The 57671-nt window shown below is 43.3% G+C and carries 54 protein-coding genes (1 of these 54 running past the window's edge); 9 read left to right on the top strand and 45 right to left on the bottom strand.

All coding sequences use genetic code 11. From position 1 onward, the window contains the following. The 3 genes in view from PGR14_RS11905 to PGR14_RS11895 are tightly spaced (at most 6 nt apart) and all read right to left on the bottom strand, a layout consistent with a single transcriptional unit that may run on beyond the window. On the bottom strand, positions 1-615 hold the 5' portion of the coding sequence (locus PGR14_RS11905; RefSeq protein ID WP_055247883.1) for a class II fructose-bisphosphate aldolase. The gene continues 234 nt to the left of window position 1, outside the view; 615 of the gene's 849 nt are visible here — the first part of the coding sequence; its start codon is at positions 613-615; its stop codon lies beyond the left edge, outside the window. Beyond that, positions 609-1730 (bottom strand): carbohydrate kinase family protein, encoded by a 1122-nt coding sequence (locus tag PGR14_RS11900; RefSeq protein WP_055297719.1) that lies wholly within the window; start codon positions 1728-1730, stop codon positions 609-611. The genes PGR14_RS11905 and PGR14_RS11900 overlap by 7 nt, the downstream gene beginning before the upstream one ends. Positions 1731-1736: 6 nt before the next feature. Continuing rightward, complete coding sequence (locus PGR14_RS11895; protein ID WP_055156869.1) at positions 1737-2771, bottom strand: TIM barrel protein; 1035 nt, start codon at positions 2769-2771, stop codon at positions 1737-1739. A gap of 173 nt (positions 2772-2944) precedes the next feature. On the opposite strand from PGR14_RS11895, the gene PGR14_RS11890 reads away from it, so the two are divergent. After that, a complete protein-coding gene (locus PGR14_RS11890; protein ID WP_055297720.1) occupies positions 2945-3868 on the top strand; it encodes a helix-turn-helix transcriptional regulator in 924 nt (307 codons plus the stop codon). 73 nt (positions 3869-3941) lie between these two features. Here PGR14_RS11890 and PGR14_RS11885 read toward each other — a convergent pair whose 3' ends face one another. The 14 genes from PGR14_RS11885 to pdxR form a co-directional block, all read right to left on the bottom strand. Then, positions 3942-4934 carry a sugar phosphate isomerase/epimerase family protein gene (locus PGR14_RS11885; protein WP_270223468.1) on the bottom strand — a complete coding sequence of 331 codons (993 nt, stop codon included), beginning with the start codon at positions 4932-4934 and terminating at the stop codon, positions 3942-3944. Positions 4935-4950: 16 nt separating this feature from the next. Next, positions 4951-6090: a Gfo/Idh/MocA family protein gene (locus tag PGR14_RS11880; RefSeq protein WP_055297721.1), complete on the bottom strand. Its 1140-nt coding sequence runs from the start codon at positions 6088-6090 to the stop codon at positions 4951-4953. Positions 6091-6255: 165 nt separating this feature from the next. Continuing rightward, positions 6256-7725, bottom strand: a complete 1470-nt coding sequence (gene xylB / locus PGR14_RS11875; RefSeq protein ID WP_055297522.1) for a xylulokinase — start codon at positions 7723-7725, stop codon at positions 6256-6258. A gap of 332 nt (positions 7726-8057) precedes the next feature. Next, the gene (locus PGR14_RS11870) at positions 8058-9542 is read right to left on the bottom strand and encodes an L-fucose/L-arabinose isomerase family protein (protein ID WP_055156859.1); all 1485 of its coding nucleotides are present in this window, start codon (positions 9540-9542) and stop codon (positions 8058-8060) included. A gap of 34 nt (positions 9543-9576) precedes the next feature. Next, complete coding sequence (locus PGR14_RS11865) at positions 9577-10197, bottom strand: DUF4867 family protein (protein WP_055156857.1); 621 nt, start codon at positions 10195-10197, stop codon at positions 9577-9579. A 105-nt stretch (positions 10198-10302) separates the two neighbouring features. Further along, the gene (gene mmsB, locus PGR14_RS11860) at positions 10303-11463 is read right to left on the bottom strand and encodes a multiple monosaccharide ABC transporter permease (RefSeq protein WP_055156855.1); all 1161 of its coding nucleotides are present in this window, start codon (positions 11461-11463) and stop codon (positions 10303-10305) included. A 2-nt stretch (positions 11464-11465) separates the two neighbouring features. Next, complete coding sequence (gene mmsA, locus PGR14_RS11855) at positions 11466-13004, bottom strand: multiple monosaccharide ABC transporter ATP-binding protein (protein WP_055156853.1); 1539 nt, start codon at positions 13002-13004, stop codon at positions 11466-11468. Between the two features lie 76 nt (positions 13005-13080). Next, on the bottom strand, positions 13081-14190 hold the full coding sequence (gene chvE / locus PGR14_RS11850) for a multiple monosaccharide ABC transporter substrate-binding protein (RefSeq protein WP_055156851.1): 1110 nt from the start codon (positions 14188-14190) through the stop codon (positions 13081-13083). A gap of 160 nt (positions 14191-14350) precedes the next feature. Then, a complete protein-coding gene (locus PGR14_RS11845) occupies positions 14351-15427 on the bottom strand; it encodes a sugar ABC transporter substrate-binding protein (protein WP_270223465.1) in 1077 nt (358 codons plus the stop codon). Then, positions 15420-17018: a response regulator gene (locus tag PGR14_RS11840; RefSeq protein ID WP_055156847.1), complete on the bottom strand. Its 1599-nt coding sequence runs from the start codon at positions 17016-17018 to the stop codon at positions 15420-15422. The genes PGR14_RS11845 and PGR14_RS11840 overlap by 8 nt, the downstream gene beginning before the upstream one ends. Continuing rightward, on the bottom strand, positions 17015-18484 hold the full coding sequence (locus tag PGR14_RS11835) for a sensor histidine kinase (protein ID WP_055247854.1): 1470 nt from the start codon (positions 18482-18484) through the stop codon (positions 17015-17017). Before PGR14_RS11835 ends, PGR14_RS11840 begins: the two co-directional genes overlap by 4 nt. Positions 18485-18500: 16 nt before the next feature. Then, positions 18501-19523: a substrate-binding domain-containing protein gene (locus PGR14_RS11830; RefSeq protein WP_055156843.1), complete on the bottom strand. Its 1023-nt coding sequence runs from the start codon at positions 19521-19523 to the stop codon at positions 18501-18503. Further along, positions 19510-20355: an AraC family transcriptional regulator gene (locus tag PGR14_RS11825; RefSeq protein WP_270223464.1), complete on the bottom strand. Its 846-nt coding sequence runs from the start codon at positions 20353-20355 to the stop codon at positions 19510-19512. Before PGR14_RS11825 ends, PGR14_RS11830 begins: the two co-directional genes overlap by 14 nt. Further along, a complete protein-coding gene (gene pdxR, locus PGR14_RS11820; RefSeq protein ID WP_055156839.1) occupies positions 20356-21678 on the bottom strand; it encodes a MocR-like pyridoxine biosynthesis transcription factor PdxR in 1323 nt (440 codons plus the stop codon). A gap of 122 nt (positions 21679-21800) precedes the next feature. Here pdxR and PGR14_RS11815 point away from each other — a divergent pair, with 122 nt between their 5' ends. From PGR14_RS11815 to PGR14_RS11805, 3 genes are all read left to right on the top strand, one after another. Continuing rightward, positions 21801-22664 (top strand): pyridoxamine kinase, encoded by an 864-nt coding sequence (locus PGR14_RS11815; RefSeq protein WP_173685084.1) that lies wholly within the window; start codon positions 21801-21803, stop codon positions 22662-22664. 38 nt (positions 22665-22702) lie between these two features. After that, the gene (locus tag PGR14_RS11810) at positions 22703-23266 is read left to right on the top strand and encodes a TIGR04002 family protein (RefSeq protein ID WP_195250257.1); all 564 of its coding nucleotides are present in this window, start codon (positions 22703-22705) and stop codon (positions 23264-23266) included. A 77-nt stretch (positions 23267-23343) separates the two neighbouring features. Continuing rightward, on the top strand, positions 23344-23943 hold the full coding sequence (locus PGR14_RS11805) for a TIGR04100 family radical SAM protein (RefSeq protein ID WP_055247848.1): 600 nt from the start codon (positions 23344-23346) through the stop codon (positions 23941-23943). Positions 23944-24684: 741 nt separating this feature from the next. Here PGR14_RS11805 and PGR14_RS11800 read toward each other — a convergent pair. The 6 genes from PGR14_RS11800 to PGR14_RS11775 all read right to left on the bottom strand — a co-directional run bounded on the left by PGR14_RS11800 (position 24685) and on the right by PGR14_RS11775 (position 30115). After that, positions 24685-25194: a COG2426 family protein gene (locus tag PGR14_RS11800; protein ID WP_022220948.1), complete on the bottom strand. Its 510-nt coding sequence runs from the start codon at positions 25192-25194 to the stop codon at positions 24685-24687. 94 nt (positions 25195-25288) lie between these two features. Then, on the bottom strand, positions 25289-26353 hold the full coding sequence (hisC, locus tag PGR14_RS11795) for a histidinol-phosphate transaminase (RefSeq protein WP_055156834.1): 1065 nt from the start codon (positions 26351-26353) through the stop codon (positions 25289-25291). Between the two features lie 40 nt (positions 26354-26393). Then, the gene (locus PGR14_RS11790) at positions 26394-27587 is read right to left on the bottom strand and encodes a pyridoxal phosphate-dependent aminotransferase (protein ID WP_008369542.1); all 1194 of its coding nucleotides are present in this window, start codon (positions 27585-27587) and stop codon (positions 26394-26396) included. Continuing rightward, complete coding sequence (locus tag PGR14_RS11785) at positions 27577-28515, bottom strand: DUF2156 domain-containing protein (RefSeq protein ID WP_055156889.1); 939 nt, start codon at positions 28513-28515, stop codon at positions 27577-27579. The genes PGR14_RS11790 and PGR14_RS11785 overlap by 11 nt, the downstream gene beginning before the upstream one ends. A gap of 394 nt (positions 28516-28909) precedes the next feature. Beyond that, on the bottom strand, positions 28910-29470 hold the full coding sequence (locus tag PGR14_RS11780) for a class I SAM-dependent methyltransferase (protein WP_173699207.1): 561 nt from the start codon (positions 29468-29470) through the stop codon (positions 28910-28912). A 108-nt stretch (positions 29471-29578) separates the two neighbouring features. Next, the gene (locus tag PGR14_RS11775; protein ID WP_055156830.1) at positions 29579-30115 is read right to left on the bottom strand and encodes a hypothetical protein; all 537 of its coding nucleotides are present in this window, start codon (positions 30113-30115) and stop codon (positions 29579-29581) included. 179 nt (positions 30116-30294) lie between these two features. Here PGR14_RS11775 and PGR14_RS11770 point away from each other — a divergent pair, with 179 nt between their 5' ends. Further along, a complete protein-coding gene (locus PGR14_RS11770) occupies positions 30295-31170 on the top strand; it encodes a YitT family protein (RefSeq protein ID WP_008369547.1) in 876 nt (291 codons plus the stop codon). On the opposite strand, the gene PGR14_RS11765 is transcribed toward PGR14_RS11770, so the two are convergent. From PGR14_RS11765 to rho, 7 genes are all read right to left on the bottom strand, one after another. Next, a complete protein-coding gene (locus PGR14_RS11765) occupies positions 31139-32032 on the bottom strand; it encodes a LysR family transcriptional regulator (protein ID WP_055156828.1) in 894 nt (297 codons plus the stop codon). The genes PGR14_RS11770 and PGR14_RS11765 overlap by 32 nt on opposite strands. A gap of 88 nt (positions 32033-32120) precedes the next feature. Beyond that, the gene (locus PGR14_RS11760; protein WP_156330653.1) at positions 32121-32285 is read right to left on the bottom strand and encodes a hypothetical protein; all 165 of its coding nucleotides are present in this window, start codon (positions 32283-32285) and stop codon (positions 32121-32123) included. 43 nt (positions 32286-32328) lie between these two features. Further along, positions 32329-33405 (bottom strand): peptide chain release factor 1, encoded by a 1077-nt coding sequence (gene prfA, locus PGR14_RS11755; RefSeq protein WP_008369550.1) that lies wholly within the window; start codon positions 33403-33405, stop codon positions 32329-32331. A 14-nt stretch (positions 33406-33419) separates the two neighbouring features. Further along, positions 33420-34277, bottom strand: coding sequence for a peptide chain release factor N(5)-glutamine methyltransferase (gene prmC / locus PGR14_RS11750; protein WP_055247839.1), 858 nt, complete (start codon positions 34275-34277; stop codon positions 33420-33422). Between the two features lie 5 nt (positions 34278-34282). Beyond that, complete coding sequence (locus PGR14_RS11745; RefSeq protein ID WP_270223461.1) at positions 34283-35218, bottom strand: DUF1385 domain-containing protein; 936 nt, start codon at positions 35216-35218, stop codon at positions 34283-34285. Between the two features lie 80 nt (positions 35219-35298). Beyond that, positions 35299-35499, bottom strand: a complete 201-nt coding sequence (gene rpmE, locus PGR14_RS11740; RefSeq protein ID WP_008369554.1) for a 50S ribosomal protein L31 — start codon at positions 35497-35499, stop codon at positions 35299-35301. Between the two features lie 108 nt (positions 35500-35607). After that, positions 35608-36933, bottom strand: coding sequence for a transcription termination factor Rho (gene rho, locus PGR14_RS11735; RefSeq protein WP_008369555.1), 1326 nt, complete (start codon positions 36931-36933; stop codon positions 35608-35610). A gap of 223 nt (positions 36934-37156) precedes the next feature. On the opposite strand from rho, the gene PGR14_RS11730 reads away from it, so the two are divergent. From PGR14_RS11730 to PGR14_RS11720, 3 genes are read left to right on the top strand one after another with little or no spacing between them, the layout of a single operon-like run. Further along, positions 37157-38305, top strand: a complete 1149-nt coding sequence (locus PGR14_RS11730) for an NAD(P)-dependent malic enzyme (RefSeq protein ID WP_022220405.1) — start codon at positions 37157-37159, stop codon at positions 38303-38305. Between the two features lie 4 nt (positions 38306-38309). Continuing rightward, complete coding sequence (locus PGR14_RS11725) at positions 38310-39311, top strand: TIGR01212 family radical SAM protein (RefSeq protein WP_270223460.1); 1002 nt, start codon at positions 38310-38312, stop codon at positions 39309-39311. 12 nt (positions 39312-39323) lie between these two features. Further along, complete coding sequence (locus PGR14_RS11720; RefSeq protein WP_008369564.1) at positions 39324-39836, top strand: DUF4364 family protein; 513 nt, start codon at positions 39324-39326, stop codon at positions 39834-39836. Between the two features lie 365 nt (positions 39837-40201). On the opposite strand, the gene PGR14_RS11715 is transcribed toward PGR14_RS11720, so the two are convergent. The 14 genes from PGR14_RS11715 to PGR14_RS11650 form a co-directional block, all read right to left on the bottom strand. Then, the gene (locus PGR14_RS11715) at positions 40202-41044 is read right to left on the bottom strand and encodes a sensor histidine kinase (protein ID WP_008369567.1); all 843 of its coding nucleotides are present in this window, start codon (positions 41042-41044) and stop codon (positions 40202-40204) included. Further along, complete coding sequence (locus PGR14_RS11710; protein ID WP_055247832.1) at positions 41037-41759, bottom strand: LytR/AlgR family response regulator transcription factor; 723 nt, start codon at positions 41757-41759, stop codon at positions 41037-41039. The genes PGR14_RS11715 and PGR14_RS11710 overlap by 8 nt, the downstream gene beginning before the upstream one ends. Positions 41760-41792: 33 nt before the next feature. Further along, positions 41793-42719: an SPFH domain-containing protein gene (locus PGR14_RS11705; RefSeq protein ID WP_022220408.1), complete on the bottom strand. Its 927-nt coding sequence runs from the start codon at positions 42717-42719 to the stop codon at positions 41793-41795. 3 nt (positions 42720-42722) lie between these two features. Beyond that, complete coding sequence (locus tag PGR14_RS11700; protein ID WP_022220409.1) at positions 42723-43181, bottom strand: NfeD family protein; 459 nt, start codon at positions 43179-43181, stop codon at positions 42723-42725. A gap of 96 nt (positions 43182-43277) precedes the next feature. Continuing rightward, positions 43278-44597, bottom strand: coding sequence for a replication-associated recombination protein A (locus PGR14_RS11695; RefSeq protein ID WP_055247831.1), 1320 nt, complete (start codon positions 44595-44597; stop codon positions 43278-43280). Between the two features lie 13 nt (positions 44598-44610). Then, positions 44611-45228, bottom strand: coding sequence for a polysaccharide deacetylase family protein (locus PGR14_RS11690; protein WP_207719254.1), 618 nt, complete (start codon positions 45226-45228; stop codon positions 44611-44613). A gap of 303 nt (positions 45229-45531) precedes the next feature. Continuing rightward, positions 45532-46680 carry an iron-containing alcohol dehydrogenase gene (locus tag PGR14_RS11685; RefSeq protein ID WP_055156811.1) on the bottom strand — a complete coding sequence of 383 codons (1149 nt, stop codon included), beginning with the start codon at positions 46678-46680 and terminating at the stop codon, positions 45532-45534. A 248-nt stretch (positions 46681-46928) separates the two neighbouring features. Then, a complete protein-coding gene (locus tag PGR14_RS11680; protein WP_022221152.1) occupies positions 46929-47522 on the bottom strand; it encodes a flavin reductase family protein in 594 nt (197 codons plus the stop codon). Positions 47523-47552: 30 nt separating this feature from the next. Continuing rightward, a complete protein-coding gene (locus PGR14_RS11675) occupies positions 47553-49205 on the bottom strand; it encodes a putative manganese-dependent inorganic diphosphatase (RefSeq protein ID WP_055247828.1) in 1653 nt (550 codons plus the stop codon). A 97-nt stretch (positions 49206-49302) separates the two neighbouring features. Then, positions 49303-50598 (bottom strand): GTP cyclohydrolase IIa, encoded by a 1296-nt coding sequence (locus PGR14_RS11670; RefSeq protein WP_270223456.1) that lies wholly within the window; start codon positions 50596-50598, stop codon positions 49303-49305. Positions 50599-50714: 116 nt separating this feature from the next. Next, complete coding sequence (locus tag PGR14_RS11665; RefSeq protein ID WP_055247826.1) at positions 50715-52049, bottom strand: amidohydrolase; 1335 nt, start codon at positions 52047-52049, stop codon at positions 50715-50717. A 16-nt stretch (positions 52050-52065) separates the two neighbouring features. Next, positions 52066-53175 (bottom strand): M20/M25/M40 family metallo-hydrolase, encoded by a 1110-nt coding sequence (locus PGR14_RS11660; RefSeq protein ID WP_008369593.1) that lies wholly within the window; start codon positions 53173-53175, stop codon positions 52066-52068. Between the two features lie 18 nt (positions 53176-53193). Continuing rightward, on the bottom strand, positions 53194-53883 hold the full coding sequence (locus PGR14_RS11655) for a hypothetical protein (RefSeq protein WP_211133869.1): 690 nt from the start codon (positions 53881-53883) through the stop codon (positions 53194-53196). Positions 53884-53904: 21 nt separating this feature from the next. After that, complete coding sequence (locus tag PGR14_RS11650; protein WP_008369597.1) at positions 53905-54639, bottom strand: DUF5058 family protein; 735 nt, start codon at positions 54637-54639, stop codon at positions 53905-53907. A 289-nt stretch (positions 54640-54928) separates the two neighbouring features. Here PGR14_RS11650 and PGR14_RS11645 point away from each other — a divergent pair, with 289 nt between their 5' ends. Next, entirely contained in the window at positions 54929-55615 is a 687-nt protein-coding gene (locus tag PGR14_RS11645; RefSeq protein ID WP_022221145.1) for a S1 RNA-binding domain-containing protein, read from the top strand. 111 nt (positions 55616-55726) lie between these two features. On the opposite strand, the gene PGR14_RS11640 is transcribed toward PGR14_RS11645, so the two are convergent. Then, positions 55727-57643, bottom strand: a complete 1917-nt coding sequence (locus PGR14_RS11640; protein ID WP_270223454.1) for an NAD(+) synthase — start codon at positions 57641-57643, stop codon at positions 55727-55729. Between the last annotated feature and the right edge of the window lie 28 nt (positions 57644-57671).

Genomic DNA, 57671 nt, shown 5'->3' with positions numbered 1-57671 from the left:
CACCAGTGGGATATTGACTTTCTTTGAAATCACATCAATTCTGTCAAAATCAAGTTTCGGCGGGAATGCATAGTCTCCATGTGCATTTCCGACTGCAACTGCAAGAGAATCTGCACCTGTCCTTGTAATATAATCCAGTGCGGTATCCGGATCTGTATAATAATCCTCCGGATTTTCCAACTTTCCGGCTCCGGCATTATCGCCTACATGACCAAGTTCTGCCTCTACCGTTACTCCCATTGCATGACAGATTCTCACCATCTCAGCTACTCTTTCTACATTTTCTTCATAGGATACGGTTGAGCAGTCGTACATAACAGAGGTAAAGCCAAGTTTTAAAGCTTCCATACAGCGCTCAAAGGTAAGGCCGTGATCATAATGTACGCAGACCGGTACGCTTGCTTTCTTTGCCATCGGGATCAGATAATCTGCCACCAGATTCAGTTCGGTTGCCGGGAGAAGCACTTCCGCAGTTCCAACCATAACCGGTGCCTGAAGTTCCTCTGCTGTCTCAATGATCGCACGTGCCATCTCTACATTTACTGCATTAAAAAATCCAACTCCATATTTTCCTTCTTTTGCCGGAAGCAAAATGTCATTCATATTTACTAACATACTTTTTCCCATCCTTCCTCGATTTTTTTCTTTAATTCTTCAAATGATTTCAGACCGGATAAAGCGTCGTAAGCGGCAACACAGCTGGCTCCTGTCGCTGCTGCCAGATGCAGACACATTTCCGGAGTGTTTCCTTCCAGCATTGCAGTAAGAAATGCTGCAATACTGGTATCCCCGGCTCCTGTTCCGGAAAGAATTTTTTCTGGTATATAGCTCTTTTCAAAGACTGCTTTTTCTGCCCAGGCTGCCACGTCAAGCTCTGTACGCACACTTACCTGTCTGAGTTTTTCTTCTCCTGCGGTCTGCAAATACATTCCTTTTGCTCCGCATTTCAGAAGAAGTACTTTGCATCCAAGCGTAATACATTTTTCTGCCAGAGGCTTCACATCCTGTTCAATATCCAGCACATCTGTGATATCTCCACCATCCGCACGTACCTGCAATTCTTCGAATTTATCCCGGTCAAGCATGAAACAGAGTTCTTCAATACTTGGTACAAAGAAATCCACATAAGGAAGAGTTCTTCCAAGAATCTTTGCCCAGTCTACCTGTCCTGCTTTTGAATTTGCATCGACTGCTGCCAGATCGAGGGACGTTGCCGCCCCTGTCTCCTGGACAGATTTCATCAGATGTACAAGCTCTGCTCCATCATTATTATACATCGATTCCATCAGTGTCGGATATCCAAAATGAAAAATTGCTGCTTCTTTCACTTTGTCAAAATCAATATCTGATACCGCAAAAGTATGGTTTGCTCCCGGATGATGAAGGAAAATCCGGTCAATCCCAGGAATTGCAAGCACAACCGAATAACTGGTTGTTGATTCCTTATCACGGATCATTCCTTCTTTTGCATCATATCCGTCCAGTATGTTTAAAATCATGTCGCCAAATGCATCCTCGCCGACTTTTCCCATAAGAGAGACGTCTGCACCTAATAGTTTCATTGCAAGTCCGGTATTTGCAACGGCACCGCCTGTGTGCACGTCAGCATTTCCCATCTGTATTAACTTACCCGGGCTTAAGACCTGCTCTACACTTTTTACTTTTCCATCTGGAAATACAGGCGTGATATCCAGACAGATATGTCCCGCTACAATTACCTTCTTTTTCATTTTCTCTTATTCTACTCCCATCAGAAGATTCATTACATACATTTCAAGTGCTTCAAAATCTCTTTCTTCTACGCACTTTTTCTGGAAATCATAGTCGAATTTGTCTACTTTTGCTTCCAGTGCCTTAAAGATCTTTAAACTGTTTTCAAGATGCTTATAACTGTCTTCATCCTTAGTTGTACGCATTGCTTTTACATCAAGTCCTACATACTCACCATGTTCTCCGTATCCGTTCTCTTTCAGGACTTTTACCTGATTGAATGCCTGACGGAGGTTTTCAACACCAAATGCTTTATCCTGATCATAACGGATGCTGTTCTGGTCATTGAGATGGACAGTCATCAGCTTGTTCATTGCAAGTGCAAATCCGATTTCATGTGCCGGGTCAAGTCCTGCAAGGATTGCATGTGCACTTTCCAGGTTTCCCCCCACACGGGAAGGATCGATAGTAGCTGCTGAAATTGCCATGACATGTCCCATGGTTCCACAGATACTTCTGTCGATTGGTTCATTTGGTTTTGGCTCAATGCACACACGAATCTTTGGATCATATTCAAGCATCTTGTTGATGGCTTCAATCAGCATTTTGGTTGCCCATACTGGTGATTTTGATTCTGCACACAGTGTGCCTTCTCTTGCAAGCCACAGAACGATCATGTCTGTTCCAAGTTCGTTTGCAATATCGATGGAACGGTATGCTCTCCACATTGCGTATTCCCGGTCTTCTTTTGATGTGCTCATGAATCCACCATCCTGTGTATGTGGATCCATCCAAAGTCTTGGTGCTACGAATTCTGCTTTTAAGTTATATTTATCAAGTGTCTTTTTCAGCTCACGTGCTTTTTCTTTGATTTCTTCTTCTGTATAATCATTGATGTTCGGTACAGCGTCATCATCATGGAACTGGATTGCTGAGAATCCGATCTCTGCAAATTTTTTAAATTTCTCCTCGATCGGTATGTCTTTTCTTGTTGCCGGTCCATACGCGTCTGCTCCTGTATGTACGTTCCAAGGTCCTACTGAAAATTTAAATTGTGTCATTTTAATTTCCTCTCTTTCTTTGATTTTAACTCGAGTCCTCAACGTTTATCTTTGATGATCTAATCATACCAGTCTCATAGTACAAAAAAATGACAATGTTGCGATTTTATCTGTAACTTCTTGCTTACCTGTGTTATGATAAAAACAGTTTAAAAAAGAGAGGAAACTGTTCTATGGAAAAGAAAGAAATGGAAATTGTAAGACATACTACAATGAATCATCTGGAGGTTTTTATTGTTGAAATGACCTCCCGCGGTCCCCATGGACATGATGATTTTGAACTTGGAATGATTCTTGAGGGAACAATGACACTTTTTTTGGAACAGGAACAGTATCATCTGAAGGCCGGAGATATTTATTTTATCAACCGGTATCAAGTACATTCTTTTTCCAACAAAACCGGGCGGAACCGCATCCTGGCTTTCCAGATCGATTCTGATTTTTACAAGCATATTTTTTATCAGTCAAAATTTCTTCATTTTGAAGATACCGTTTTTTGCAACGGTCCATTTTATTTACAGCTCCGCAGACTGCTTCTCAACTGCGCACGCTGTTATTTTAGTGAAACTACATACAATGAATTAAAATGCTCTGAACTTCTCATCGAGATTATGTATCAGCTGCTCACAAACGCACGTCCTTCTTTTACCGGCGAGAAAGAGTACAATGCTGCGCAGACAGCCTCCCACCGCATCAACCGCATCACGGACTACATTGCTGAGCACTCTTCTGAAAAAATATCGCTTCAGGACATTGCTGATCTGGAGCACATCACAACTTACCATGCTTCGCATTTTATTACCAAAATACTTGGCATTTCCTTTCAGGATTATCTTAATAATGTACGCTTTGAGCATGCACTGGAGCTGATCCAGAATTCAGATCTGTCTATTCTGGATATCTGTATGGAAACCGGATTTTCCAGCAGCCGGTATCTCAACAAACTATTCGAAGGAAAAATGGGCTGTACCGCCAGAGAATATCTGAAGACATCAAAAAAACCGCACCTTATCGATACGGTTCTTCCTACGGATAATATCCAGAAGCGTTATTCGTTTGAACAGTCTGCATTTATTCTGCAGAAGGTTCCGGATTAGTTTGTTTCGCATTTTACCTGAAAAGCCGTGCTGTCGGATCTTGCGACAACACGGCTTTCACCTGCTCTCTTATCTATGCTTTAATTGCATCATCAAATGCTACATCGGACGGCATGAAATTAATTTTCTTCGTAAATTCACAGGCTTCTTTTCCTCCAAAGTTTCTCTGCATACCACTGTCTTCCCATTCAACAGAAAGTGGGCCATCATAACCAATCTGATTGAGTGCACGGATGATGTTATCAAAATCAACGTCTCCATGTCCCGGCGATACAAAGTTCCATCCTCTTCTCTGATCTCCAAATGTGATATGGGATCCCAGAATGCCATTTCGTCCATTCAGATTCAGTTTTGCATCTTTTACATGCACATGGTAAATACGGGCTGCAAAATCAAGGATAAACACTGCCGGATCCAGTCCCTGCCAGATCAGATGACTTGGGTCAAAGTTGATTCCCAGTGTCGGTCTGTGTTCAAATACATCCAGTAATTTCTTGGTACTCCAGTAATCAAATGCAATTTCTGTCGGATGTACTTCGAGTGCAAGTTTTACACCACATTTATCAAATTCATCCATAATCGGACTCCACAATTCTTTTACTTTCTGATAGCCTTCTTCAATCATCTGCTCGGATGTCTGCGGGAAAGAATACCAGTATTTCCAGATTGGTGATCCCATAAAGAATGTTACAACATCCACGCCCATTGCTTTTGCTGCATGTACAGTCACTTTCATTTCTTCAATTGCCCACTTCTGGATTTCTTCCGGTTTTCCTGCATATTCTGCTGGGGCAAAACCATCCAGTCTGGAATCATAAATAGACCCGATACTGTCAACCACACACTGTCCTGCCAGATGGTTACTGATTGCCCAGCATCCCAGACCATATTTTTTCAGAGTATCTTTCACTTCTTTGACATATTCCGGATCACTTGCCGCACGTTTCATATCCAGATGTGATGCGGATAATTCTAATCCTTCATATCCCATCTCCTGTGCCTGTCTGCACATTTCTTCCAAAGGAAGATCTCCCCACTGAATTGTAAATAATGTTACCGGTCTCATAAACCATTCCTCCTTTTTAAAGTTCTACCCAGACATTTCCGTTCTGACTGCTCTTAAGACATGCCTCTACAAATGCAAGTCCTTCAACTCCATCTTTTACGGTCGGATAATCAATCATCTCTGCTGCAAAAGTTCCCTCTTCTTTTGCAGAAACGCACTCCGTAAAGCTTCGGTACAGATTTCCCATTGCCTCTAGCCAGCCTTCTGTATGACCAGCCGGAAGCCTTCCGTATTTTGCAGCCTTCGAATCAATATCTCCATATCCTCTGTGTACTTCCCGGATTATTCCATTCTTATCGATCACTGTAATTTTTTCCGGCGTCTCCTGAAACCAGAGAATCGTTCCTTCACTTCCGTAAATACGTACACGCAGACTGTTATCACATCCAATTGCTACCTGTGAGGTCCAGAAAATTCCAGTTGCTCCGTTATCAAATTCAATCAAAACAGAATCATTATCATCCAGTTTTCTTCCTGGAACAATAACATCCATCTTTGCAAGAAGCCGTCTGATCTTAAGTCCTGTCATCGTTGCCACTGCATTTTCTACATGGGTTCCCAGATCACCCAGACAGTTTACTCCACCCGACTGTGCCGGATCACAGCGCCATTCGCCCTGTTTTCCACCCATATTGTCTTCAAATGCAAGCCATCCCTGCGGATATTCTGCCATAACAGCACGGACATCTCCAATTGCACCAGAAGCAATCAGATCTCTTGCATACTTTGCAGTCACATGTCCCATATAAGTATAGGTAACCATGAATAACAGTGATTTTTCTTCTGCAAGTTTTTGAAGTTCCACTGCTTTTTCATAGGTTGTTGTTACCGGTTTATCGCATACTACATGAATTCCTGCATTCAAAAATGCTTTGCAGATTTCATAATGTGACGCATTTGGAGTAACAACTACAACAAAATCAATGCCGTCTTCCCTTTTCGCTTCCTCCAATGCCATCGTTTCATAATCTTTATAGCAACGCTCCTCTTCAATATGCAGAACTTCCCCCATCTTTTTTGACTTTTCTGCATTTCTTGAAAATACACCTGCTACCAATCTAGCACTTTCATCCAATGAAATTGCCCTTCTGTGTGCATCCCCGATAAATGCATCCGGTCCGCCACCAACCATTCCGTAATTTAATACTTTTGCCATAATTTCTCCTTTCTGACATTGCATCTATCTTTCTCATTATTTCAATAATAGCACCTTTATTATTTGTAAAAATGATAATCTTGCGATTTTTATATGACAATTTAGCAGTATATAGAAAAGCGTCAGCCACAACGTGACTGACGCCATAAATACATTCTATTTTTATTACTGGATATACGGAAATACCGGTTTGAGTGCCGGATAAATCTGACGGAACTCCTGGTATCTCTTTTCGTATTTTTCAACCAATTCTGCTTCCGGTTCTACGGTATCTACAATCTTAACCAGCTTGTCTGCTGCTGCTTCTACGCTTTCGTATTCGCCGCATCCGACTGCTGCAAGGATTGCACCTCCAAGTGCCGGTCCTTCTTCGCTCTCGATGATATCCACTTTCAGGTTCATGATATTGGCGATCATCTTTCTCCAAAGAGGACTCTTTGCTCCACCACCGCAGATCTTGGTACGTTCAATCTTGATTCCAAGGCTTTTTGCAACTTCAAGGGAATCACGGAGTGCAAATACAACTCCTTCCAATACTGCCTGCATCATATCTGCTCTCGTGGTATCCATAGTCATACCGGTAAAGGTGGCTCTTGCATAAGGGTCATTATGCGGTGATCTTTCTCCCATCAGGTATGGCAGATAGAATACATGGTTCTCACCAAGCTTTGTGATATCCTTCTGCTCTGCAGCAAAATCATCGGTATGCAGGATTTCTTCTGCCCACCATTTATTGCAGGATGCAGCACTTAACATGCATCCCATCAGATGATAATGACCGTCTGCATGTGCAAAAGAATGCAGGGCATTGTTCTTATCTACGCCGAAGTTTGCACTGGAAATAAAGATGGTTCCGGATGTTCCAAGGGAAATGTTACATCTTCCGTCACCAACTGTTCCTGTTCCGACAGCTGCCGCTGCATTATCACCTGCTCCTGCAATAATTTTTACATTTTCAGAAAGTCCGAGTTCTGCTGCTACTTCCGGCTTCAGACTTCCTACGACTTCGTAACTTTCATAAAGTTTCGGAAGCTGTTCTTCTGTTACGCCGCAGATGTCCATCATTTCTTTGGACCAGCATTTGTGTTCTACATCCATCAGAAGCATGCCGGATGCATCCGAATAATCAGAGCAGAAGCTTCCTGACAGGCAGTATGCCAGATAATCTTTTGGAAGCATGATCTTTGTGATCTTTGCAAAATTCTCCGGCTCATTTTTCTTTACCCACAGGATCTTCGGTGCGGTAAATCCAGTAAACGCAATGTTTGCTGTGTATTTAGAAAGCATTTCTTTTCCGATCTCGTTATTCAGATAATCCGTCTCTTCTGTGGTACGTCCATCGTTCCAGAGAATTGCCGGGCGGATGACCTGGTCGTCTTTATCCAGAATGACCAGTCCGTGCATCTGTCCACCAAAGCTGATTCCTGCAACCTGGCTCTTATCACACTCAGAAGTCAGTTCTTTGATGCCTTCTACGGACTGGGTAAACCAGTCTTCCGGATGCTGTTCTGACCAGCCCGGATGTGGGAAGTATAATGGGTATTCTTTTGAAACAATTTTTTTGATGTCGCCTTTTTCATCCATTAACAGAAGTTTTACTGCGGATGTTCCAAGGTCTACGCCTATATAGAGCATGATGTACCTCCTTGTTAGGGTTTTTGTATCAACCTGACGGATTCGAGGGATTGTGACCAGATTATAGAAAATAAATATTGCATCTTCCAATCGGCAAAGCATTCCGATGAGCCTCTTAGGGCGGAAATTGTGTCAGCAACGGCTTCCACAATTTCTGAGTCTCATCTTCATTGCCTCAAATGGAATCTGCCATATTTATTTTCTATAATCTGGTCCTCAAGACATTGAACCGCCTGCTTGAAACATAAATCCTGTTTTTAATTCGTGTTTCTTTGTACTATAAAGGGGCGGGTTCATTCAGCCGCCCCTTATATGATTGTGTATAGTTTTAATTAGCCCCAAGGATTTTCTGTTGGGTAACGTACACCTTTTGGCTGGTTGTAGCCGATTTCGTCTACCGGTACTCCGATGTATTTGAATACTTCGTAAAGTGCTTTTCCGTAATGTCCGAATGCTACGGCTCCGTGATGCGGGAAGTTCTTTTCGATCAGTACATGACGATAGAATCTGCCCATTTCCGGAATTGCGAAGATTCCGATTGCTCCGAAGGAACGTGTTGCTACCGGAAGGACTTCACCGTGTGCAATGTAAGCTCTCAGTATATTATCTGATGTGCTCTGCAGACGGAAGAACGTGATATCTCCAGGTTTGATATCTCCTTCAAGTGTTCCCTGTGTTACTTCGACTGGAAGAGATCTTGCCATGATCATCTGGTATTTCATTTCGCAGAATGAAAGTTTGGATGATGCAGTATTTCCACAGTGGAATCCCATGAATGTATCTTTCAGTGTGTAATCGAATTTGCCCTTAATGTCTTCTTCATAAAGGTCAGCCGGTACAGAGTTGTTAATATCAAGGAGTGTTACAGTGTCTTCACTTACAACTGTTCCGATGAATTCGCTGAGTGCTCCATAGATATCTACTTCGCAGGATACCGGAATTCCCTGTGCTGTCAGACGGCTGTTGACATAGCATGGTACAAATCCGAACTGTGTCTGGAATGCAGGCCAGCATTTTCCGGCGATTGCAACATATTTGCGGTATCCTCTGTGTTCTTCTACCCAGTCTTTAAGTGTCAGTTCATACTGAGCAAGTTTTGAAAGGATTTCCGGTTTCTTGTTACCGGCTCCAAGTTCTTCTTCCATCTCTTTTACAATTGCCGGAATTCTTTCATCTCCGGCATGTTTGTTAAATGCTTCAAACAGGTCAAGTTCTGAGTTTTCTTCAATCTCTACGCCGATATTGTAAAGTTGTTTGATCGGTGCATTACATGCAAGGAAATTCAGCGGTCTTGGTCCAAAGCTGATAATCTTCAAATTGTTAAGTCCGATGATTGCTCTTGCGATCGGTTCAAATTCATGGATCATATCTGCGCATTCTTCTGCTGTTCCAACCGGATATTCCGGAATATATGCTTTAATATTACGAAGCTTTAAGTTGTAGCTTGCATTTAACATACCGCAATATGCATCTCCACGTCCCTGGATCAGGTTGTTGCCGCTTTCTTCTGCTGCTGCAACGAACATCTTTGGTCCATCAAAGTGTTTTGCAAGCAGAGTCTCTGAGATTTCCGGTCCGAAGTTTCCAAGATATACAACCAGTGCATTACATCCGGCTTTCTTGATATCTTCCAGAGCCTGTACCATATGGATTTCACTTTCTACGATACAGATCGGACATTCGTAAATATGTTCTTCTCCGTATTTTTCTTTGTAAGCTTTCATAAGTGCTTCTCTTCTTGATACAGAAAGGCTTTCCGGGAAGCAGTCACGGCTTACTGCAACAACTCCGATTTTCAGTTCTGGCATGTTATTCATTGTTTTTTCCTCCTAAAATATGAATCTGTCTGTTCTATTTTGCGATGTCGATATTCTCACCTTTAAGTCCGCACACAGCGCCTTCGATTCCTGCTTCTTCATGTGCAATCAGCCATTTGTTCTTTGCGGTAAGAAGCTTGTCATCAAATGATTTGGTATGGCAAGTCATCAGATCTGTATTGGTTCCCTTTGGAAGAACTACTACTGCCTTAAATCCATTTCCATCTACTCCGCAAGGTGCATAGTGAAGGGTTGTTCCGTACACTTCGATTCCAATTCCTGCTGGGACAAGGAATGCTTCTACTTTTGATGTGTCATATGTAAAATCCGGTTCGATATCCTGCTCTGCCCCCAGAAGCAGAATGATATCTGTCACTGCGACATTCACTTCTGAACTTCTGTGATATTCCAGTGCGTTCAGTTTGCTGTTATGTCCGTTGCAGTATCCGATCTGGATCGGAAGTTCTCCGTAAACTCTCATCTTCAGATCGATTGCAACATCCGTTGTTTCCAGTTCTTCAATAGATGGTTCGTAGATGACATCCTCCGGAAGAGGGGTGTGTTCCATTGCCTTGATCAGCTTTGAAAAATCATATCCATCGATCACACGTCCGTATCTGCTGAATTCTGGATCTGTTACTTTTTTGATTTTCATTTCTTCCACCTTCTTTCTGTCTTATATTCTAACAGGCTAAGTCGGTATCCGCTACCGAAAACTTAGCCTGTTAACTGCACTTTCTTGTCCTTATGCTATTTTTTATTATTTAGAACGTTTCTTAGATTCTACATCAAAGATAACGGCTGCAAGAAGAACAATACCTTTTACAACTTTCTGCCAGTTGGCATCTACACCCATGATAGACATACCGAGGTTGATAACACCCATCAGAGTTGCACCTATGATAACTCCAGGGATTGTACCACTTCCACCGTAAGCGGAAGCGCCACCGATGAAGCAGGATCCAATGGCATCCATTTCGTATCCATCACCGGCTGTCGGGTTTGCTGAGTTCAGACGGGCGATAACTGCCATTGCTGCAACTGCTGCAAGAAGTCCCATGTTTGCATAAGCGATAAAGTACACTTTATTAGTATTGATACCAGAAAGCTGTGCTGCTTTCTCATTTCCACCGATTGCGTATAAATGACGTCCTACGGTTGTCTTTGATGTCAGATATCCGTAGATCAGAACGATCAATGCTACCCAGATTAAGATCATCGGAATACCTTTGTACTGTGCCAGTCTCCACATAAATGCGATGATTACAATACTGATCACTGCGCATTTAACAATATCATTAACCGCTGGTCCGACTTTATATCCTTTTTTGATCTTTGACATTCTTCCTTTGAAAGTCATAAGTACAAAAACTGCTGCAATGATGATTCCTGCAAGGATACAGGTAATATTGATTCCGTTTCCGTGGAACACATCTACAATGTAATTGTTAAACAGTGCCAGGTATGCATCCGGCATTGGAGCAATCGTAAAACCATTCAGAATGATATTAGAAAGACCACGGAAGATCAGCATACCAGCCAGTGTTACGATAAATGGTGGGATACGTCTGTAAGCGATCCAGAATCCCTGCCATGCACCGATTGCAAGACCGGTAACAAGCATGATAAGAATAGATACCCCAACACTCATGCCTTTATTAACCATAAATGTTGCACCTACAGCGCCGGCGAAACATACAACTGAACCAACACTCAGGTCGATATTACCACCGGTTAAGATACACAGTAACATACCTGTTGCCAGGATAAATACGTAAGAGTTCTGTGAAATCAGGTTATTTACATTCTGTGGGAGAAGCATTCTTCCACCTGTTTTCCATGTGAAAAACAGTGTTACAATGACCAGTACAATGACCATTGTATATTTCTTTAAAAAAGCAGATACATTTTCTTTACTCATAACTATTCTCCTTTGCTTGAACTCAAAATTCGTCCCATGATGACTTCCTGGGATGCCTCTGCTGCATCCAGTTCTCCGACGATACGTCCCTCATTCATAACGTAAATCCTGTCAGACATTCCAAGTACCTCAGGTAACTCGGAAGAAATCATGATAACCGATTTTCCTGCTGCCACCAGATCATTGATAATACAGTAAATTTCATATTTTGCACCAACATCGATACCTCTGGTTGGCTCATCCAGAATCAGGACATCCGGTCCGGCGAACATCCATTTTGCAAGGAGAACCTTCTGCTGGTTACCACCACTTAAGTTTCCTACATTCTGTTCTACAGACGGACACTTTGTACGCATCTTCTGTCTATATTCCTCTGCAACCGCAATCTCTTTGTCACGGTCGATCACACCATGGGCACTGACTCCGTCAAGGTTTGCCAGAGTTGTATTTACACGGATTGGATTGCTCAGTATTAATCCGTTTCCTTTTCTGTCTTCTGTCACATATGCAATTTTGTGTTCAATTGCTTCTTTAACGGTATGAAGTTTCACCTCTTTACCATTAATATATAATTCACCAGAAATATTTTTTCCATAGCTGCGTCCGAAAATACTCATTGCAAGCTCTGTACGTCCGGCTCCCATAAGTCCTGAAATACCAAGTACTTCTCCTTTACGGACATACATAGACACGTTATCTACCACTTTGCGGTCAGAATATACCTGATGATGAACGGTCCAGTTCTTAACCTCCAGTGCTTTATCGCCAATTTTTACATTTTTCCTCTTCGGGAAACGGTCCGTAAGTTCACGACCAACCATTCCTTTGATAATTCTGTCTTCCGTAATTTCATCTGTTCTCTTATCCATCGTCTCGATGGTACTTCCATCACGGATAACTGTGATTTTGTCGGCTACATAAGCAACCTCATTCAGTTTATGTGTGATGATGATCATCGTCATTCCCTGTTTTTTGAACTCAAGCATCAGATCCAGCAGGGCCTTTGAATCCGATTCATTCAGTGATGAGGTCGGCTCATCAAGAATCAGTAATTTTGCATGTTTTGCAAGTGCTTTTGCAATTTCAACAAGCTGCTGCTTGCCGACACCGATATCTTTGATCAGTGTACGTGATGACTCATGAAGTCCTACTTTCGCAAGATATTCATCTGCTTCTCCATAAGTTTTACTCCAGTCAATTGAGAATTTCTTTCCCTGTTCATTACCGAGATACATATTCTCGCCAATCGTCATTTCCGGAACCAGTGCCAGTTCCTGGTGAATAATTACGATACCTTTTTCTTCACTGTCTTTAATTTTATTAAATTTACAGACCTCGCCATCGTAAATAATATCTCCCTCATAAGTACCATATGTATATACACCACTGAGTACATTCATAAGTGTTGACTTTCCCGCTCCGTTTTCACCTACAAGGGCGTGAATCTCACCTTCTTCAACTTTAAGGTTTACATTGTCCAGCGCTTTAACGCCCGGGAAAGTTTTGGTAATATTTTTCATTTCCAATAAAACCTTACCCAACCTGAATCCCTCCTTCTCTTTTAGCGGCACAAGCGGGATTAAAATCCCGCCTGTACTCATTTAAATATGTATCGTATTACTTAATATCTGCTTCTGTATAATATCCAGAATCAAGAAGCATTTCTTCGTAATTGTCAATTGTAACAACTGTTGGTTCGCAAAGGTAAGAAGGAATGATGCCTGTTCCGTTATCATATGACTCATTATCATTTGTCTCAGCTTCTTTGCCATCCATGATCGCATCTACCATCTTAACTGTCTGTTCAGCAAGTTTACGTGTATCTTTGAATACTGACATAGACTGTTTTCCATTTACGATGTTCTTAACATTTGGTTTGTCACAATCCTGACCTGTGATGACCGGCCATTTTCCTGTGTAGTTTGCTTCCAGAGCATTTTCAACACCAAGTGCTGTAGAGTCATTTGAGCAAAGAACTACGTCAAGGTCTTTTCCGTTATAGTTGGATGCAAGAATTGCTTCCATTCTTGACTGGGCTTTTTCTGTAGACCAGTCTGCTGTAGCAACTTCTTCTTTCTTAACCTGTCCTGACTGGACAACCAGTTTTCCTGAATCAATGTATGGCTGAAGAACTTCCATTGCTCCACCGTAGAAGAAGTTTACATTGTTGTCTCCTGGATCACCTGTGAAGATTTCCAGATTGTAAGGACCATCTGTATTATCAAGGTCTAATGCATCTACAATGTATTCGCCCTGTTTCTGACCTACCAGGTAGTTATCAAATGTTGCGTAATATGTAACTGCAGATGAGTTCATGATCAGACGGTCATAAGAGATAACCGGGATTCCCTGTTCTTCTGCCTGTTTTAACGGAGTTCCAAGTGATTCACCATCAATGGATCCGATTACGATTGCGTCACATCCTCCAGATACCATGTTCTCAACCTGTGAAACCTGTGTAGCAACATCATTACTTGCAAACTGAAGGTCAACTTCGTATCCGGCATCCTCCAGCTGTTTCTTCATGTTCTCGCCGTCCTGATTCCATCTCTGTAAGTCTTTTGTCGGCATTGCAACACCAATCTTACCTGTTCCGGCTTTTGTCTCTTTCTTATCTGATGAGCCAGATGATGATGAAGTATCATTTCCGCTTGTACATGCTGCCATGGATAATGTCATAGCTGCAATGACGCCCACTGTAAGAAGCTTTCTTGTTCTGTTTCCCATAATTCGTTTCCTCCTTTAAGAAAATTTGTTTTTCTTGATGCTTATACTATAGCAGTTCACAAACTGGACAAGATTGTAAAAAACCGTACATATTTATGATATTATTGTGTAAAAAAAGAAAGGTAGCACAAATTTGCACTGCCTTTCTGTCAAAAATGTCCTAGTCCCGGCTCTCTTCCGAAACATTCAGATATACTTCATCATGTAAATGGAATCCAAGATCAATGATCACTGAATCCATATTTTCTTTTGTCACTGCAATCGGCGGAAGTCCCCAATAAGGAACATCTTTCCCATCATCCGTTGTTTTTACACTGTTTTCTCCAATATCTTTTCCGACAATCTGTTCTCCGTTTGCCAGTTTTACCGCACACTTTGCCGCCACTTTTGCAAGCCGTTCAATCGGTTTATACACAGTCATCGCTTGTGTACCTTCCACGATTCTCTGACAGGCTTCCAGATCGGCATCCTGCCCGGTCACAACCACTTTCCCGGCCATCTGCTTTTCACTGAGTGCTTTGATCACATACCCGGCGATCGCATCATTGCCGCACATAACACCATCTACTTCCTCCAGCTCAGCCAGTGCCTCATTGACTGCCTGAAAACCGGTCTCCGGTTTCCACGAACTAACGCTTGTCTTCTTCACAACATTCAGATTACTGTCCTTGATCATCTTTTCAAATCCTTTTGCCACATCCTGTGAATTGGCATCCGATTCTGGTCCGCAGATCATAACAATATTGCCTCCATCCGGGAGTTTCTCCAGCATGGTCTTTCCCATCTCTTCCCCAACACTCTCATTATCAACTGTGATATAGAGATCTGTTGTCGTTCCCTGGATCAGACGATCATAGGAAATTACCCGGATTCCCTCTGATTTTGCTTTATCCACCTCTTCCGTCAGTCCATAAGAATCCACTGCAACGATCACGATTACGTCCATCTTCTGTGCAATAAAATCCTCAATCTGCTTTTTTTGCTTTTCCAGATTATTATTCGCATTCTGCACATCTACCTGCGCTCCCAGTTCCTGTGCTACTGCGGTAAATACATCCCGATCTCTGGTCCACCTTTCCAGAACCAGAGTATCGATCGTAAATCCAATCTTCAGTTGCTTTTTATCACTTCTATCGGTCTTTACGCCCTGCGATTTTGCTGAACATCCCACAAGTAGCTGTCCTGCAAAAGCAATACACACCAAAAATACCATCCATCGTCTTATAGGTTTATTCATATCGTCCCTCCTCACGGTATTCCGTCGGTGTCACACCTGTCCATTTTTTAAAAATACGACTGAAATAATTGGGATCTCCGTACCCGGATTCCATACAGATCTCTTTGATACTCTTCTCCGTTTCCATAAGCTGCTTTTTCGCATATTCGATCCGCAGATTGTTCACATAATCTATGTAATTGACATTCTCTGATTCTTTAAACAGCTTACTTAAATAGTAGGAACTGATTCCAAGTTCTTTTGCCGTCTCTTCCAGAGAAATTTCCCCTGAAAAATGCTCTGCTATATAAACTTTTGCTTTTTCTACTACATTAACCGTCTTCTCCTGTTGTTTCATTGAGATGTGTCCTGCTGCTTCTGTCATTTTATGCACAAACCATCGTTCCAGCCCTTCATATGTCTGAAAGCTCATCAGCTGATCCAGATAATTTGCCCTTACATCAAAATGATAAGTCATTGCCCCCTGCTCGTAGACAGATTTTTCAGCAAGCAGGACAAATTCCATTACTTTCAGGCGTACATTGTTCGTAACCTCCGGAAACTGCTTCTCCATCCACATCACAAACTCTGTACTTCTTTTTTCTGTCAGTTCTGCATCCCCTGCGTGAACTGCATCAAAAAGACCGGATTCCATATCATACGGATATCCCTCTTCATATACACAGCTGACCGGAAGATCCTTTGCATGGTTCACCTTTCCTACTCCCTGCCTTGCCGTATCGAGTGCTTCTCTGTAGGACTTGGAAACTTCCTCCCAGGATACGACAGACCCGATGCCCGCTTTGAATTTCATTTCCATCTGCTGCTCCATTTTACGAAGCATACTGCGGATATTTTCAATCTTTACTTCCCGCTCATTATAAGATTCTTCCTTTTCCCTGCACGGGACAAGGACGATTACTTTGTTTCCCATCAGAGATCCTACAATTCCATTCATCGTCTCCTTAAGCATTTCACGGAAAATCATGCTGTGCTTTTGCAGCCGGATTCCTGCACCTACTGTGTTGGTCAGTTCTCCTTTTCGCAATTCTTCTCCGCATTCGATCACTATTGCATAGACATACTCCGTATTGATTCCAAGCAGCTCACGGTATGTAAGATTGGAGGTATCATTGCTCTCTCCAAGAAGAACGCTGTACACAAAACCACTTTCGATCATCGGAACCACAACCTCAAGTTTTTCTTTCACCTTCAGATCCTTACTTACTTTTTCCCTTCTATCATTTACAAGCTTCATCGCCTTTCGCAGGGTATCCGTCAGCACGTCCTTATTGATCGGCTTTGTCAGATAAGACATAACGCCGATATCAATAGCCTTCTGTGAATATTCAAATTTATCATAGGCCGTAAGAACAATGAAAATGATATTTTTATGTTCTCTTTTAATCTCTTCCATTGCTTCGATTCCGTTGATCCCCGGCATCTGGATATCCATCAGGATAATATCCGGGCGAAATGACTCTGCAAGTTCGATCGCCATACGCCCATTTTTTGCAGATTCAATTTCAAATTCATCTCCAAAGCTTTTCTGGATCATAAATCTAATTGCCTGCTGTACAATTCCTTCATCATCACAGATCAATATCCTCATCTTATGTCCTCCCTTTTCAAATAGATCAACACTTCTGTTCCTCTCTCTTCCCGCCGACGGATCTCAATCACATGCTCCATATTATAATACCGTTTCAGACGGTTGATCACATTATCCATACCGATTCCGGCGGAATCCCGCTGACTGTGGCTGTGTGCACTCTCTCCACGCATGATCTTTTCGATCACTTCCGGTTCAATTCCCACACCATTGTCTTCTACTTTCACGCAGACCATACCATCATCACTGTAAACAGACAGATGGATCTTTCCTTCTCCCTGCAGTTCGCGTATTCCATGATTTACCGCGTTTTCAATCAGGGGCTGCAGGATCATACTTGGCATCATTGTACCAGTCACGCGCTCATCGATCTGTTTTGTATAATGGATTTCTCCTGCAAATCGTACATTCAAAATATAAATGTAGTTGTCTACCAGTTCCAGCTCTTCCTTAAGCGTAGTATCTTTCTCCATCTTCCTTACATTATAGCGGAAGAAATCCGCCATGTTCTGTACAAACAAACAGGTATTTTCTGCGCCCTCCATCATGGCAAGCTGTGCTGCTGCATTCAGACTGTTAAACAGAAAATGCGGGTTGATCTGCGCCTGCAGATATTTAAGCTGTGCTTCCTTAAGGTCATTTTTCATAATCAGTTCATTCTCGATCAGCCTGCTTTCCCGCTCATAGTTCTCTTTTGTCTGCCTGATATAATCACGGATACTGTTCATCATTTTGTTGCAGGCTTTCGCCACCGTACTGATCTCATCTCCGGTATCAATGATCGGAAAATCTACCTCCAGTCCACCTTTGGCGATCGTATTTGCCGCCTCCGCAAGTTTAATAAGCGGTCTTGTAATCGTTCTGGTCATCATAACGATCCATGCGAGTGCTACAAGCATGGATACGGTCAGAAGAAACATACTGAATCCGACAACGTAATTCAGTGTGGATCTCAAAACTGAATAATTCTGCGAGTTTTCAAGAAACACCGACGTATTCAGGCTTCGGACACAGGACTGCAGATAATCATAAAGCTTCTTCGCCTTACTGTATTCTTCGTTATAACAGCTTACATTTCTTCCCCGCTTTGCCTCGATCGCACCGGCTGTTTTTTCCAGATATGTATCCGACATATTGCGGATATTTTTTTCCATCAGAAGATTCTGGTCATTTACCGTCTCTTCATTCAGTTCACTGATCAGATTTCTATAATCCTGCTCATATAAATAATAATTTTCCAGTTCATCCGAACTTTTTGTATTCAGATACTGATAAAGCGATGTCTGCATTTTCTCCAGCGTTGTCGAGATATCATTTAACTGAATATTCGAATTATATACCCCGTCAATCTGCCGGATCGCCTGGCTCTGACTATGCACTATATACATATTGATCGCAAATACCAATAACATGATCACTACATAGACTTCCAGCAGCCGGATCCGGATTGATTTTCTTTTTTTCATGTCTTTTTACTACTTTCTATTCTGTATACTTTTTAATATTATCAGCAGTGATAAGCTCCGGGGATACTGTCAGATATTCGCTGATATGCCGTTTCTTTAAATACTCATTCATTCCCTGTTCTGCAGTTTTTCCCCACTCGGTCGGATTGATCAGGACACTGGATTCGACGATTCCTTTCTGGATTCCCTCCAGTGTATCCTTCTGCGCATAATATCCGATAATCGATGTCTGTCCAACCTTATTGTAATCAACCACACACTGGATCGCACTGCTGGTATCCACCGCACTCATACATACGATAATATCCGGATAAGAAGTATCCAGAATCAGGTCGCGGACATTCTCTTCCGATTCAAACATCCCTGTATTATCGATCACCTTACTGGTCAGCTCGATCTTGGATGCAATAGAAGCTGTCGTCTCTGATATTGCCGTAAAAATAACATTCGGCGCTGCATTCCTCTCTTCTGAATTCAGAAGAACAGTGACCCGGATCTTCCGGTCTTCCTCTTCTGCCTTCTTCTGTGCAATATTATTGATCTGGTTTCCATACATTTCACCAATCGCATAATCATTTCCGCTTACAAATGATACCCTTTTACTGGCCGGCGCATCACTGCGGATCGTGATCACCGGAATATTCTGTTCTTCTGCCTTGTCAATCTGTGCGGAAACCGCTTCTTCATCGCTCACCTGTACAATAATCCCATCTACCTTGGCCGCAATTGCCATTTCCATCAATTCTTCTGTCGAATATTCACCCGACAGTGTCTCACCAAAATTCTCGATCAGGATCTGGTCTCCTTTCCCGGCATCTTTGGCTCCCTGGTATATCTTCTTCCAGAAGCTGTCTGTGGGATTTTCACTGATAATCGCAACATGATACTGATAATCCGTCCGGTCCTTTTTTTCCACTCCGGCATCTTTTTTTACTTTTTCATGATATATCATCCCAATACCGATCAGGACCAGAAGTGCGGCAAGAGCCACAACTCCTATCCCTATCAGTTTCTTCCAGTTTTCTTTATAACTTTTCATCTTCCGATTCCTGCTTTCTCATTTTACGGAAATCACTTGGTCTTACTCCATATTTTTTCCGGAATGCTTTGGCAAATGCTCTTCCGTCCGCAAATCCACTATGTTCTGCAATTTCCTCAACCATCGTATCACTGCTTATCAGTTCCCGGTAGGCATATTCCAGACGGATTCCCTGAATATATTCTTTATAGTTGATTTCTGCATATTTGCGAAACATCCGTGAAAGATAGGTCGGCGAATACCCGAAAACCTGTGCCAGCCCTTCCAGCGAGAGATCTTTCTGATAATTATCCTTGATATAATTCGTGATCGTAGAAAGTCGGTTCCTGTTCTTGTGATCCCGCACGATCTCCGCACTGACATCAACCTTCCTGTATTTTGTCACCATCAGATAGACCAGCATATAAAAATAACTCTGTACCTTTAATTCATACCCTGTTTTCTTCTTCTGATACGTCACATACATCTTTTCAACCAGTTCAACCAGTTGTTCATCCTGTACGCGTTCGCTGTGGGTAAAACAGATAAACTGCTCATCCGTATAATACCGTTCAAATGTCTGAAGTGGCATCTGCAGTACGATCGTCTTATTCGGAAACGGTGCCGAAATCGAATGTAGCTCATTAGAATTCACGATCACAAATGATTTTTCATCTAAATGGATATCTTCTTCATCGATATAAAAATCCAGCTTTCCTTCCAGTACAACAAACATCTCGATCGACCGGTGCCAGTGCTTTTCCCTGACATAATTTCCGTCTTTTCCTTCAAATAAAAACATCCGGAATGGCAGATCTTCATTCGGCAGAACCAGTTCATGTGAAAATTCCATCTAATTCATCCCCTTCTCTGTACATTCTCTGAGCAGTTTCATAGCATCCTCATACTTTTCAGCAGAAACACCTGCACAGGTGAGTAACATCCTGTTCTTCTCCACTTCAAGAAATGTCATTCCTTTCTTTTTTGCTTTTTCTGCAATCTTTTCTGCAGCGCAGTCCTCCGCAAAGGTCAACTGTACCATAAATCCTGCAGCACCAACCTGTACATCCACATCTTTTCCTAAAATCTTTTTTGCACTGTCCGCAAGCTTTTCTGCCTTTGCCAGATGGATCTTCCTAGATTTACGGACCTGACTCGCCAGATGTCCGTCACGGATAAACTGTGTCAGTGCGATCTGCTCGGCCTTGGATGCAGTCTGATTGTAATTATTTTTTCTTTTTTCGTAAGTTTCCATCAGTTCCGGCGGCAGTATCATATAACTAATCCTGATAGACGGAAGCAGCATTTTGGAAAATGTTCCCAGATAAATGACATTTCTTCCTCCCGAAAGTCCCTGCAGAGACGGAACCGGTTTCTGAAAATATTTGAACTCACTGTTATAGTCATCTTCAATGATCAGAAAATGCTCTTTCTCAGCGCGTCCGACCAGTTCCAGTCTTTCCTGGATCGGCATCACCCCACCAAATCTTGTCATCTGTGATGGTGACACGTAATACATTCCAATCTCTTCTTCCGCACTTCCTGCAATCCGGTAGTTATGATCTTCAAAAACCGTCATTCCCTGTACAAACTCACTGTCCCTGAAAAATACGGTTCTCTTTTTATGATTCAGTGGGCACAGAATATGCAGAAGACTCTGTATACCGGCACCGATCACGATCTGATCCGGGCTGCAGATCACACTTCTGGTCTTCTGAATATATTCAGACAGTACTTCCCTGAATTCCTGTTCCCCCTGCGGTTCTCCATAAGAAAGCAGTCTCTCATCCTGACGCATTGCGCTCTTCATATATCTCCGCCATAATTCAAACCGGAAACTCTCTTTATCTACATTTGATGTTGCAAAATCATAGACAACCGGATTCTCCTGCTTCCTTACATGCCGGCTTGCAATCTTTCTGCCCTCTTCCTGCTTCTCGGCAATATCCGTCACATAATATCCACTCTGCGGTCTGGACACAATATAACCTTCTGCTGCCAGAAGCATATACGCATTCTCCATCGTCGTCCGGCTCATCTGCAGCTCGCTTGCACCTTTACGGATCGATGGAAGCTTTGTCTCTGACTTCATCTGCCCGGATAGAATCAGATTCCTGTAATAATGATACACTCTCAGATACCGGCAGTGTTCCTCATTCTGTAATTCCACTCTCATAACTGACCTCTAAAAAATATTTCTTTTTGTATATTTTACAAATGACACTTTTATTTTATTCTATATAAAACACATAAGAAATGCAAGAATTTTTCACTTTGTATTTCGGAAAGGATACTTCAATGATAAAACGAGTCGCTGTTATCAATGATCTGTCCGGTCTTGGTAAATGCTCTCTGACAGCTGCGATACCGGTTCTTTCCGTCATGGGTGTACAGGCCTGTCCTCTGCCAACGGCAGTTTTAACCAATCAGACCGGCTACGACAGCTATTACTGTACGGACTTTACCGACAAGATCGATCATTACACAGAAGAATGGCAAAAACGTGGTCTTACCCTGGATGCGATCAGTACCGGATATCTCGGCAGCGCAGATCAGGCGGAAAAAATCCTGAATTTCTGTGAGAAGTTCAGAACCCCTTCCACTCTGCTCTTTGTCGATCCGGTCATGGGAGATTCCGGTGTCAAATATGACATTTTCACTCCCAGACTCCAACAGCAGATGCAGAAGCTTGTATCCCATGCCGATGTGATCACGCCAAATCTTACCGAGCTGTGTCTTTTAACACACTCTGATTTTGCAGGGCTTACCAAGTATAAGGACGAACCGGATTATCTGGACCGGATTGCCCGGATTGCCGCTCCTTTGAAAGAAACGAAAGAAACGCAGATCCAGACGATCATCGTCACCGGTATTCTTTATCAGGCTCCTTCTGATGATACCGTAAAATATTACAATCTGGTTCTCGAGAACGACCAGATAAGCGTCATTTCCTCTGGAATTCACGGTGGAAGCTATTCTGGCACCGGTGACCTGCTTTCCGCTGTCGTATGTGCCTCGATGGTACAGGGAAAAAGTGCAGCTGCAGGCGTGGAAAAAGCATGCCGGTTTATCGAAAGATCTCTGATTGACACCGTTGCCGACCAGATTCCGCGCAACGATGGAATCAATTTTGAATCCCATCTTTCTATGCTGCTTGACTGACATTTACAAAATAAATAAAACCCAGGGAGGTAACTATCATGTCATCTACAACCATTAACAATCCGGAACCATCTGCAAATACACTTTCTCATCAGAAAGTCTCCAGACTGACTTCAACAGCTCTTTTTGCAGCACTGATCTGTGTGACAACTGCTTATATTTTCCATATTCCATTTGGTGTAAATGGCGGATATGTACACATCGGAGATTCTCTGATCTATCTTGCCGCTGCATTCCTCCCAACACCATATGCCATGTTTGCTGGTGCAATCGGTGGTGCCATGGCAGATATCCTGACTGCCCCGGTATATGCACCTGCAACCTTCATCATCAAGATGCTGATCTCCCTTCCGATCACATGTAAAAAGGACAAGATCGTGAATGTACACAACTGTGTCGGCGTTATTGTTGCCGCTGTAATTTCCTTTATTGGATATTATATCACAGATGTAATCCTGTTCGGAACCTGGGGTGCACTGATTCCTTCGATTGTAGGAACCCTTGCCCAGTCAGGCGGAAGTGCTGTGATCTTTATCATTCTTGGTTCCACTCTTGACAAAGCCGGTTTCAAAAGTACAATGAAAAACAAATTTGGAATTTAGCCAAATATTTAATTATACGCAAATGACAGGTGGTTCTTGAATATCCGCCTGACTTTCAAAGAGGAGATTTTATTATAATGTCAGATATTATTTACACATTTAAAAACAATGCATATTTTAACATCACCAACCGCTGCACTTGCAAATGTATTTTCTGCATCCGTAACGAGCATGAAGCCATCGGAGAGGCAACAGAACTTTGGCACGACCACAATCCTTCTTTCGAAGAGATCAAGGCAGCTATTGATGCTTTTGATTTTACAAATTATCCGGAAGCCGTCTTCTGCGGCTACGGGGAACCGACCTGTGCCTACGATAATCTGATTGCTGCTGCAAAATACATGAAAGAAAAACATCCGGAAGTTCTCCTTCGCGTCAATACCAACGGACTTGGCGAACTCTTCAATAAAAAGCCGATCGCAGAAGAAATGGCAAAATATATCGATGCCGTATCGATCAGCCTGAATGCGCCAACTGCAGAGCGTTACCAGGAAGTTACACAGCCTTGTTTTGAAAATGCGTTCCCAGATATGCTTGCATTTGCCGAGAAAGCGAAGAAACTGTTCTCATCTGTGCAGTTCAGTGTGGTAAGCATCATTTCACAGGAAGAAATCGATGCGTCCCAGAAACTCGCAGACGAGATGGGGATTCCGTTGAAAGTTCGAATTTATTCGTAAGTTCATTCTCTTTTCTACTATAATTAACAAAGGGACGGCTGCCATACTTTGCGCTGTGCTGGCAGAAAGGCCAAAAGAAACCGGACTAATTCCATTATGCAAACCATTCCGATGAGCCTCTTAAGGCGAAAATCGTGTTCAGCAAAGGCTTCCACGGTTTTTGAGTCTCATCTCCATTGCATAATAAGTGAATTAATCCGGTTTCTTTTGGTCCTTCTGCCCTTCTAGTGTATTCCCGTCAGCCTGATTTTTGAATGCTTGTAGCAAAGCGAATGAACAGGAACTTATTCATTCCGATTGTTATTCTCCCTTTCAACTCTGGTTCGATGTTTAACGAAAATAATACATGTTTTCCAATAAATGCCCGATAGTCAAATGTTTTCAATTAAGCAACAGACTCCTCATCCCTTCTCAAAGTTTTCTCCTGCTTCGTTCTGAATTGCTGTTATCTTACCAATATCACCACATTTTATTCGATAAAGTTCAAAGAGCGCCAGCCACAAAAGGAATCGTTCGGATTCTATTTTGCGCTATGGAGATGAGACTCAGGAAGCATGGAAGCCTTTGCTGAACATGCTTCCCGTCCTAAGAGGCTCATCGGAATGGTTAGCGCAACTTGAATCCGAACGATTCCTTTTGGGGCTGGCGCTCACTCAACCTCTATCATTTGCCAAACAAAAATGACCATATACTTTCGTATACAGCCATTCTGTGTTCTCTCAAAGAGAAAGCTTTCACTTTTTATCCAAAGATTCCTCCGATCACAACGTAAGACAGGATATACATGATCACCGATGCCATGCATACGCCGACTACGATTGCTCCGAAAGCTTTTTTCCAGTCGATGCCAAGGAGGGATGCGACAAGAGCTCCGGTCCAGGCTCCGGTTCCCGGAAGCGGAATTCCTACGAAGAGTACCAGCCCCCAGAATTCATATCTGCTGATCCGATCACTTTTGCTCATCGCTTTTTTCTCCAGCTTTTCTACAAGCGGACGGAAAAGGCGCGTCTTGCGCAGCCATGCAAAAATCGGACGGATCAGAAGCAGGATAAACGGAATTGGGATCAGGTTCCCCACCAGACAGATCGGGATTGCACGCCAGGTCGGGATATTTAAAAACGCCGGACCTGCCGCAAGGATTCCTCCCCTGAGCTCCAGAATCGGAATCATTGAAATAATAAAGATAATCAGTTCTTTGGCAGCCTTGCCACCCAGATGAGTTACAAACCACTGTACTAAAGTTTCAGTCATACAAATCTCCTATTTTTTACTTATTAAATCGGTGCTTGACGTGTCAATACGCATAAATTGCTTATTTGTGTAAGCACAAACGCAATTTATGTTTTTAACACTTCATCATATATTCACGGAGGAAGGCAAAGAGTGCTTCCATCTCTTCTCTCGTACCGATCGTCACACGCAGATATTGCTCAATCCGCTCACTTCCCCAGAAACGCACATAGATTCCTTTTGCTTTCATTGCTTCAAAGAGTTCTTTTGCATCGTATTCCGGATGTGATACAAAGATGAAGTTTGCGCTTGGTTTTGGAAATACAAAGCCGAGCTTTTTGAATTCTTCTTCTGCCCAGTCTCTTGTCTCCACAATTTTACGTGTTGTCTCAGCAAAATATTCTTTATCTTTTACCGCTTCTGCTCCGTATACCAGAGAAGTTTTGTTCATAGTATAAGAATTGAACGAATATTTTGCATCGTTTAAATACTTGATCAGGAGCGGACTTGCGATTGCATATCCAATACGCATTCCTGCCATCGATCTTGCCTTTGAAAATGTCTGCGTAATGATCAGGTTGTCATATTTGTCCAGAAGCGAAAGTGCTGACTCTCCTGCGAAATCAATATATGCCTCATCCACAATCACAATAACATCCTGGTTGTGTCTGATGATATCTTCCACAAATTCCAGATCTTCATAGATGGATGTCGGTGCATTTGGATTCGGGAAAATCACACCACCATTTTCCGGATAATAATCTTCTTTTATAATATGGAAGTTTTCATCTACCTTCTTGCATTCGTATGGAATCCGGTAAAGATCCGCCCATACTTTGTAGAAGGAATATGTAATATCCGGAAAGAAAACCGGTTTTTCCGAGTTAAAGAAGGTAAGGAAACACATAGAGAGAACATCGTCAGATCCCACTCCCACAAAAACCTGATCTTTTCCAACATGATAAAAGTCCGCCAGTGCACTGACCAGTGTATCAGATGTCGGATCCGGATACAGCCTTAAACTGTCCACATGACCCTCCAGCTTTTTCATTGCCGCAAGAACTCCCGGTGCAGGTGGGTACGGATTCTCATTGGTATTCAGTTTGATCACTTTTTTCTGTGGCTGTTCACCCGGAACATAAGGTTCTACTTTTCGGATATTTTTCTCAAATTCTCTCATCTTGCTTTCTCACCTTTCTGTCACATCTTTTGCTTTTGTCTTATCCTAGCTGATATTCTTTTGCAAGCTCTTTGAATTTCGGCAGTGCATTTACGATTGTCTCATAAGCTACACAATATGCAATTCTGACATATCCTGCACATCCAAAAGAACTTCCCGGTACTAGAAGCAGATTATATTTTTTTGCTTCCTGGCAAAATGTCTTTTCATCCTTGATCGGAGTCTTCATGAACAGGTAAAATGCACCCTGCGGTTTGACACATTCAAATCCACATTCTATGAGTCCCTGGTAAAGAGTCTCCCTGTTTCTGTTATAGTATGAAATATCGGTTTTCTCATGCAGACATCTTGCAACTACCTTCTGCTGCAGGGTTGGCGCATTGACAAATCCAAGAATACGGTTTGCAACATTTGCTGCTGCAATGAGTGTCTCTGAATCTTTTACATCATCCGGAATCACCAGATATCCGATTCGCTCTCCCGGCAGGGAAAGAGATTTACTATAAGAATATCCTACGATCGTATTGGCATAATACCTGGTCAGATACGGTACATCCACACCATCATAAGCAAGCTCACGGTATGGCTCATCAGAGATAAGATAAATCTCTGTTCCGTATTCGTTCTGCTTCTTCTCCATGATCTCTGCCATCTTCCTGATCGTCTCTTCGGAATAAACAACACCTGTCGGATTATTCGGTGTATTAACGATCACTGCTTTTGTCTTCGGTGTGATCTTTGCCTCAAATTCATCCAGCTTTGGCTGAAAATCTACGGTATTCGGTGAGATTTCAACCAGAACACCATCAAAATTATTGACATAACTTCTGTACTCTCCAAAGTACGGTGCAAATGTGATCACTTCATCTCCCGGATTTAACAGTGCTTTTAAAATAACATTCAGTCCGCCTGCTGCGCCAACTGTCATCGTAATATTTTTTGCTGCAAATGCAGTACCAAATCGCTCATTCAGAGATTCAGCTACAGCCTGGCGAACATCTTCATATCCCGCATTGCTGTTAGTATATCCATGAAGCACCAGTTCATCTTCTTCATCCAAAATATCAAGAATCGCCTGCTTTACGGCTTTCGGTGCCGGTACATTTGGATTACCGAGACTGAAATCAAATACATTTTCCGGTCCGTAAATTTTTGCAAGACGATTTCCCTCTTCAAACATGGCGCGGATTGCCGAGCTGTTTGCCACCATATTTTCCATCTTCTTAGATATCATCTTTTGCACACTCCTTTTCGCTGTCTTCGTTTAATGTCACAACACCTTTTTCTACCATAAATACCGGTTTGTAGGAAAGCTTGGCCTTTCTTAATCCTTCTTCTCCAACATCATCTTCCCGGTTGGTATATTTGTATTTTCCGGCAATTTCATGCTCTACGAACTGCTGGTTGATCATGGTATACGCACCTTCAATATCCGCATAAGCTTTTTCGATATGAACCACAAAGGTATCGTCATTTACCGCTTCTCCAATCGTAAATGCAACAATCTCATCACCAACTCTGAGCAGACCTCCGATCAGGTTCAGTTCTTTGTAAAGGCGCAGTGAATTGAGTGTTACACACATCTCGGAATTCTTCTCTTCATCATCTTCACAGCCATTCAGATTCCGCCATTTCAGTGCCATCTGAAAACACTCTTCCAGATTATCCTCTGTAATCGTTTCATAACTCCAGTTATCTCCGTGAAGTGCTTTAAATTTATTGACGTGATTCCGCTTGCCGTGCAGCTTTTTGCCGGAAAGTGTTGCAAGTTTCTCACTTTCATAGACATAATCCGCCTCATCTCTGTGATAGGTGATGTCGAATTTGCCTGGAAACCATGTTTCAAGCTTGGCGAAATTCTCTTTTGTCACCCCATACAGACAGAATGGAACGCCTTTTTCTTTCTCCCACTTCATGATATTTTCAATCGCTGCTTTTACATCTTCATCTTCACCTGCCGGAAATGCATAGCCGTAACCTGCACTGTTATCCCGGAACAGGAGAACGTTATTATATTGTGCAAATTCTACTTCGTAAAACCTTGCCCACAGATATACATTTGCAAAAGTACGGTCGCAGCTTCTGCTTGGGTACTTTTTGAAATAAAAATCAATAAGATCCCGGTCTGTCAGTTCTGGTCTTTTAAATTTTGCTTCTGCCATAAAAAATCCTTCCATATTCCGCTTTTTTGCGGTACTGTCTGTTAGTATACCACATTTTGAGTGGATTTTTGCGGTTTTCTTGTATTTTTTTGTGTTACTTGTAAAGTTAGTGAGCCAAGACTGCAAAATAGAACGTTCCAATTCCACTCGGCAAACGATTCCGATAAGCCTCTGAAAGCGAAAATTGCGTCAGCAATGGCTTCCACAATTTTTGAGTCTTATCTTCGTTGCCTCGAAGGGAGTTGGAACGTTCTATTTTGCAGTCTTGGCAGATCTACTTTACTGGTTGTGACTGTTGCTCCAGTACGAAGTTTTTTGCCAAACATAAGAACCGTAAAAACGCAAAACGGCTTTGTTGATCCAGTTACTCCACTACTGTTTTCTGAAATAAAAACTATTTCAGTCTATAGATGAATACAGGAAGTGGAGGATCATTTTTACGGTTAAAATAGGAATTTACGATTACGAGCCATTTTTTGGAATCTAATGTTTTGAGATAATTCAAAATGGCTTCTTTTTCTTCGTAGCCGGTGTCACCGCCGCTGTAGATGCAGAGGTTTATGATGCCGCCTTTTTTGAGCAGGTTAAGGGCTGACTCGATGGCGGTGAGGCTGGTGGCTGCGCGGGTTGCGATTTTGTGGTCACCGCCGGGGAGGTAGCCGAAATTGAAAATAATGACCTTGGCTTCTTCTTTTACATAGGTCTGCATTTTTTCGTGACCGTCCTGGATCAGCTTGGCTCTTGCCGACAGGTTCGCTTTTTCGAGGCGTTCTCTGGTGTGAGCAATCGCCATCTCTTGCACATCAAAAGCATAGACATTTCCGGTCTCTCCGACTTTCTGGCACAAAAACTCCGTGTCACCGCCGTTTCCGGCGGTGGCATCAATGCAGATATCCCCTTCTTCTATATACTCTTCTAAAATGTGATGGCAATATTCTGTGATCTGAAAATTCATGTCCTAAACCTCCTGCTTATGTTCGGAAAGTGCGCATTGCCTCGATGATCTGTGCGATCAGAGCTTTCTTCTTTTGTTATCATTTTCTGTCACTTATCTGTCTTTTATTTACCGGGCAATCCATTTGGAATTTTCTGTCGAATAAAAATTAAGCATTTCCCGTACTTCTTTTTCGTTATCGAATGGGTTCCTGATAATCTTATACTCTTTACCTTCCCATGGGATTGTGATCTTACCATTTTTTACCGTCATCTGCTCGATGGCTGTCCGTGGCAGCTGTACGAGTTCATTGCCATCCTTGTCATAGAATGCCATACCATTGTCCCAGTAAATGATCACACGCATCATTTTCATTCCATAGCTGCGCGTAACCAGGCACACCACTGCGATCACAAGGAACCAGATACTGTAGGTCAGCCCGCCGGCAATCCCGCTTCCTATTGCGCACAGAATGCAGAAAACTGCAAATGGAAGCATCAGATATTTAACGGTCATGCCACTGTAATACCCGGATACCAGACAATGAAAACTGCCCTTCCATTCATTTCCAAATTTCGCAGCTTCCTGCTGTGTCTTATTCTGGATCACCTGATTCACCGCCTGCATGATGGCATTCCGAACCAGACGCTGTACAATATGTCCCATCTTTTGTACCTCCTCATGTTCTCTCATTTATGTCAATTTTAGCATATCCTGTTACTTTTTCAACCACGCAGCGTTATATATGATATAAGTTTTTCTTATATCACTATTCATAGAATGTATTTCCCATTTTCTCCCATTTCTCCTAAATTAAAAGTATCGACTTATGGAGGTACTGACCAATGAAACTTACTACAAAAAGAAAAGAACAGATTTCTTCTGTTCTCATTATCTGCCTGGGAAATATACTCAACGCTTTTTCAGCCAGAGTCTTTCTTCTTCCGGCTGACCTTGTTGCCGGTGGCACGACCGGAATCGGGCTGATTCTGCAGCGCATAACCGGGATCCCTCTTTCCTCTCTGGTGCTCGCTTTCAACATTATCATGCTGGTGCTTGCCTATATTTTCCTCGGGAAAAAATATACATTATCTGCAATTTTAAGCTCTTTTATGTATCCGATCGCACTGGAATTCTTCAATCAGATCCTTGGAGATTATGTTCTGACAGACAATCTGATCCTATGCACACTCTTTGCCGGCATCGGAATCGGGATCTCCCTTGGAATGATCATCCGTACCGGTGCTTCTACCGGTGGCGTAGACGTTCCGCCACTGATCTTAAATAAATATTTCCGTTTTCCTGTTTCAGCCGGATTGTACATCATTGACTTCTTTGTCATCCTGGGGCAGGCACTTTATCAGCCAGTTGACAAGGTACTATATGCGATTTTGTATGTGATCATTTACACCCTTGTCATGAACAAGCTGATCGTCAGTGGAACTTCAAGGATTGCTGTTCAGATCATCAGCAAACATTCAGATGAAATCCGTAATTTTGTACTTACCCAGATTGACCGCGGTGCAACCATCATTCCAGTTCAGGGTGGCTATCTGAACCAGCAGCTGAATATGGTACTCACCGTCATCTCCAACCGTGAACTCGTCCAACTTGAAAAAAATGTTCATCAGATCGATCCGGAAAGCTTTATCATCGTTTCCCAGGTACAGGAAGTTCAGGGACGCGGATTTAATCTGGATAAACACTGGAAACCAGAGTAGTCAGATACCTCTGAAATTCCCGGATTTCCGGCTCTTTTTTCTTTGATTTCAGGCAGGCAAAATAAAGACTGTCCTGCCTGGCTGGAACCAGTGGCACCGCCGTAACCCCATAGTATTCTGCAAAGGACTTTGGTCCGATCGCGATTCCGCTTCCGCTTTTCACCATCTTCATCACCGTGTCGATGCTGTCTGAGCGGATGACTCTTTTCCATGTGATATTCTGTTCACCATATGTCTTTCTGAGGAGACGGTCTTCCACCGAATGCTCCAGTCCTGTGAGCATAGTATATTCCCTGCAATCCATGATTGAAGCATTTTTCTTCTGCGCGAGCGGATGATCCGGTGCCATCAGTATACACTGCTTCTCACGGATCAGTTCTTTTGCAAAACAGACACATTTCTCCATGCCGATTTCATTTTCCGGCATCCGGTCCAGTGCCATATCAAGGGAACCGTCCTTGATCGCCGCATATGCATCCAGCCCAGCCTCCGTATAAAATGTCACCTCAAGCTCCGGATGCCTTTCAAAATATCTGGCAATCTTCGGAAACAGTCTGTTGGAATAGACTCTGGCACCAAGTCCGATTTTTAATTTTTTATGTTCTGTTCCCGAAATCACTTCTTCTTTAAAACGATTCCAGTCTTTTAGCATTTCTTGCGCTTTTTGGTAAAAAACATTCCCTTTTTCGGTAAGTTCCAGTCCTTTGCTTGTCCTGTGAAATACGCGGTATCCCAGTTCCTTTTCCAGATTCCGGATCTGCTGGGACAGAGCGGGCTGCGAGACGAAAAGGTACTCTGCTGCGCGGGAAATGCTTTTGCAATTTGCGATTTCTACAATGTAAGTTAATTGTTGTATGTTCATTCAACGCCTCTGTTTTGTTTTTCGGTATATAAAAATCCCCCATACGGGACATTTCTATTTTCTTGACCTGTATGAGGGTATCCTATTACTATTTTTTAGCAGGAGTGCGTCCTGCAAGCCATCCTCTGACGGTTTCAATATTTGCTTTTATTGTCCGATCAATATGGGCGATCGGGCATGTTCTTGAAATCCATCTGCACTTCGTTGTCAATAACTGTGAGTTCTTCATCATCCATAATAATTCGAAGAACATACTCACAGGCTTTCCTGTCTTTATACACTTTTGCCTGCTTCTATTATACTGCCTCATTCATCGATGCCAGCTTTGCTGCCTGGTCTGCTGCGATCAGGCTGTCAATGACTTCATCCAGATCTCCGTTCATAATGCTGTCCAGCTTATGAAGCGTAAGCTTGATTCTGTGATCGGTCACACGTCCCTGTGGGAAGTTGTAAGTACGGATCTTCTCAGAACGGTCTCCGGTACCGATCTGGCTTCTTCTTGCCTCAGCCTCTGCAGAATGCTGCTTCTCCAGTTCCAGTTCATATAATTTGGAACGCAGAAGACGAAATGCCTTTTCCTTGTTCTGCAGCTGTGATTTTTCAGTCTGACTGTAGATCACGATTCCTGTCGGATAATGAGTCAGTCGTACAGCAGAGTCTGTGGTATTGACACACTGGCCACCGTTACCAGATGCACGCATAACATCGATACGGATATCTTTTTCATCGATCACAACGTCAACTTCTTCTGCTTCCGGCATCACTGCTACGGTAATGGTTGAAGTATGGATACGTCCGCCGCTTTCTGTCTCTGGCACACGCTGTACACGATGTACACCACTTTCATACTTCATACGGGAATATGCTCCCTGTCCTGTGATCATAAATACAACTTCCTTGAATCCACCGATTCCGTTTTCATTGAGGGAGATCATCTCTGTCTTCCAGCGTCTGCTGTCTGCATAATGTACATACATACGGTAGATCTCAGCCGCAAAAAGGGCAGCTTCATCTCCACCTGCACCTGCACGGATCTCCACGATAACGTTCTTGTCATCGTTCGGGTCTTTTGGAAGAAGAAGGATCTTGAGCTCCTGTTCCAGCTCTTCGACTCTCTTCTTAGACTCACTGAGTTCTTCTTTTGCCAGCTCTTTCATCTCTTCATCGGATTCTTCCTCCAGAAGAGAAAGACTGTCTTCAATGTTCTGTTTACAATTTTTATATTCTTTATATGCCTCAACAATCGGGGTCAGATCATTCTGTTCTTTCATCAGCTTGCGGAAACGTGACTGGTCATTCACCACGTCCGGTTCCTGAAGCTCACCCATAATCTCCTCATAACGAATGAGCAGATCTTCTAATTTATCAAACATTTCTTTTCCTCCTGTTATTTGCTACGCCTATTGTACACGCCACATACCACACGGTCAAGACCTGCCAGATCCTTTTGCGTTGAAACCTGTTCAAATCCAGTCTCTTTCAGCAATTTTTCCACATCTGCACTCTGGTCATATCCAATCTCCATCACAAGCCAGCCGCCGTCTGTCAGATATTCCGGAACCTTTTCTGCCAGGATCCGGTAAAAATAAAGACCGTCCTCTTTTCCGTCCAATGCCTCATACGGGTCATGAAGACGTACCTCTGCTTCCAGCTCTTCGATCACTTTTGTCGGGATATAAGGTGGATTCGATGTGATCATGTCAAATGTTCCTGTAATATTTTCAAACATATCAGTCTGGATCCACTTACCGCTCACTCCCAGCTTTTTGGCATTTTTTTCAGCCACTTTCAGAGCTTCTTCTGAAATATCTGCACCTTCTATGACAATCTGCGGATTTCTCAGTTTCAGGCTGATTGGGATACAGCCTGAACCGGTACACATATCCAGCACTTTTACCGGATTTTCCTTTTTCATAAGAAGCAGTCTTTTTTCTGCTTCCTCTACAAGAATCTCAGTATCCTGTCTTGGCACAAGTACATGTTCATTGACTGCAAATTCATATCCCATAAATTCCTGAACCCCGGTCAGATGCTGCACCGGAATCCGGGTTTTTCTGCAGCTTACCAGCTCAAAGAACCGGTCTTCTTCATTTTTCGGCATTCTTTCAAAACCATCCACATAATATCTGGTCCTTGTCATGCCGGTCACATGCTCCAGCAGGATCCAGGCATCACTTTCCGGCTCCGGAATCCCCGCCGCTTTCAATTCACCTGTAGCTTTCTGATATGCTTCCTGATAGGTCACAGCTTTTACTCCTCTTCCTTATATCCGAAATTCTCTCTCAAATACGCTTTCCAGTCAAACACCGCTTCTACAGACGCAATCCCGACCTCGATCATCTCATCGTCCGGTTCCTTTGTCGTAAGCCCCTGCAGCCAAAGTCCCGGCTTACTTAAGATACACACGATCGGATTCTCACTGCTTCCTGCCCATTTGATCAACTCATAAGAAATACCAGCAATCACCGGAAGAAGTGCAATTCTCACAATCACTCTCATCAGCGCAGATTCTACCCTTACAAAAAATAAGAGAACGATTCCCACGATCATGACAAACAGCATGAAGCTGGTTCCGCATCTTTTGTGTTCTTTAGAGCTCTTTCTAACATTTTCAACAGTCAGTGGAAGTCCATGTTCAATGCAGTTGATACACTTATGCTCCGCGCCATGATAGCGATACAAACGCTTAATATCGTTCATTACCGAAATTCCGCCCACATAGGCAACAAAAATCGCAATGCGGATGATTCCCTCAATGATAATCCGAACTGTATAGGAAGAAATCCATTTCTTCAGCATATCTGACAAAAAATACGGAAGTACCATAAAAATACCGATCGCAAGTGCAAAAGATACAACCATCGTCAGCGTCATCAAAAGCTTTTCCGTACGCTCCTGCTTCTTTTCTTCGACTTCGGTCATCTCTTTTTCTTCCTCTTCCTCATAGAAGCTTGCTGACCAGGTCAAAGTCTTCATCCCCAGCACCAGAGAATCAACAAAATTAAAGATTCCTCTGACAAAAGGTAGCTTCGTAAGTGCCGTATATTTTCCGACTACACTTTTATATGTATCTGTTGTAACTTCTATCTCTCCGTCAGGCTTTCTCACCGCAACCGCATAACGGTCTTTATTCTTCATCATCACGCCTTCGATGACAGCCTGACCACCAATATTCGAAGATTTCATATTCTGTTATGTCCTTTTTAATTCATCGTATACACAAAATAGGCTGAGATTTCACAATCCCAGCCTGTTGAATTCTCTTATTACTGAATTCCGTATTTCTTGTTAAACTTGTCAACACGACCTCTGGCCTGAGTTGCTTTCTGCTGTCCTGTGTAGAACGGATGACATTTAGAGCAGATTTCTACGTGGATTTCTTTGCTTGTAGAACCTGTTACGAATGTATTCCCACAGTTGCAAGTTACAGTTGCCTGATAGTAATCTGGATGGATTCCTTCTTTCATGATTTTCACCTCTTCTTGTTTTATTCGTTTTACGCGCTTTCACGCGGCTAATATCTTTAAACAGCTATGTTAGCATAACATAGTTTTTTTCTAAATGCAAGTAATTTTCTAAATAAACTTTGTTTTTTTGACCATTTGGACAAATTCTACGTTATTTTTCGTGCGGTCAAACATATTCAGAATGCTGTCTACCGCTTCATCTGACTTCATTCCGTTTAATGCACGGCGCATAATATCCACTGCTTCCTGCTCCTCTTTCGTAAGAAGCAGATCCTCTCTTCTTGTTCCGGATTTCGGGATATCGATTGCAGGAAAGATTCTCTTTTCAGAAAGCTTCCGGTCAAGCACCAGTTCCATATTACCGGTTCCCTTAAATTCTTCGTAAATGACATCATCCATCTTACTTCCGGTATCTACAAGTGCGGTTGCGAGGATAGTAAGGCTTCCGCCCTCACGCATATTTCTCGCTGCGCCAAAGAAACGTTTCGGCATATGAAGTGCTGCCGGATCAAGACCACCGGACAGGGTTCGTCCGCTCGGTGGAACAACCAGGTTGTATGCTCTTGCCAGACGGGTAATGCTGTCCAAAAGGATCACAACGTCCTTTTTGTGCTCAACCAGACGTTTTGCACGCTCGATCACCATCTCTGACACACGTTTATGATGCTCCGGAAGCTCATCAAAGGTCGAATAAATAACTTCCACATTATCCCCTTCAATGGCTTCTTTGATGTCGGTTACTTCTTCCGGACGTTCATCGATCAGAAGGATCAGAAGATGGATCTCCGGATTATTCTTCCTCATAGAAAGCGCCACCTGCTTCAACAGGGTTGTCTTACCTGCTTTCGGCGGTGATACGATCATGCCTCGCTGTCCCTTACCAATTGGAGAGATCAGATCCATAACACGCATTGCAGTGCTGCTCTTTCCCGCTTCCAGTCTGAGACGTTCATTTGGGAAAATCGGTGTCATATTTTCAAAGTTCATTCTGCGTCCTGCTTCTGCCGGAGACATTCCATTGATCTTGGTCAGATACAGAAGCGCACTGAATTTTTCAGACTGTGTCTTTACTCTTGTATTTCCTGTCAGGATATCCCCTGTCTTCAGGCTGAATCTGCGGATCTGCGATGGTGATACATATACATCTTCCTCGCCCGGCAGATAGTTCTGGGAACGGATAAATCCGTATCCATCCATGACTTCCAGAATTCCATTCACCGTACGTCCACTGTCGAGCTGTTCAATATCTGCGGTTCCGGCTTTTTCGGATTTTACTTCCTCCTTCGCCTCTTTTATTGAAACTTTGTCATCTTCTTCCAGCATAAGATCGATCAGATCTGCTTTTTTCATCGTTGAAATTCCGCGAAGTCCGCGCGTTTTTGCCACCTCTTTTAATGTAGAAAGAGGCAGGGACTCATATTTTTCTCTCGTCATATGTTCTATATTCCTCCTTTATTCCAATTACTTTTCTTATCCAAAAAAATATTAAACTTTTAACATTGGGAAATCTTGTCTGAACTGACTAATCTGCTTTTGATAAACCCAAGTATACAACATTTTGCACAAAATGGAAAGAAGTTTTTTGATTTGCTTTCATATCAGAAGAATGTTATCATAAAAGAGCAGCAAAACTGTAATCAAAGGAGGACGTATGAAAATGTCAGCAATTGAGCAAGCACTTGAAATGCATGAAAAATGGAATGGAAAAATTGAAACTACTGCAAAGTCACACGTAAACTCTCGTGAAGACCTCGCAATCGCATATACACCAGGCGTTGCCGAGCCATGCAAAGTCATTGCAAAGGACCCGGATGCAGCCTACAAATACACGATGAAAGCCAACACAATCGCTGTAGTATCCGACGGTAGTGCCGTTCTCGGACTTGGTAACATCGGAGCCAAAGCCGCCATGCCTGTTATGGAAGGAAAAGCAGTTCTTTTCAAAGAATTCGGCGGAGTCAACGCAGTTCCGATCTGCCTGGACACTCAGGATACAGAAGAGATTATTAAGACAGTTGTCAATATTGCACCTGCTTTCGGCGGAATCAACCTGGAAGATATCTCTGCCCCACGCTGTTTTGAGATTGAGAGCCGTTTAAAAGAACTTCTTGATATCCCTGTATTCCACGATGACCAGCACGGAACCGCCATCGTCGTTCTGGCAGGCATCATCAACGCCCTGAAAGTAACCGGCAAGAAAAAAGAAGACTGTAAAATTGTTGTAAATGGTGCTGGAAGTGCCGGAGTTGCAATCACAAAGCTTCTTCTCACCTACGGTTTCCCGAAGATCACCATGTGTGATATCAATGGAATCATCTCAGCTGATTCACCGAATCTGAACTGGATGCAGAAAGAGATGACCAAAGTGACCAATCTCGACCATGAGACCGGTACACTTGCTGATGCACTCAAGGGTGCTGATATTTTCGTCGGTGTATCTGCCCCGAACATTGTTTCCCAGGAAATGGTTGCTTCTATGAATAAGGATGCGATCCTTTTCGCAATGGCAAACCCGGTACCGGAGATCATGCCGGATCTTGCAAAAGCTGCAGGCGCAAAAGTTGTCGGAACCGGACGTTCTGACTTCCCAAACCAAGTCAACAACGTTGTCGCTTTCCCTGGTATCTTTAAAGGTGCATTAGAGGGACGTGCACCACAGATCACCGAAGAGATGAAGCTTGCCACAGCAAAAGCAATCGCTGGACTTGTTCCGGATGAAGAGCTGAACGAGGACAATATTCTTCCGGAAGCTTTTGACCCTCGCGTATCACAGGTCGTAAGTGAAGCTGTCAAAGCTCTGATTTAATCTTATGAATACAAGAACCTATGATAGCAATCGCCCGCAGGAAATATCCTGCGGGCTTACTTACAAAAAAGGAACTCCTCAGCGCTGGGGAGAACGGCGCTACTATGCACTGGACTACTATCTGAAACAGAATTTCGGTGAAAAACTGTACAAGATTTCTTTAAACGGAGGCTGCTCCTGTCCGAACCGGGACGGAACCTGCGGCACACGCGGTTGTATCTTCTGTAGCGAAGGCGGATCCGGCGATTTTGCCGCTTCTTCTTCTCTTTCCGTTGCCGACCAGCTTACCTATGGAAAAGATCTTGTACGCCCTAAATACAACGGGCACAACTATATCGCCTATTTTCAGGCATATACCAATACCTATGCACCAGCCTGTCATCTGCGCCGGATCTTTACCGAAGCGATTTCTGATCCAGAAGTACGCATTTTATCTATCGCAACGCGTCCGGATTGCCTTTCACCTGAAATCCTTACACTGCTTGCCGAACTAAATGCCATTAAACCGGTCTGGGTAGAGCTTGGACTTCAGACGATCCACGAACGCACTGCCAACTGGATGCGCCGTGGTTATCCACTTTCCGTCTTTGAGCAGGCGGTCCATTCCCTTCACGCGATTGGGGTACAGATCATCACCCACGTAATTTTATTTCTTCCGGGAGAATCTGAAGCAGATATGCTCGCAACCATCCATTATCTGAACGCTCTTCCGATTGACGGAATCAAGCTGCAGCTTCTCCACGTTCTGAAGCATACCGATCTGGCAGATTTTTACAGGCAGGAACCTTTTTATATTCCAGATATGAACTCTTATTTTCATCTGCTCGGAAAATGTATCGCTTCGCTCCGTCCGGATATTGTCATTCACCGTCTGACCGGTGACGGACCAAAATCTCTTCTTATCGCACCGCTCTGGACCGGCAATAAACGGTTAGTACTCAATCAGATGCAGCGCTATTTAAAAGAGCAGAATCTCTGGCAGGGAAAAGAATATACTACATTTTAAGGAGGTAGCCCTATGGCAGAAGCATTTACACTTTATAAACTCATCATTCTATACATGCTGGACAAAGTTGATTTTCCTCTGACCAACTCCCAGATTTCTGAATTTGTCCTGGACAAAGGATATACCGATTATTTCAAACTCCAGCAGGCTCTTTCTGAACTTGCGGACGGTGGTCTCATCCTGAAAGAATCCACTCACAACCGCACTCTTTTCCATCTGACGGAAGATGGGAAAGGGACGATTCATCTTTTCCGGGATAAAATCTCAAAGCCAATCCAGGACGATATTGACCACTTTTTACAGACAAAACAGTATGATCTGAAAAATGAAGTTTCCGTAAAGGCGGATTATATGAAAAATGCAGGAGAGGAATATTCCGTGCGCTGTCAGGTCTTTGAAAATCACGAACCCCTGATCGATCTGACCCTTTCTGTACCGACTGAAAAAGAAGCGGCGGCAATTGCACTCAACTGGCAGAAAAAAAATCAAGTCGTCTATGCGTGGCTGATGTCTCAGTTATTGTGATGGATGTGAATGATACGGTTCGCAAATTAAGGCTGTGATTGGGCAATGATACACTTGAATCTCACGACATGAAAACTCTACGTTGTTCTTTGGGCAGATCTCAGCTACGTTCTTGAAAGCTTGCAAGCCTCATGCCTGCTCCAAAAGAGCTGAATCCCGGGCGCGGACAGAAAACAAATGGATAAGGATTCCATGTTTGTGCTATGGAGATGAGACACAAAAATTGTGGAAGCCCTTGCTGACACAATTTTCGCCTTAAGTGGCTCATCGGAATGGTCAGCACAAAGGAATCTGCTCTATTTGTTTTCTGTCCACGTCCGACCACAACCTACAAAAAAAGCAGACCGTCCCATATTCCGATCTGCCTAAATAACCACCACAAAACTGATGTATTTCCTTTCTTCTATTTCCACCGTAATTTCTCCGTGGTAACGATTCACAAGCATCTTTGCATTATAAAGTCCCAGTCCATGCTTTTTTCCATCTTCTTTCGTAGAAAATCCTTTTTCAAAGAAATGACTGATCTCGCCAAGTCCTATATTTTCGACCTGATTCTTTATCGTGAAGATGAGCTTATCATTCTGGGAATCAATTTCGATCAGTACCTGATTTTTTTCTTCGGTACAGGCTTCGTATGCATTGTCGATCAGGGTTCCAACAATCTCGATCAGGTGGTGTTCGGAAATGCCGGAAACGATTTCTTTGTTCCACACGCGGATATCGGTCCGGACATATTCCGGCGCACGGACAATTTTACTGTAGATAAATCCTGCCAGGATTTTATCGCTGATCTTCAGAAGGGGGAGATACTTCCTGCTGTCATCTTCTCTGGCAATTTCCGTAATATATTCAGACTGCTTTGCTACCAGTTCTTCATAATTGTCGATGGTCAGATGCATATTCAGGATTGCATTCAGATGATTGTCAAATTCATGCTGTTTGGCACGGATTTCTTTGACCAGTTCTTCCAGCGGAATCAGATAGTTCTGATAAAGCCGCAGTTCATTTTCCTTCTGGCGTATCAGTACATAATTACTTCTCCAGTCCACAATTCCCCAGATCACAACGATCACCATCAGAACAAACATGATAAACACCCTGTAATCAAAGGTACCGCTGATCAGGAAATCCACGATCAGATAGACTGATACCATAAGTGCCATTACGCAGAAAATACGATATAGAAATTTGCGTACCCAATCAGCCATTTAACAGTCCTCCGATCACCGATTTGTAAGTCACACCGATTTCTACCGTATCCGGACAATTTTTGATCCGGATGATCCGGTTGACGGTATCGTAATATTCAACTTCATTTTTATTGACCGCATACATCCGATGGCACTGCGCAAACATCCCTTTTGGCATCTTAAGCAGCATCTGTCTGAGAGTCACATAAGGGACATCCCAGTTCTCCGTCACAAGATGCAGTCTTGTTCCTCTCGGTATCGCTTCCAGATAACGGATATCCTCGCATTTCAGCTGATAATTGATCCCGTCTTTTTTCACAACGATCACCGGTGGTTTCTCCCTGCTCTCTTTTTCCAGCACCTTCTGAACAACCTCTTCCACCTGCTCCCTGTGAAATGGCTTCATAATGTACTGGTAACAGTGCAGCTCCCGGTAAGCCTGCATTTCCATATTGCCAATGGCAGTCACCATCACGATCGGGGTAAAAGTATATTCAAACCTCTCCCGTATCTCTCTTGCGAACAAAATCCCACCGATATCCTCCCGGTCCTCGCCGCTTAGATTTACATCCAAAAGGAAAAGACCATACCGGATTTCCTGATCCAGCAGGTCTTTTGCTTCTTTCAGGGAAGATGCCTTGTGGACACGGATATCATCTGAATATGTGGTAAGAATCTCTGACAATGCCTGCAGCGAAGTCAGTTCATCTTCCAGGATCAATACATCCGTCATCTATTTGTCACCTTTCCTCTCTCTTTTTTTAATCTAATCTTCCTTGATCACTTCTTTAGCGCTCTTTACAAGCCCCGCAAGTGACTGCAGTTCTGACGGAATGATGATTTTCGTTGCCTTGCCGTCTGCAGCCTTTTCAAATGCCTCCAGACTCTTGATCGTAAGCACTGCCTGGTCTGCACCCGCTTCACGGATGAAACGGATACCGTCTGCATTTGCCTGCTGTACTTTAAGGATGGCTTCCGCTTCACCTTCAGCCTCTTTGATCCTCTTTTCTTTTTCTGCTTCTGCCTGGAGGATCGCTGCCTGTTTTTCAGCTTCCGCTTTCAGGATCACAGATTCTTTTTCACCTTCTGCAACAAGGACAGTAGATTTCTTTTCACCTTCTGCACGGAGAATAGCTTCACGTCTTTCACGTTCTGCTTTCATCTGTTTCTCCATTGCATCCTGGATTGCTGCCGGTGGAATGATATTTTTCAGTTCCACACGATTGACTTTGATTCCCCATGGATCCGTTGCCACATCAAGAGATGCTCGCATCTTCGTATTGATCGTCTCTCTTGATGTCAGTGTCTGGTCAAGTTCCAGATCACCAATGATGTTACGAAGGGTGGTCGCTGTCAGATTCTCGATTGCCATGATCGGGTTCGCTACTCCGTAGCAGAACATCTTCGGATCTGTAATCTGGTAGAATACAACGGTATCGATCCGCATGGTTACGTTATCCTTTGTGATAACCGGCTGCGGTGCAAAATCAACTACCTGCTCTTTTAAGTCTACTCTTCTTGCCACACGTTCAATGATCGGCAGTTTAAAATGAAGTCCTACACTCCATGTTGCCTGATATGCACCAAGACGTTCGATAACCAGTGCCTTTGCCTGTGGCACGATTTTAATGCAGGAAGTCAGAAACAGTAATGCGATCACAATAATAATTACTAAAATAATAAGTCCCGTCATCTTTTAGTCCTCCTCATATTTTTTTACAATTAACTTTACTCCGGATATATTAACCACCTTCGCCAGTGTTCCGGGTTCCAGGATCACGTTATCCTGTTCGGATCTTACCGTCCACTCTGTACCATTTACCACCGCCATACCAGTCTGCCCTATGTTATCTACTTTCTGGCTGATCCGGATCGTCTTTCCGATGATTCCTTCATAGTTCGTCTTCAGACGGCGGGTGTTAATAAAACGCATTGCAAATGGTCTGGTAAATACAAGCAGTAAAATTGTCACAATAAAAAATGCAACCACCTGTCCGGCAAACGGTACATCCAGAATATTCAGGATCAGTGCCGCCAGCGCACCTCCTGCTCCCCAGATCGTTGTAAGTCCCACCGTTATGATCTCGATCACCAGAAGTACTACCAGAAGAACCAGCCATGCAACAGTTATATAGCTGTCCTGAACCGCTCCCATATTCTTCACTCCTTTCTGCTTACAGATATGGTAGCAGAGTGTCTGTGTCAAATCAATCCCTTCTGCGTGAATGCAGTGATTTCCTGTGCGAATAGGTTACGCTTCATCCTTAATCCGCTTCATATGCGCTTTGATCGTTTGTTCGTAGCCGTTATCGCTCGCTTCATAGAATACGGCATCTTTGATCTCATCCGGCAGATACTGCTGTTTTACATAATGATTCGGATAATCATGCGCGTATTTGTAACCAATTCCATGCCCCAGCTTTGCAGAACCTCTATAATGTGCATCCTGCAAATGCACCGGAACAGTCGTTTTATATTTTTTCACATTGTCCATCGCAGCAAAGACAGCATTACATGCTGAATTACTCTTCGGCGCTGTTGCCACATAAAGAACTGCCTGTGATAAAATGATCTGTGCCTCCGGCATTCCGATCCGCTCCACTGCCTGTGCTGCACTGACTGCAACATTCAGTGCCATCGGATCCGCATTTCCCACATCTTCCGATGCACAGATCATAATCCTGCGGGCAATAAACTTAATGTCTTCTCCGGCATACAGCATCTTTGCCAGATAATATACGGCTGCATCTGGATCAGAACCGCGCATACTTTTAATAAATGCGGATATGGTATCATAATGATTATCTCCTGTCTTATCATATCGCACAACCCGCTTCTGTATACATTCGGATGCAACATCCAGCGTGATATGGATCATTCCATCCTCACTTCTTGGTGTGGTGAGGATACCCAGTTCCACCGCATTAAGCGCAGATCTGGCATCTCCACCGGCAAGGTCTGCCAGGAAATGCAGGGCATCCTCCTCGATCACCGCATGATAGCTTCCCATTCCTTTTTTTTCATCCTGCACCGCTCTCAGAATCAGGGTCTCTACTTCTTCCTGTGAAAGCGGACAAAGTTCAAATACACTGGATCTGGAAAGAAGCGCACCGTTCACCTCAAAGTAAGGATTTTCTGTCGTCGCACCGATCAGAATGATCGTGCCGTCCTCCACAAACGGGAGCAGATAATCCTGCTGTCCTTTATTAAACCGGTGAATCTCATCGATGAAAAGGATTGTCCTTTTCTGGTACATCCCTTTCAGTTCTTTCGCCTTATTCACCACTTCTTCCATATCCTTCTTCCCGGCAACCGTAGCATTGATCTGGGTAAATTCTGCACTTGTAGTATTGGCGATCACCTTTGCAAGCGTAGTCTTTCCGGTTCCCGGAGGTCCGTAAAAAATAACAGAACTCAGTTTATCCGCCTTGATTGCACGGTATAAAAGCTTGTCCTTTCCGATAATGTGCTGCTGTCCAACCACTTCATCCAGAGTCGTCGGACGCAGTCTGGAGGCAAGGGGCGATTCTTTCTCCTTTGTCGTCTCCCGCATATAATCAAATAAATCCATCAAAACCTCTCCTTTAATCCAGCAGCAATTCATCGACTGTCACAAATTCATATCCCTTCGCCTGCATGATATCGATAATGCGAAGTGCCGCCTTTACTGAAGACAGATAACAGTCATGTAATAAAATAATATCATTTTCCTCCGTTTCCGTCACTACTTTATTGACAATTTCTGTCTCGTTATCCGTATTCCAGTCAAGCGGATCCACATTCCATAGCACCGCAATCATGCCGGTATTCTCTTCCATCTCCTTCTTCCAGGCTCCATAGGGCGGTCGCATATATTCCGTCTTTTTTCCGGTAATTTCTTCAATCGCGGTATTGGTCTTTCCGAGTTCGCACTCTGTCATTTCCTGAGACATTTTTGTGAGATCTACATGACTGTAAGTATGATTTCCAATAATATGCCCTTCTTCAGCCTCTCTGCTCACAACTTTCGGATATTTTACTACATTTTCCCCGATCACAAAAAAAGTAACCTTCACATTCCGCCCGGCAAGCCCGTCAAGGAGCACTGGCGTACTGGAAGGATGTGGGCCATCATCAAATGTGAGGGCGATCTTGGGTTTTTCCTGATACTGCTCGTTTGTTCCACCTGCCTCATAGGATGCTTCTACCGTTTCATCGTTCATTCTTATCAGTTTGATCTTTCCGTTATCGATCACTCCCCAGGTAAATAGAAGCCATGTAAAGCATAAAAAACTGATTGTTCCATAAAGCAGTCGGTACCACATACGGATATCCCTCTTTTCCCATTCTCTTTTTACTATATGCGGGAGATTCTTTACCTATGTACTCACATTTATGCTTTCTTGCCTCCGGTACTCTTGCATTAAAAAAATATATACCGAACACCAATCTCTTCCTGTTTTCTATACTCAGATCAAAAAAGGGGATATCAACCAGCTTCTGCTGACTCATATCCCCTGAATGATCTACATTGCTTTTTTATAAAGTTCAATGATATCCCTGATCGTAGACTGTCTCGGATTTGCCATGATATTTCCGCTCTTCATGGCATCGGCAGCCATTAGTTCAATCTTATCCTCCGTTACACCAACATCGGCAAGATGCTGCGGAATACCAAGATCACGAAGCAGATCTCTCGCTTCATCTACCAGCATTTCCGGCACAAAATCGATCACCGGGTCTTTTTCTTTGCTGATATAATTGTAGATCTTCTCATAACGTCCATGATCTGCAAGTGCATTATATTCCACAATCGTTGGAAGAAGAATCGCATTTGCCACACCGTGTGCCACATGGAAATAGGCGCTTACCGGATGGCTCATAGCATGGATATTTCCAAGTCTTGCCCATGCAAATGCGATACCTGCGAACATGCTTCCGGAGAGCATGGCTGCCGCCGCCTCTTCATCCTGACGGTTTGCTACGAATCTGCGCAGATTTGCACCGATCAGTTCCATTGCCTTTTCTGCCATTGCATCAGAAAATGGAGATGCATCTCTTGAAGTGTAAGCCTCCCATGCATGAATCAGTGCATCTACGCCACATGCTGCGGCTACCGATGCCGGAGAAGTCATAACAAGCTCCGGATCCAGAAGTGCATAGCTTGGGATCAGCTCATAGCTGAACACAGTCAGCTTATAATTTCTTGCTTCATCGGTAATAACAGAAAATGCCGTCACTTCACTTCCTGTACCTGCAGTTGTCGGGATCGCAATGATCGGAACGATCGGTCCCGGTACCTTGTGTGCACCTTCATAATCTCCGATCTCTCCGCCGTATTTTGCAAGAACACCAACTGCCTTTGCCACATCCATCGGACTTCCGCCACCGAAAGCTACAATACTGGTTGCTCCTGCTTTTTTGTATGCTTCTGTTGCTTTATCTACCGTTGCAACAGATGGATTTGCTTCTACATCAGTAAATACTTCCACTTCGATACCGGAAGCCTTCACGATCTCTTCGACTTTCTCGACCATTCCGATCTTCTTCAAAACCGGTCCGGAGATCAGAAGCATCTTCTTGGAACCACTTTTCTCAAGAAGCTCCGGAAGTCTTTTTAAACTGCCTTTTCCAAAAATAATATCCTGTGGTACATTGAATGTAAAATCTTTCATCATCTACTACTCCTTTTAAATAAGAATGTGCCTCGGCACATTCTCGCGCCGAGCGCAGTCGCTTGCGACATTCTTCATCTTCGTGCGAGTGCGCATCTCCGGCACGCAGTGCCTTTTGTTTCATAGGAAGTTCCTTCGGAATTTCCTATAAAAAAGGACGAGACCGCACCTTAGCAGTCTCGCCCTTGAGTTTCTACTTACACAGCATATACCCTCTGTCATTTTTTTGTCAAGAGGATTTTCTGTTTTTATTTCTTCTTTTTCTTTCCATTCTTCTTTGTCGGCTTTTTCACGCTATAGCCAAATGTTCCGAGCAACTTACCCAGACTATAATACTGTCCGTGCACATATACGATCGGATCGGTCTTTTCCAATGCAAATCGCCCTTTTTGATCCATATAGGCATCATCTACATGAACCGCTTTTACCTCGGCAAGGAAAATATGATGCGACCCCGGCGTTTCTTTTTTGACCACCTTACACTCGATGTTGACCGGACTCTCCGCAATCAGTGGCGCACTCACATATTCTGCCTTTTCCGGTGTCAGATGCAGCTCTTTGAATTTGTCCACATCTTTTCCCGAACGCACACCGCAATAATCCGTTGCATACGCAAGTTTTTCCGTCGTCAGATTGATTACAAATTCTCCGGTCTCATCGATCATATGATAAGAATACCGCTCTGGTCTCACGGAAATCGAAACCATCGGCGGGTTTGTGCAGACCGTTCCCGCCCACGCCACGGTAATGATATTCGGATTGCCTTCTTTATCTGCCACACTGACCATAACTGCAGGCAGTGGATACAGCATATTTCCCGGCTTCCAGATCTGTTTTGCCATAAGCCATCTCTCCTATAAAGTTATCTGTTTTTATTTTTGCTGCAGGTAAGTTACCAGAACAGGGATCATCTGTTTCTTTCTTGATACTACACCTTTCAGGAGAATTTTTTCCGTATCTCCCGGCAGTTCAAACGCTTCAAGAACCTGTTCCTTTGCATTTTCACCACAGCAAAGGAGTTCTGTAGACTCTTCCAGAATATTAGTCATCATCAGATACAACATATGCAGTCCCTGGGTCTTTCTCGCCTCTTCCAGATATGGGATCAGACGTCCTTTCACCTCATCCAGTTCATCCTGATTCATGGATGTGATCTGTCCGACTCCAAACATGATATCTTTTACATTGAACACCTTAAAGTCCTGGAAACAGATCTCTTCTACGGATTTGCCACGCAGATTGCTTCCCGCATTGAACATCTCTTTTGCATGTTCTTCCATATCAATCTCGGCAATCCGCGCCAGTGCCTCTGCTGCCGCCTGATCAACCATCGTACAGGTTGGTGAACGGAACAGTAACGTATCCGAAATAATTGCAGAACACAGAAGTCCCGCCATCTGTGGCTCTACCTCTACACCACTTTCCTGATACATCTGGTAAATGATCGTAGCGGTACATCCAACCGGCTGATTCCGGAAATATACCGGTCCGATTGTCTCCAGACCGCCCAGTCTGTGATGATCAATGATCTCCTGCACCTCTGCCTCTTCAATTCCATTCACAGCCTGTGATTTTTCATTATGATCCACAAGAATCACCTGTTTTTTACGGGATGTCATAAGTCTTCGTCTGGAGAGGAAACCACAGAACTTTCCTTTATTATCCAGAATTGGAAAATCTCTGTACTTCGTCTTTGACATAACTTCTTTCACATGTTCCACATAATCATTCAAATGAAAAATCTCCAGATTATCACGGCTCATAAAATACTTGACCGGAATACTCTGGTTGATCAGCCTTGCAGCAGTAAAGGTATCATGTGGTGTCTGAATAATCACGATATCTCTCTCCTCTGCCATCTTCTTGATCGTCTTGGAAATATTGGCTCCCTGGCAGATGACCAGACAGCTTGCATCCATCTCGATCGCGCACAGCTGTGACTCATAACGGTTTCCAAGAATGACAAGATCATCCTTCTCAATAAAATTCTCCATCAGATCCGGACTGGATGCGGCAATGACAACTTTTCCATTCAGGAAATAGCCATGCTCATTCCCGGAGATCAGTGTTCCGTCCAGTGTTTTGACGATATTACGGTACTGGGTTCTCGCTGTTGCAAGGATATTATTATCGTACACTTCCATATATGACGTAGCAATATCTCCGATAGTGATCAGCCCTTCCAGCTTCTCACCTCTTGTTACCGGCAGTGTCTTAATATTCTCATCTTTCATTCTTGCCCATGCGTCTTTAATGGACATGTGACCAGATACACCCTCAATATGACGGATATCCATATCTTTTACCTGAAGGTGTACATTGTCCAGAAGAGACGGCACACTTACCTGGAATTTATCCAGAACATATGCTGTCTCACCATTTACCTCGCCCGCTCTTTTCGCTATGTATTTTTCTCCTGTGATTTTATTTTTCAGATTTGCATATGCAATTGCCGAACAGATAGAATCTGTATCTGGATTTTTATGTCCGATCACATATACTTTCTTTGGTTTTTTCTGATCCATTTTATATTACTCCATTACTATCTCTTGTTCCTTTACTTTTCAGAATGCCATTTTTTTTACTGTTCGTCAACCCTTGTTCGGATAAAAGACCATTACACTAAATTTTAAACAATATCTCTACCAGTGCCTTCGGTCTGCCACCCGCTGCCGCTGTCTTCTTTGCATACACTTTTCCATAACCGGCTTCCATGATCTTATTCATGATCCGGCGCGCACTTCTGACCGTAATTCCCAGACACTCCGCCAACTGATGTGCATCGAAAATATAACTTTTTCTTACATCTGCAATGGCAATGATCTTCAGAATTGACGTTGTGCTGAGCCCGGTTTTTTCTGAAATTTCCTGTAACTTCGGGTCGGAAGAAATGAGCTGATATTCCAGCTGGATCTCCTTTCCAAGCGGTCCGTGCTGTGTCTGACCGGCATCAATCCAGAAAATCTCCTGCTTTGCATTTTTCAGGGAAAAATCCAGTGCACGTCTTGCGTTCATTTCCGCGTCATTCATCGTGCCTCCGGTTCCGATCCCTACATTCAGGCTGATTTTCTTCTCCTCCTGCACTTTTTTTTGCAGATTCAGAAGCTTCCGCTGGTTAAATTCTTCTTGTACAGCCCCGGAATTGGAAAATACAATATATTCTCTTCTTCCTGATGCAAAAATTGCACCTTGAATCCCTTCTGTATATTTGATGATTTCTTTTTCAATATCTGCTTTTGCAAGCATACTTGAATAATAATTCTCTTCTCTGCTCTTATAATCCGTCAGCTGAAAAATCTCAACTGCTGCCTGCGCATATTCTGCTTCCTGAAGCGCACATTCATTTTTTAATTTTTCCAGTGCCACTCTCACTTTTGCCCTGGTCGGAGGCAGATAAATTGCATGGTATCCCTTTTCCTGCAGTGTCTTATACACCCACCGAAGAGAAGTCAGTGCCACATTGACCTTTCCTTCATCCAGAAGCTTCATGTGCCACTCCACATACTGTTCTTCTTCCACTCCTGCCTGAAACGGACAGGAATAAATGTTTCTTGCCTGGATGTCAAATGCATCCAGTAAATCCTCAATGACCTGTTTTTCTACAATATCAATACTAAATGCATCCAGTTCAATATTACTTTTCTGCATCTGCAGAAATGCTCCCGCAATGCTGATTACCGATTTTTCCACCGACACATGCGGCCTGGTGAAATGATAGTTTCTCCCCACAAAACTTTCGATCGCACAGCCCGTAAACAGTACCGCATCACACTCCTGTTCACATTCCTCAATCAGCCGGTCACTTCGGTTAACCTGTTCCTCTTCATAAGAAGCTACTTCTACTGAACTGTCGATTTCTTTTATACTCTTCTTAACAACCTCACAAGATGATTTTGATCCGATAACTCCAACTTTCACAAATTTGTCCCCCGTATTGCGATCTTCTATCCAGAGAACCTGCCGTTGGCAGCTTCTCTCTATATATCTGAATAATTGCTTTAAAAAAGGAACCCCTTAAACGGGATTCCTTTTTATTATAACTCAGAGCCATCAAAAACCACAAGCTTAGAATGCTCTTTTTTTAATTCCAGATAACTTTCTTTTGTCAGCGTCGGTTTGAAATTGTCAAGAATCTGTTTTGCCTTTTTTGCGTTATCATAAAGAAGATCAATGATCGTAAGCGCCATCATCTTTGCCGGAACGATATAAGCAAGTTCCGGGTCCGCAAGACGGTAATCCTTGGAGTGAAGTCCTCCGGTTATTCCCTCTGTCCAGATGTGCATACACGGCATGATCTGAGAAAGATCCCCCAGATCTGTAGAACCTGCTGTCTCATAAAGCTCTACAAATGAATCTTTTTCCGCCCCTGTATATTCGATCATATTTTCTTTATATAATGCTGAAAGCTCACGGTTGGTATTCATCGGAAGATATCCGATCTTATCGTCAATCTCGACTTTTCCTCCGATTGCAAGTGCTCCGGCTTTTAACGCACGGTTCACTTTTTTACTGGCATCCAGCATTCCATCAATTGTGAAAGCACGTACCATGATCTGCATCTTCACAACAGCAGGAACTACATTTACCAGATCTCCGCCTTCTGTAATGATCGCACTTACACGAACCTTTTCTTTCTCCTGAAAAGTCTCACGGAGTGCATGAATGTTGTTCAGTGCCAACTCTGCCATATTTAACGCATTGATTCCTTCATGTGGTGCGAAACCTGCATGCGCAGCTTCTCCGATAAATGTTACCGTCTTTGTCACAAATCCGTTGCAGTCGGTATCAATCGTGCAATGCCTGCCATTTCCAATTTCCATCATGTGACACTGCAATGCCATATCCACATCATCAAAGCCACCACGTTTTAAATATTCCTGCTTGCCGCCGTAAAAACTGATCTTATTTTCACGGATCAGACTGTCGCGATAATCATAATCTACACATTCTTCCGCAGGGATCGCAATAAAATCAACCGCTCCACCCAGTTCCTTCATCACTCCGGATCTTAAAAGACCAATCGCACATCCATACAGATCTGCAAGCTGTGCATGATGACCGCAGGCATGAACATTTCCTTCTGGCGTACTGTCCGGATGTTCTTTGCACTGGATACAGTCCAGCTCTCCGATCACGGCAATTCTTGTATTCCCTTTTTTCGGAGTTGAAACCTTACAGCCAGTATATGCAATTTCCGTCTCCGGCTCTTCTCCAATCTCCTGAAATGCCTTTATCATTCTTTCTGTAGTCTTAAATTCTTTGTAGCCAAGTTCAGGCGTTTTATATACATCATCACCAAGCTGAATGATCAGATCTCTGTTCGCGTCAATCGCGTCCAGACATCTCTGCTTCAGTTCTTCTTTTTCCATCTATGTCGTCCATCTCCTATTCTGCACCCATCAGTCTTCTCAGTACTTTTGTCACTTTCCAGGTCTCATCTGTATCAAGCGCTTCTTCTACTGTGTGTACATTGATCATTCCACATCCCAAAATGACGCTCTTATATCCGTGTCCCGCAAGCACATTTGCATCACTTCCGCCACCGATGATCATTTTATTTGCTGTAATTCTTTCTTCTGCCATTGCATTTACAGTATCCTGGATCAATTCACAGTCTTCTTCCAGCGACAGGACCGGGTAAGCCATCTCATGCTTCATCTCATAACAGGCTCCCATTTCCTCTACAGCTTCCTTGCAACACTGTTCCATATGTGCAACCTCTGCAGCCAGCTTTTCCATACTGTGTGAACGGATCTCTGCGGTAAATGTAACCTCATCTGTTACGATGTTGGTTGCAGATCCACCTTCAATATGTCCGATATTAGAGGTTGTTTCATAATCAATACGTCCGATGTGCATCTTACTGATTGCCTTTGATGCCACAACAATTGCATTGATTCCTTTTTCCGGTTCAATTCCGGCATGTGCTTTCTTTCCTTTGAAAGTAATCTCAATCGCTTCCATTGCCGGTGCTTTGTATGCGAGAGTCTCTGCTCCACCGGTTGCATCTACAACAACCAATTCCTTGCATGGCAGCATAGACATATCCATGTGCTTTGTTCCCATCATACTAATCTCTTCGGAGCAGGTAAATACAAGATAAATATCTCTGTGCGGTACACCGCTTTCAATGATATCTTCTACCGCTTCCATGATTGCTGAAATTCCAGCTTTGTCATCTCCGCCAAGTGTTGTTGTCTTGTCGGTACTGATGATGTTTCCATTGATCACCGGATTTACATTTCTGCAAGGCTCAATCTGATCCATATGTGCTGCAAATCCAAGTGGACGTTCCTTCGTATTTCCTTTTACAAATGCAACGATATTTCTGCCGTTTCCACCATAAGCTTCCCCGGCATGATCTGACTGGAACGGAATGTTCCGCTCTCTCAGCCAGTTTTCTATCCAGTCCGCCATCTCTTTTTCCCCTTTTGACGGGCTGTAGATCTTGATCATCTCAATAAATCTTTCCTGTAATCTTTCTCTCGATAACATCGTTTTTCCTTTCCGGACTTAGTCCTCAAGCTCTTTCTTGTAGATAATCTTTCCTGCGAAAATAGATCCAAATACGGCTACCAGGATAACAACGTATGACGGTGTTCCAGGGAAGAAGGATAAGAATCCGTTTTTCATCAGCCAGTTCATTGCAAATGCAATAACTACTGCAACTACACCAAGCTTCGGTCTTGTGATTGCGAACTGTCCGAATACAGCTCCGTAAAGTGCCGGAAGAAGGAAGTTGAGGGCCTGCTTGAATCCTTCTGGCATCATACCGATAATTGCGTTTCCTGCAATTGCTCCGATTGTCAGAATCACAATATTTACAATGATCGATACAGCAATACCGATGGTTGATACAACAGAACCTTTGTCACTCCCCATTTCAACGCCTGCTGCTTCCTGTGCAACAGAAGAACACGGAACACGCATGTTGGATGTATTTCCTGAAAGGAATGTCAGATAAGTTCCCGGGATTCCAAGAATCGGGAAATAGGAAATCGGTTCTACAATATAAAATGCTCCACTTACACTGATCTGTGCGATTGTACCTGCAATGATTGCGGATACCGGTGGCATACATCCGTATACAACTGAGATAACAAGTGCCGGTCCAAAACATGTAATGATACCTAATAACATGGTGATTTTTCCCCATTTGACAATACCAGGTATATAGACTTTGTTGTAGTATTCTTTATTCATATCTTTATCCTCTCATTCCTATTAAAATACAGTGTTCCAGATGTAACCAATGAGCATGCCTGAGAACATGGAAATTGCAAAGGCCCATTCTCTGAGCCATCCAATATTCTTTTCTTTCGCTAACTTTGTCAGGATCATCATAAGAATGCATCCTACGATTGTTGCGATTGCCGGTGCTCCGCCAAATGCAAACTGATTCTTTTCGTTGAAGAAGTTTCCTGATGCAAGGTTTGCAAATGCACCAAGCATCGCTCCTGCTGAAATGATCGGAACCATTTTGGAATTTCCTTTTGACATCAGATGGTTTACTTTATCCATCTTATCTGTGAAAAGGAGTGTGAAAATCAGCCATCCAAGTGAACCACAGATCATGGTCCATACACCGCAGGCGAATGCAACCGGTGTCAGGTTCTCCAGTGTAGCGCCCATTGCCTGTGCGCCAAATCCGGCTGCCATTGCTTCATAGTTAACGGATCCGATGAAAGAAAGTCTCATCCATGAAACAGGTGCTCCCATTGATACGATCAGAGAGATCATTGTTACCAGGATTACAATAGATGGTCCAATTGAGGAAATGGCACTACTCTTAATTGCCATATTGATCTTTTCCTGTTCAATTCCAATCTCTTTTGCTGCTTTGAGCGACTTCCTGAAAAACAGTACGGACTGAAAAACTACGATTCCTACTGCTATTGCGGCACTCACCCACATCAGAGGGCTGTTTGCCAGTTCCAGATAATTCACGTTTCCCTTCATTTTAAATTCTCCTTTGCCTTTTAGTTTAGGACACTGTCCTTAATATGTCCTTATGTTGGTAATATACAATTTATTTTTTCTTTTGTCAACTTTTTTCATAAATTTTACTATTCAAAATATACACAAATTTTTACCACAATTTTCGTACATAATAACGATTTTTTCTTTTTAAGCACAATTTAACCGTCTAACCATCTGGAATCCATACTTTTTATCTATACAAAAATGTGTTATACTAATAAACATATTGAGCATACGTTCAGAAAAATAAACTAACAGAGGTGTTAAGATGGAAAACGAAAAATTACAGGAACAGACAGAAAGCATGGCAGACTACGAAGCACATTTCGATGATGCCAATCCATGGAATGTGGTCGCACGTTATCAGGAAGAAGGAACCAATCTTCACGTAAAAGTAGAAGGAATCGTAAATGGTGGTGTCATCGCCATGGTCGAAGGACTTCGAGGATTCATCCCGGCATCCCGCCTTTCTCTTTCTTATATCGAAGATCTGGAGACTTATCTTCTAAAAGAAATTGATGTCCGCGTGATCGAAGCAAACCAGGCAGAAGGACGCCTGATCTTATCTGCACGTGAGATTTTAAGAGAACAGAAAAAAGCAGAAGATGCAAAAAAACTTGCATCTGTACAGGTTGGAAGTGTTGTAAAAGGTACCGTTGAATCGCTTCAGTCCTACGGTGCATTTGTGCGTCTCGAGAACGGTCTTTCCGGTCTGGTTCACATTTCCCAGATCAGTACCCAGAGAATCAAATCAGCAGACCAGGTACTTCACGTTGGGGACGAAGTAGATGTCAAAGTCATCGGTATCAAAGACGGTAAGATCAGCCTCAGTATCAAGGCTCTTGCCGAAGATGCTGAAAAAGAACAGGAGGAAGAGCTGGAACACGTAGAAATTCCGAAAGTAGAAGCAATCGGAACCAGCCTTGGGGATCTGTTTAAAAATATCAAGCTTTAAAAATTATAATTTAAAAAAGGGAAGCCTGCACCTTCGCAGACTTCCCTTTATCATTACCTGATAAGTATCACTGACACTTTATGCGAGAATGTACCCCCTGTACATTCTTTTCTATTTCTCCAGTGCTTCCAGATCCTGCATCCAGACTGCCGCACACGCATCGCTCGGCATTCTCCAGTCTCCTCTCGGAGAAAGTGCCACCGTACCGATCTTCGGTCCGTCCGGCAGGCAGGAGCGCTTAAACTGCTGCGCAAAAAATCTTCGGTAAAAGGTCTTCAGCCATTTCATGATCGTCTCGCTGTCATAAGTTCCTTCAAATGCAAGCTTTGCGAGCCGATAGATCTTTGACGGTTCAAAGCCAAATCTCAGAACATAATACAGATAAAAATCATGCAGTTCATACGGACCTACAAGGTCTTCCGTCTTCTGGGCGATCTCGCCATCCTTCGGTGGAAGAAGCTCCGGACTTACCGGTGTGTCAAGAACATCCAGAAGTACCTCTTTCAGCTCCTGATCCTCACAGGTATCCGCATAATACTGAACCAGATGGCGTACCAGTGTCTTCGGAACAGATGCATTGACTCCGTACATAGACATATGATCTCCATTATAAGTCGCCCACCCAAGAGCCAGCTCCGACATATCTCCGGTTCCGATGACCATGCCCCATTCCTGGTTAGCAATATCCATCAGCACCTGGGTACGCTCTCTTGCCTGTGAATTCTCATAGGTCACATCATGTACCTCTTCATCATGTCCGATATCACGGAAATGCACATGGACCGCATCCGCGATCGGCACCTCTTTCAAAGTGGCTCCCAACTTCTTCGACATCAGGCAGGCATTCTGATAGGTTCTGTCTGTCGTACCAAAGCAAGGCATCGTCACTGCAATGATATCCTTGCGGTCTTTTCCTGCCATTTCAAACGCTTTCGCCGTCACAAGCAGTGCCAGCGTTGAATCCAAACCGCCAGAAATTCCAACGACTGCTGTTCTCGAGTGAGTATGCACCAGACGCTTTTTCAGTCCCATTGCCTGGATCATCAGAATCTCCTCACAGCGCTTTTCCCTCTCTGCCATATTCTGTGGAACAAAAGGGGTCTGTGCAAAGCTTCTGGTAAGTGCTGTCTCTTCCACACTTATGTGGAACAGTACTTTTGGAAGATGACGTTCTTCCGTTGTCTGGAAAGTTGTATTTTTTCTCCGTTCACTTAAAAGACGGAAAATGTCAATCTCACTGACGATCATCTCGTTGGCAAACCGCTTTGCTTCTTTCAGGATCGTCCCATTCTCTGCAATAATATTGTGTCCGCCAAATACCACATCCGTTGTAGACTCTCCGTCCCCGGCATTTGCATAGACATAACCTGCAATCAGTCTTGCAGACTGTCCCTTGATCAGTTCCTCCCGGTAACTATCCTTTCCGATCGTCTCATCACTTGCTGAACAGTTGACCAGGATGATCGCGCCTTCTCTTGCCGCCTCAATGCTCGGCGGGATTGGTGACCATACATCCTCACAAATCTCTGCCGATACGACCAGATCATCCATCTCTGCCGCCTGATACAGGATCTGCGGCCCAAACAGGATTTCTTCCCCTTCATAAGAAATCACTCTTGCTTTTTTCGGTCCCTGACGGAATTGACGCATCTCATAAAATTCCCCATAATTCGGAAGAAATGTCTTGGTTGTAAAGCCAAGGATCTTTCCGTCATTTAATGCGGCCGCAACATTATAAAGCTCTCCATCAATTGCAAGTGGAAGCCCAACAAATACAAGTGCTTCTGTATGCCTGGTCTCTTCTGCAACTTTTGCAAGTGCTCTGCGCACCTCTTTTAACAGTATATCCTGTGTAAAAAGATCGCTGCAAGTATACCCGGTCAGGCAAAGCTCCGGAAAAACAATGATCTTTGCGCCAGCCTTCTCAGCTTCTTTCATACGTTTGCAGATTTCCTTACAGTTGTGCCAGACATCCGCCACACGAATATCAACTGTGACTGCTGCAACTTTGATAAATCCCTGTTTCATGTGTTTACCGTTACTGAAAACTTATAAA

It is taken from the genome of Coprococcus sp. AF99-45 (assembly GCF_027663865.1).
In the GTDB taxonomy this organism is placed as follows: Bacteria; Bacillota; Clostridia; order Lachnospirales; family Lachnospiraceae; genus Allocoprococcus; species Allocoprococcus comes.
The sequence above is the reverse complement of the archived record's forward strand: the minus strand, read 5'-3'. Positions and strand labels throughout refer to the sequence as shown.

What these genes read in the sequence shown, in the direction of transcription:
- PGR14_RS11895 (WP_055156869.1), bottom strand. Translation starts at nt 2,771, where the DNA reads ATGACACAATTTAAATTTTCAGTAGGACCTTGGAACGTACATACAGGA.
- xylB (WP_055297522.1), bottom strand. Translation starts at nt 7,725, where the DNA reads ATGCTCTATATAGGCGTAGACCTTGGAACATCCGCAGTAAAACTTCTG.
- PGR14_RS11890 (WP_055297720.1), top strand. Translation starts at nt 2,945, where the DNA reads ATGGAAAAGAAAGAAATGGAAATTGTAAGACATACTACAATGAATCAT.
- PGR14_RS11730 (WP_022220405.1), top strand. Translation starts at nt 37,157, where the DNA reads ATGTCAGCAATTGAGCAAGCACTTGAAATGCATGAAAAATGGAATGGA.
- PGR14_RS11765 (WP_055156828.1), bottom strand. Translation starts at nt 32,032, where the DNA reads ATGAACATACAACAATTAACTTACATTGTAGAAATCGCAAATTGCAAA.
- PGR14_RS11725 (WP_270223460.1), top strand. Translation starts at nt 38,310, where the DNA reads ATGAATACAAGAACCTATGATAGCAATCGCCCGCAGGAAATATCCTGC.
- PGR14_RS11680 (WP_022221152.1), bottom strand. Translation starts at nt 47,522, where the DNA reads ATGGCAAAACAGATCTGGAAGCCGGGAAATATGCTGTATCCACTGCCT.
- PGR14_RS11900 (WP_055297719.1), bottom strand. Translation starts at nt 1,730, where the DNA reads ATGAAAAAGAAGGTAATTGTAGCGGGACATATCTGTCTGGATATCACG.
- PGR14_RS11745 (WP_270223461.1), bottom strand. Translation starts at nt 35,218, where the DNA reads ATGAAATCTTCGAATATTGGTGGTCAGGCTGTCATCGAAGGCGTGATG.
- PGR14_RS11705 (WP_022220408.1), bottom strand. Translation starts at nt 42,719, where the DNA reads ATGACGGGACTTATTATTTTAGTAATTATTATTGTGATCGCATTACTG.
- PGR14_RS11835 (WP_055247854.1), bottom strand. Translation starts at nt 18,484, where the DNA reads ATGAAAAAAAGAAAATCAATCCGGATCCGGCTGCTGGAAGTCTATGTA.
- PGR14_RS11800 (WP_022220948.1), bottom strand. Translation starts at nt 25,194, where the DNA reads ATGACTGAAACTTTAGTACAGTGGTTTGTAACTCATCTGGGTGGCAAG.
- PGR14_RS11700 (WP_022220409.1), bottom strand. Translation starts at nt 43,181, where the DNA reads ATGGGAGCGGTTCAGGACAGCTATATAACTGTTGCATGGCTGGTTCTT.
- PGR14_RS11660 (WP_008369593.1), bottom strand. Translation starts at nt 53,175, where the DNA reads ATGTTATCGAGAGAAAGATTACAGGAAAGATTTATTGAGATGATCAAG.
- PGR14_RS11840 (WP_055156847.1), bottom strand. Translation starts at nt 17,018, where the DNA reads ATGAGGATATTGATCTGTGATGATGAAGGAATTGTACAGCAGGCAATT.
- PGR14_RS11805 (WP_055247848.1), top strand. Translation starts at nt 23,344, where the DNA reads ATGTCAGATATTATTTACACATTTAAAAACAATGCATATTTTAACATC.
- rho (WP_008369555.1), bottom strand. Translation starts at nt 36,933, where the DNA reads ATGACGAGAGAAAAATATGAGTCCCTGCCTCTTTCTACATTAAAAGAG.
- mmsB (WP_055156855.1), bottom strand. Translation starts at nt 11,463, where the DNA reads ATGAGTAAAGAAAATGTATCTGCTTTTTTAAAGAAATATACAATGGTC.
- PGR14_RS11815 (WP_173685084.1), top strand. Translation starts at nt 21,801, where the DNA reads ATGATAAAACGAGTCGCTGTTATCAATGATCTGTCCGGTCTTGGTAAA.
- PGR14_RS11865 (WP_055156857.1), bottom strand. Translation starts at nt 10,197, where the DNA reads ATGAAAATCAAAAAAGTAACAGATCCAGAATTCAGCAGATACGGACGT.
- PGR14_RS11720 (WP_008369564.1), top strand. Translation starts at nt 39,324, where the DNA reads ATGGCAGAAGCATTTACACTTTATAAACTCATCATTCTATACATGCTG.
- PGR14_RS11710 (WP_055247832.1), bottom strand. Translation starts at nt 41,759, where the DNA reads ATGACGGATGTATTGATCCTGGAAGATGAACTGACTTCGCTGCAGGCA.
- PGR14_RS11790 (WP_008369542.1), bottom strand. Translation starts at nt 27,587, where the DNA reads ATGATATCTAAGAAGATGGAAAATATGGTGGCAAACAGCTCGGCAATC.
- PGR14_RS11885 (WP_270223468.1), bottom strand. Translation starts at nt 4,934, where the DNA reads ATGAGACCGGTAACATTATTTACAATTCAGTGGGGAGATCTTCCTTTG.
- pdxR (WP_055156839.1), bottom strand. Translation starts at nt 21,678, where the DNA reads ATGAGAGTGGAATTACAGAATGAGGAACACTGCCGGTATCTGAGAGTG.
- PGR14_RS11760 (WP_156330653.1), bottom strand. Translation starts at nt 32,285, where the DNA reads ATGTTCTTCGAATTATTATGGATGATGAAGAACTCACAGTTATTGACA.
- PGR14_RS11830 (WP_055156843.1), bottom strand. Translation starts at nt 19,523, where the DNA reads ATGAAAAGTTATAAAGAAAACTGGAAGAAACTGATAGGGATAGGAGTT.
- rpmE (WP_008369554.1), bottom strand. Translation starts at nt 35,499, where the DNA reads ATGAAAGAAGGAATCCATCCAGATTACTATCAGGCAACTGTAACTTGC.
- PGR14_RS11845 (WP_270223465.1), bottom strand. Translation starts at nt 15,427, where the DNA reads ATGAATAAACCTATAAGACGATGGATGGTATTTTTGGTGTGTATTGCT.
- PGR14_RS11715 (WP_008369567.1), bottom strand. Translation starts at nt 41,044, where the DNA reads ATGGCTGATTGGGTACGCAAATTTCTATATCGTATTTTCTGCGTAATG.
- PGR14_RS11675 (WP_055247828.1), bottom strand. Translation starts at nt 49,205, where the DNA reads ATGGATCAGAAAAAACCAAAGAAAGTATATGTGATCGGACATAAAAAT.
- PGR14_RS11880 (WP_055297721.1), bottom strand. Translation starts at nt 6,090, where the DNA reads ATGGCAAAAGTATTAAATTACGGAATGGTTGGTGGCGGACCGGATGCA.
- PGR14_RS11685 (WP_055156811.1), bottom strand. Translation starts at nt 46,680, where the DNA reads ATGAAAGATTTTACATTCAATGTACCACAGGATATTATTTTTGGAAAA.
- prfA (WP_008369550.1), bottom strand. Translation starts at nt 33,405, where the DNA reads ATGTTTGATAAATTAGAAGATCTGCTCATTCGTTATGAGGAGATTATG.
- PGR14_RS11655 (WP_211133869.1), bottom strand. Translation starts at nt 53,883, where the DNA reads ATGAATAAAGAATACTACAACAAAGTCTATATACCTGGTATTGTCAAA.
- PGR14_RS11695 (WP_055247831.1), bottom strand. Translation starts at nt 44,597, where the DNA reads ATGGATTTATTTGATTATATGCGGGAGACGACAAAGGAGAAAGAATCG.
- PGR14_RS11785 (WP_055156889.1), bottom strand. Translation starts at nt 28,515, where the DNA reads ATGGCAGAAGCAAAATTTAAAAGACCAGAACTGACAGACCGGGATCTT.
- PGR14_RS11690 (WP_207719254.1), bottom strand. Translation starts at nt 45,228, where the DNA reads ATGAACGATGAAACGGTAGAAGCATCCTATGAGGCAGGTGGAACAAAC.
- PGR14_RS11825 (WP_270223464.1), bottom strand. Translation starts at nt 20,355, where the DNA reads ATGGAATTTTCACATGAACTGGTTCTGCCGAATGAAGATCTGCCATTC.
- PGR14_RS11780 (WP_173699207.1), bottom strand. Translation starts at nt 29,470, where the DNA reads ATGAATTTTCAGATCACAGAATATTGCCATCACATTTTAGAAGAGTAT.
- PGR14_RS11650 (WP_008369597.1), bottom strand. Translation starts at nt 54,639, where the DNA reads ATGAAGGGAAACGTGAATTATCTGGAACTGGCAAACAGCCCTCTGATG.
- PGR14_RS11665 (WP_055247826.1), bottom strand. Translation starts at nt 52,049, where the DNA reads ATGGAAAAAGAAGAACTGAAGCAGAGATGTCTGGACGCGATTGACGCG.
- PGR14_RS11640 (WP_270223454.1), bottom strand. Translation starts at nt 57,643, where the DNA reads ATGAAACAGGGATTTATCAAAGTTGCAGCAGTCACAGTTGATATTCGT.
- PGR14_RS11810 (WP_195250257.1), top strand. Translation starts at nt 22,703, where the DNA reads ATGTCATCTACAACCATTAACAATCCGGAACCATCTGCAAATACACTT.
- PGR14_RS11775 (WP_055156830.1), bottom strand. Translation starts at nt 30,115, where the DNA reads ATGGGACATATTGTACAGCGTCTGGTTCGGAATGCCATCATGCAGGCG.
- PGR14_RS11770 (WP_008369547.1), top strand. Translation starts at nt 30,295, where the DNA reads ATGAAACTTACTACAAAAAGAAAAGAACAGATTTCTTCTGTTCTCATT.
- PGR14_RS11645 (WP_022221145.1), top strand. Translation starts at nt 54,929, where the DNA reads ATGGAAAACGAAAAATTACAGGAACAGACAGAAAGCATGGCAGACTAC.
- chvE (WP_055156851.1), bottom strand. Translation starts at nt 14,190, where the DNA reads ATGGGAAACAGAACAAGAAAGCTTCTTACAGTGGGCGTCATTGCAGCT.
- hisC (WP_055156834.1), bottom strand. Translation starts at nt 26,353, where the DNA reads ATGAGAGAATTTGAGAAAAATATCCGAAAAGTAGAACCTTATGTTCCG.
- PGR14_RS11870 (WP_055156859.1), bottom strand. Translation starts at nt 9,542, where the DNA reads ATGAATAACATGCCAGAACTGAAAATCGGAGTTGTTGCAGTAAGCCGT.